The organism is Beggiatoa alba B18LD, assembly GCF_000245015.1.
In the GTDB taxonomy this organism is placed as follows: Bacteria; Pseudomonadota; Gammaproteobacteria; order Beggiatoales; family Beggiatoaceae; genus Beggiatoa; species Beggiatoa alba.
This window is the reverse complement of the sequence record NZ_JH600070.1, coordinates 3083252-3140922: the sequence shown is the minus strand read 5'-3', so window position 1 is coordinate 3140922 and position 57671 is coordinate 3083252. Positions and strand designations below refer to the sequence as shown.

The window sequence follows — 57671 nt, the reverse complement described above, 5'->3', positions numbered from 1 at the left end:
AGAAGCCTAACACTTTGCCAACAATACTGCTTAATCCATTTATAACACGAGTAAAGGGATTCGAATTGAGTGCGGCTATTTGATTGGGTGAAACGGTTGCTTGACGAATCACAACGCCATCGCCCATGAAGTGGTAATCGAATAAAGCTTCTTTTTCGCGGAAATATCCCCAAAAAGTTTCATTGCGAATGGTGGTAAATGGGATATTTGCTTGATTACCGATTAATGCGTATTGGTCAACTCTGACGGCTTGTTGAGAGGTTACTTGCTCTAAATGAACCCCGCCTTGTCCATAAACGTAAATAGTGCCTGTTCCATAAAAAATAATATAACGTAAGCGTCCTGTTACCCAGCCATGTAATCGATTCAATACCCAACATTTTTTTAAGTGAACATCGCCTTGTATGGCAATAACATGACGCGGATGTAAAACAACAGCTTGATATTGATTTAAATCGACAGCAATTAGGTGTTTATATGCGTCTTCTTTTGAGCCTAAAGTCAGGCTTGTTTCGGTCATTGTGTCAGGTAATTTAAGAACTTGCATTTCTTTTAAGTTCGCTAGATAGCTCAAAAAAGGATAACGCCAAGACCATAGAAACTTTGTTTTTTTAATAATACCGACAGGGCAATATTGTAGCCAACCCAAGTGAACAAACAGGGTTTCATTCGGTTTCAAAATAATATTTAAAGTGTGATTACCGTTCATCATTTTTCTCTGTTATCTCAATCGATAGTAATCGGCTTGGTATAGCTCGCTTGTTTTGCAATAACGAAGTACCAAAAGCTTTTTTGTAATAAGTTCCCAAAAAGAATCATGAATGCTAAAAAAAACGTGCTAAATAAGTAAGTTTTGAACGTATTCCATAATACATCGTTAAGGTTGAGGAGGGTATTTAACGGGGAAAATTGGGCGACACCATCCGCTTTTAGTTTTTCTAGGCGGTTTTTTTCGTTAATAATTTGTTGTTGTTGCGTGATTAATGTGTCTTTTTGGTTAATTAATGCTTCGTATTTATCTAGCCAACTACTAAAAGGGTTTTGTATCCAATAAGGTTCTTCTTGTTTCAGCACATTTATCTGACTTTTAATATCATTATGTTGTCTTTTCAGGTTGCTCAGTTGTGCGTTGAGGTCTGTAATTTTTTGTTGAAGTCTGGATTCATCAGCGGAATAGCTCATATTGTCTTGCAAGTGTTGTATCACTTTCGCTTGTAGCACTTGCTTAAGTGTTAATTCTCTTTTCTCTGAATTCAATGTGTTAAGTTCACTATTCACTGCATCTTTTTCGTCCCGCCATTGATAGTAAGCAACTGCATTTAAAGGATTAGCAGGATTAGGACGTGTTTCTTTAAGTCTGTTAAGTCTTGCTTCAAGTTCTTTTATTTTTTCAAACCGCAGGTTTAGAACGGCAAGCGTTGTTTCTTGTTCTTTGCTGATTTCTTGGATTTTGCTGGCTAATTCATCTTTTGTCCGTTTTTCTGCCATATCATGTTCATCGATTAAGTATTGATTGCAGGTAGCAACACTTTTATCAAACTCAGCAATCGCTTGATTTTGCGTATTTATAAACGCTTGTTCTGCGGTTTTCCACATGTAGTAATCGAAGGGATGTCGGAAAGGGTTTGGAGCTTGTTGACGTTGTAAAAAGTCTTGGCTAGTACTTTGTAATAGTTTGCCTTTTTTAGACATATCTGTGCAGATTTCTTGCACTTTAGGGTCATTGAAGGCAATAACGGGGATTTTTTTGAGAATTTGTTGAGTTTGTTCTGTTAGGGGAGGTAAGTCTTGTAATTCTAATGTCGTAACCCAGTGATAAAAGGCAGTTCCAGAAACAAAGACGATGGAAACTATTGCAAAGACAAGTATTTTATAGAAAATCCAGCCAAGAACATCAAAAATAAGTTGCATTGTGTTAAATCCATTGTTGGATAATGATTGATTTTACAAAATGCTATCATAAGAGCCTTTAATTTTCATGGAAAAATAGCGTTTTAAAGCATGGTTAGGTATGTTTTTTTACGCTTGTTGAATAGTGCAAATCAGAGAGAAAAAGAGGCAATAGCTGAGGGTGATTGCCTCTTTTTTTCGTTCTTACTGTCTCGCGGGGAACGAGGTGATACTTATCTATATGTTTTTAAAGATGGGTTTGTAACCAAGATTCTAAAAGGGCTAAATGCCATAGTTTACTGCCTTGTAGCGGGGTCATGTAAGCTTCTGGATTAGCAAGGAGTTTGTCGACATAGGTGCGGTTAAATAGTTGGCGTTGTCGACAGGTGTCGGATTGTAGGACTTCTCGCATAAAGGTTAAAAATTCACCACGGACGTATTTTAAAGCAGGGACAGGAAAGTAGCCTTTTGGGCGGTCGATGACGCTGGCAGGGAGGAGTTTGCGGGCGATGGCTTTTAGGGGATATTTGCCATTTTCGCGCATTTTTAAGCTGGGTGGCATTCTGGCAGCGGTTTCAAGCAATTGTTGGTCTAGGAAAGGGACACGGGCTTCTAATCCCCACGCCATTGTCATGTTATCAACCCGTTTAACGGGGTCGTCAACAATTAAGGTGGTGACATCCATGCGTAGCACTTTGTCTAGGAATTCGCTGGCGTTGTCTTGGGCAAGAAGGTTGGCGATGGTTTGCGCGGTGTAGTCTTCGCCGTGGTAGTCGGGGTGTACGGTTTCTAAAAATTCGTTGTGGGTGCGGTCAAAGTAGTAGGGGCGAAAGCGGTCTAAGTCGTTGCCTGTTGCGGCGTTCATGAGGGGATACCAGAAGTATCCGCCAAAGACTTCATCCGCACCTTGTCCGCTTTGAACGACTTTTACGGTTTGTGACACTTGTTCGGCAAGTAGGTAGAAGGCAACAGCATCTTGTCCGACCATTGGTTCTGCCATGTTTTGGATGGCTTCGGGGAGGCGTTGTAGAACTTGGGCGTTGGGTATGGTGTAGCGGTGGTGGCGGGTTTTGTAGCGGGCGACAATTTGGTCTGAGTATTCGAATTCGCTGCCTTTTTCTTCGGGGGCATCTTCAAAGCCAACGGAGAAAGTCAGCAGGTTGTGTGCGTCGTAGTGTTCGGCAAGCAGTCCAACGAGTAGGCTTGAGTCTAATCCGCCTGAGAGGAGTACGCCAACGGGGACATCGGCAACGGAGCGGTGACTGCTGACGGCGTTTTTTAGGGCGGTGTGGGTGAGTTCTATCCAGTCTTGTTCGCTGTAGGTTTCTGCGGGTCGGGTGGCGTTGAGTTGCCAGTAAACGCGCCGTTGTATGTCGCCTTGTTTGTTGATGCTTAGGCTTGTCGCGGGTTCTACTTTGCGAATGCCTTGTAGGATGGTGTAGGGCGCGGGGATAACGGCGTGTAGGGTTAGGTGGTGGTGTAAGCCAATGGGGTCTATTTGTTTGTTGATGCCGTCTGTTGCGAGCAGGGCGGGCATGGTGGAGGCAAAGCGGATAAATTCGGGGGTTTTGACGTAGTAGAGGGGTTTGATGCCAACGCGGTCGCGGGCGAGAAATAAGCGTTGTTGGGTTTTGTCCCAGATGGCGAAGGCGAACATGCCTTGTAGGTAGTTTACGCAGGTATCGCCCCATTCTGCATAGGCTTTTAGGATGACTTCGGTGTCAGTTTCTGATTGGAATTGGTAGCCTTTTTCGATAAGTTCGTGGCGTAGTTCTCGATAGTTGTAAATCGTGCCGTTGAAAACAAGGATTAAATTATGTTGGTTGTCGACCATTGGCTGTGTGCCTCGTTCGGAGAGGTCGATAACGGATAGGCGACGGTGTCCAAAGGCAACGGTATCAGTTTGGTAGTAGCCTTCACTGTCAGGGCCACGTCGAGCGAGTACGCTTGTCATGCGTTTGAGATTGTCGAGTTGCGGGGAGGTATTATCGAAACGTAATTCGCCACAGATGCCACACATAACTGGTTATTACCTTTATATATTTTTATGGGTTATTGCAATGTTAATGGATATTAGGGGGTTATTTCTCGCCAGAAGTCGGCAAGGGTTGTGATATTAGGTTGAAGGAGTTTTAAAAGTAGTGTGTCTAGTTGTTCAATACTGAATTTAGAAATTTGTTGTTTTTGTTCATCGCTTAAGGGTTCAAAGCGGTGCGTAAGTAACTGGGTTAAAGTCTCAGTTTTAGCTTGTTTCACCCCTTTTTCTATACCGATCTTCTCGCCTTTCTGTATGCCAATTAGCTCCCCTTTTTCTATACCAATTAACTCCCCTTCTTGTCGTCCGAGATTGAACGAAATTTGACGTTCTTGATCCATTGCTTGTGTGAGTGTCATTTCTGCCTCTAGTTTTTAGTGTAAATAAAGGCTGATTTCTTGCCAGAAATCGGCGAATGTTACAATATTGGGTTGAATTAGTTTAAGAATCAGTGCATCGATTTGTTCTATACTGAGCTGTTGAATTTGCTGTTTTTGTTCATCGCTTAAGGGCTTAAAGCGGTGCGTAAGTAACTGGGTTAAAGTCTCAGTTTTAGCTTGTTTCACCCCTTTTTCTATACCGATCTTCTCGCCTTTCTGTATGCCAATTAACTCCCCTTTTTCTATACCGATTAGCTCCCCTTCTTGTCGTCCGAGATTGAACGAAATTTGACGTTCTTGATCCATTGCTTGTGTGAGTGTCATTTCTGCCTCCAGTTTGTCATGGTAAATCGTTTCTAATATTTGATAATCCTGAATTTCTCGCTTGCCATGTACAACCAGTTGCATAAACCAGTTCAGGAATAGCGATGCGGCTTCTATGTCAGTTTTATCAAAGAGGATTAAAGCTTGTTGTGCCAGTTTTTTGATATCTTGTGGGTGAGTTTCCGCAAGAAAAAGGGTAGAGACTAAATTTTGTATCTGTTGGAGTTGTTCGGGTGAGTAGTCGTTTTCAGCAATTTTGAAAAAGCGGAAATTGGGCGTATAAACGCCTAGTAACTCAGGTTTTTCTAAAATAGCCTGCAATTCTGTGCTTTTTTTCCATTTTCCTTTTCCATTGTAGAGTACAACGGGAAATATTGGCGGTAGTTTTTTCTTTTTGGGGTGACTTTCTGCGTAGTCTAGCCAGAAACTACAGATATAGTGTAGGACGCGCAACGCCATAAACCAAACAATGGTCGATTGAAATTCGAGTAAAACGTAAATATAGGCTTCTTGTTGTTTAAATTTGACTTTGTAAATAAGGTCGCTTTCGGTTTCTTTGTAGTGGTCAGTAATAAAGGTTTTTTCTAGGCGTTCGCAACTCTCGAAATCAATATCTTGCACCCATGGTTCTGGAACAAAGGTTTCTATCAGTTGGCGAAAAAAAGTTTTATTGGAAAACAGTCTTTTATAGCCTTTATCGTGAATGCTTTTCATGGGAGATTTGGTATTAGGAAAGTCAATATAAAAATGGCTCAGTGTTGAGGTGAGCCATTTTTTAGGGGTAAGGCTTTGTAGATTATTCTACGTAGTCATATTTGCCGTTTTTCCAGACGTAGAAGACGTAACCAGGGGCGTTAACGTCGCCTTTTGCGTTAAAGCTGACATCGCCTAAAACAGTCTTAAAGGTTTCTTTGCGCAAAACTTCTTCTACTTTTTTCGCATCGGTTGTACCTGCTTTTTCTACGGCTTGCGCCCATGCTTGTACAGCACCGTAGCTGTATAACATGTAGCCAACAGGCTCGATTTTTTTGGCGCGGAATGTAGCAACAATGGGTTCAGCAATGGGGTTTTTGCTGGGGTCTGGGCTGAATGTCATGAGTGTACCTTCACCTGCTGCTCCTGTAATTGACCAGAATTCATCGGTCATGAGGGCATCGCCTGCGGCGAGAATGGTGGACATGCCTTGGTCACGCATTTGGCGGATGATTAAGCCTGCTTCGGTGTGGTATCCCCCTAAATAGACAACGTCAATTTGTTCTTTTTTGAGTTTGGAGACAATGGCGGAGTAGTCTTTTTCGCCTGCGGTGATGGCTTCATACATGACTTCTTGTTTACCCGCTGCGTTTAAGGCTTTTTTGGTTTCGTCGGCTAGACCTTTACCATACGCGCTTTTGTCGTGGAGGATGGCAACTTTTTTGTCGGCGTATTTTTTGGCGATATATTCACCCGCAACCGCGCCTTGTTGGTCGTCACGTCCGCAAACACGGAAGACGTTGGATAAGCCTTCTTCTGTCAGTTTGGGATTGGTAGAGCCGGGGGAAATCATGATAACGCCTTCTTCGTTATAGACTTTGGAGGCGGGAATTGATGAACCTGAGCAGAAATGTCCAGCAACTAATGCAACTTTTTTGTTAGCGAGTTGGTTAGCAACGGCAACAGCTTGTTTGGGGTCACATGCGTCGTCACCGACTTCTAACTTTAACTTTTTCCCCAGCACGCCGCCTGCCTTATTCAGGTCTTCAACGGCTATTTCTGTGCCTGTTTTCATTTGGTGTCCGAACGTGGCGTATTGTCCTGTGATAGGACCTGCAACGGCTATACTAATTTCTTCGTCGGCATAAAGTGCGCTAGAAAAAGGCATAATGGTTATGCTTGTAGCTAGCAGGGTGGTTTTAAAAAGTTGATTGAGTGGTTTCATTGGGTTTATTTCCTCATAGAACGGTGTTGGTTTTGTAAAACTAACAAGTTGGTTTAGGGAACATCCTCACAAAATCATCATTGACTCCTGAATGATGGGAGAGAAATGATGCTGGTTATTTTATAAGGGCATTGTGTTTAAAATCACTATTATTTCTGCTTTATAAAGAATGAATGTATGGGTTGGGATAGCGTTAAGGAGTGTTTACGCAGGGTATTTTTTCGTAAGGAGAATTTGATAATACACCTAAAAAGTCTCGGCTTATAGAGTTAGATTACCACTCTGTAGTATGCTTATAGACCTCGCATTCACGGATGAGAACTCAAGGTCATTGATAATTATTAAGCTATTGAGTTCATTTGATTCTTTAATAGAAACTAGATTGCTTGATTTATTTTTCATGCGTAAGCCGAAGGCTTGTGACTGAATGTTAGCAAAAACAGCAAATTTAGCGATTGACAAACCACTATAGGATATTATGCAAAACGCTAATTCTAACTCGCTGACGCCTACCGCCGTACAAGATGCTGTGGTCGCGGATATTCTCCAAACTTATCAAACATTACCAAATAGTTATGATGAGATGTATGCGGGAACGAAGCAAATTCGCCCGCATTGGCAATATTTGATGCGTGCTCTTCATTCAATGGGACATGAGGAGTTAGAACGCCGTTGGCAGGAAGGTCGACGTTTATTACGTGATAATGGCGTGACTTATAATGTGTATGGCGACCCGCAAGGTTTAGACCGCCCATGGCAATTAGACCCTATTCCGCATGTGATTTCTAGCGAGGAGTGGGGACATATCGAGCGGGGTTTAATTCAGCGGGCTGAATTAATGAGTTTGTTATTAGCCGATTTGTATGGTGCGCGTGATACGATTCGTAAAGGCTTGCTCCCGATTGAATTGATTGTTGCCCATCCCGGATTTTTGCGGGCAATGGTTGGAGTTGCTTTACCTAAACGGCATCGTTTGCCCTTATATGCAGTTGATTTAGCCCGTTCTGCAACGGGGGAATTTTGGGCAATTGCAGATAGAACACAAGCTCCTTCTGGGGCTGGTTATGCCTTAGAAAATCGGTTAGTCATTTCGCGGATTTTGCCAAGTTTGTTCCGTGATTCCCATGTGCATCGCCTCGCGCTGTTTTTCCGCACCTTACGCCAAACATTAGCGAGTATGTCACCACACGAAGACCCGCGTATTGTAGTATTAACGCCCGGCCCTGCGAACGAAACTTATTTTGAACATGCATATTTAGCGAAATATTTAGGCTATACCCTCGTGCAAGGGGCAGATTTGACCGTGCGCGATGGGAAAATTGCGTTAAAAACCTTAGACGGTTTACAGCCTGTTGATGTGATTTTACGCCGTGTTGATGATGGGGCTTGTGACCCTTTAGAGTTGCGTCCTGATTCTTATTTAGGAGTTGCAGGGTTAACGCAATCCTTACGGATGGGTAGCGTTGGTTTAGCGAATCCTTTAGGCAGTAGTATTTTAGAAAATGCTGGACTGTATGCGTTTTTACCGAGTTTAGCGAAATACTTTTTAGGCGAAGAGTTAATTATCCCTTCACCACAAACATGGTGGTGTGGAGATAAAACTGCCTGTAAGTATGTGCTAGAAAATATTGATAAATTAGTGATTAAACGCATTGCCAATATGCCTGGACATGTGTCCGTGCGCGGGCGGTTATTAAGCAGTAAACAGCGAGATTTATTGCGTGCTCAGATTTTGGCACAACCCAATTGGTACGTTGGTGGGGAAGAGATTATCCGCTCGACAACCCCTGTACTTGTGAATGGACGGCTAGAACCGCGTCAATTAGTTCTGCGTAGTTTCCTCGTCACCAATGAAAATAATTATGTGGTGATGCCTGGTGGATTAACCCGCGTCGCAGCAAGTGCTGACAGTCCTGTGGTATCCGCACAAAGTGGCGGTTTAAGCAAAGATACATGGGTCATTGCTTCCGAACCTGAAAAAGATTTATCGTTAATTCCTGAAACGAAGAAAAAATTAGTTATTTTTGAAGGGCATGGACAAGGGGAATTACCGAGTCGTGTTGCGGAAAATATGTTCTGGTTGGGACGCTATGCGGAACGGGCTGAAGGTGTTATCCGTTTACTACGCACAGTTTTATTATATTTAGCCGACCCGTATGATTTTGTCAGTACGAAAGACCATCCTGCGCTACCAAGTTTATTGCGTGCAGTCACTTATTTAACGGAAACCTTACCCGGTTTTGTCGGAGAAGGGGCACAACAACGCTTAGAAAATCCCCGAGAAGAATTATTATCAGTCTTTTTAGACCGTCAACGAGTAGGCAGTTTAACCTCCACATTGCAGTTTTTACTCAATGCGGCACGTTCTACCCGTGATAGATTATCGCCTGATATGTGGCGGGTATTCAGTGCGATTGAGGATGAATTAAACCGTTTACAACAGCAAGCCCCGAAAGAAATTAACGAAGCCTTACAGGTTTTAGATAATTTAATCCTCTGGTTATCTGCGTTAGAAGGTTTGAGCGTGGAGAGTATGACGCACAGTCAAGGTTGGCGGTTTTTAATCATTGGGCGACGTTTAGAACGCTGTTATAACACGGGGCAGTTATTACGTGCGACCTTATGCACAGTCAATGAAGATGAGGCGGTACTGCTAGAGAATTTATTAATTGTGACCGATAGCTTGCTAACTTATCGGCGACGTTATCGCTCTTATTTACAAGTTAATGCAACGCTTGAATTATTGTTACAAAATGAACTAAATCCGCGCTCTATCGGCTATCAACTAGAACAATTATCAAGTTATATCAATGTATTACGGCATGGCGATGATACCCCTTATCGGGCGGCGGAAGAACGGATTATTTTAGAATCCTTAACACAAGTTCGTTTAGCCGATGTCGATGCACTTGCAACCTTTACCGATAACTTCCGTAAAGATTTAGACCAATTATTAGTCCGTTTATGGCATTTAATCCCTGCTTTATCTGATGCAATTACAAATAGTTATTTCAGCCATGCCGAACAACCGCGCCAATTAGTACAATTAGAAGCGGAACATGAAGATAATGAATTGTAGCGATTGTTATTAATTCATAACTCGTTAGATAAAATAAAGACCTGCTCAGTTTTCAAAACCTAGCAGGTCTTTTGCCATTCGTGCCAACAATGAAAATCAGAACAAGCATTCCTGAAATCAGACTGAATCTTTATAAATTTACATAGTATAATGGTAAATATTTTTACACTAAAATAGTAAAAAATGAAAAAGAGAACATTAGAAGCACTACTTAAAATGGCACTTGATACTTTTCCCGTTGTATTACTGAATGGTGCAAGACAAATAGGAAAGTCAACGCTAGCACTGAATAACTTTAAAAATTATCTTACTTTTGATGATGGTGAGCTAAGACTTTACGCAAAAGAAAATCCAAAAGGATTTTTAAAAAATTTGGAGCTACCAATCTGTCTCGATGAAATACAAAAAGTTCCTACTATTTTGGAATATATAAAAATAGAAGTTGATAAAAACAGAAAAAATGGACGTTATTTACTAACCGGTAGTAGCAATATTCTTGATTATAAAGAAAGTAAAGATACGCTTGCAGGAAGAATTTGTGAGTTAAGGCTTTATCCCTTAAGTTGTAAAGAAAAAAAGGATAAACCGCACGAAAATATTATTGAAAAGCTTTTAAATAAAGAGTTTAAATTACCGAAAAGCGACTATAACAATGATATTATAGAAAATATTATTGATGGTGGTTATCCTGAAATTCTTTATCTTAAAGGCTTACAAAAAGAACTTTGGTTTAAATCTTATATCGCAACGTATATAGAAAGAGATGCGCGAGCTTTAGCAGATATTAGAGATATTGACAGTTTTATAAAGTTTGTAAATATTTTAGCAACGCGAAGCGGGACTATTTTAAATAAATCAAGCCTTAGTAATGATATTGGTATTAAAGATATAACGACAGATAATTATCTTTCAATCATGACTAGAATTTATCAAGCGACGCTTTTAAAGCCTTATTTTGCAAATATAGGTAAACAGTTTATTAAATCACCTAAAGTTTTTTTTAATGACACAGGCATTCTTTGTAGTTTGTTAAAAATGAATACTCAAGAAAAACTGTTAAGCTCTCCTTATAGCGGACAACTATATGAAACATTTGTATTTTGTGAGCTACAAAAACACCTAGCTTATTTGCAAAAAAGTTACGAAATTTATCATTATAGAACGAATGATAAAAAAGAGATTGATTTTATAATAGAAGTTGAAAATGAGATTTTAGCGATTGAAGTAAAACAAAGTAGTAGTATAAAAAAAGAGGATTTTAAACATATTATCGATTTTCAAAATCATAGATATGATAAAAAATGTTTAGGCGTTGTGTTTTACAATGGGGAAATGGTGATTGAACTGAGTGATAATTTAGTTGCTATTCCTTTCGGGATGTTTTTGTAATAACGAACTATTTTTTAACTGTCCCGCCTGCAACAATCGCTGATGTGGGGTTAATTGCGCTAAAAAATCACGGTCATGAGAAACAATTAACATCGCTTGGGGTAAACCTTGCAAAATCTGCACAACTCGCGCTTGTGCCTGCTCATCTAGCCCTGTTGTCGGTTCATCTAACAATAAAATATCGGGTTGCATGGCTAATACTGTCGCTAAGGCAACAAGGCGTTTTTCACCGCCTGATAAATGATAAGTTACCCGCTCGGCATAATCACTTAAACCTAATAATGCCAATGTTTCCCGCGTGATTTGTGTGACTTCTCGCGCCGTCTTTCCCAGATTAAACAATCCAAAAGCAACATCCTCCGCTACCGTTGGGCAAAATAGTTGGTCGTCTGCGTCTTGAAACACTAAACCTGCTTGAGTACGCACTTCCCAAAAATCGGCTTCTGTTTGGCGCAATCGTCCAAATGCAAAAATCTCGCCGCGTGTTGGTTTACAAAGTCCGACGATTAAATGTAACAAGGTCGTTTTGCCACTGCCGTTCGCACCACGAATGGCTAAACGTTCTCCTTGATGTACTGTTAAATTCAGTCCTTGTAATAAAGGACGATGGGCTTGATAAGCGTAATCAATTGTCCGTAATTCTAATAATGGTGTATTCATGGCTTAAATAGACAGGCTCATGGCGGTAATGCTGAATAAAATTAGTCCCCAAATAATTAAATATAAGCTGTCTTTTGCTTGCCATTGAAACCTTGTTAATAGATAAAATTGTCCACGAAATCCGCGACATTTCATCGCCATTTCAATCCGTTTTGCCCGTGCGACACTGCGCACTAATAACATACCCAATAAAAAGCCAATGCTCCGATAACAGTGCCATGTTGCTTGTAACCGAAACCCCCGCACGCGCATTGCTTGCGTAAGTTGCTGATAACTTGCATGTAAAACAGTTAAATATCGCACTGTAAATAAGAGTAAATGAACTAACTTTTCAGGGACTTTTAAGCCTGATAACGCATGTCCTATTGTGACAATATCCATCGTGCTGAGAAATGCCATTAACACGCAGGCAATGGCATTCATGGTGAGCGTAATTTTCAATGCTTGCGCTATCCCATCGCTATAAATCGACAAGCCCTGCCATATAACAATTTCTCCCGTTGTGCCATTCGTCAACGGTAAAATTAGCCATAAAAGCACGGTGAAAAGATTCAAAGGGCGCAACCGTGCCCATACGATTTCCCAAGATAAACGGGCAAGCCGCAACGTTCCCAGCGCAAGTCCAAACCCCAACACAAGGGCTAAAACCCGTCCTTGCGTAACCATCCATACCGAAAATAAAACCGCTAAGACAATTTTTAAGCGAGGGTCTAAACATTGAATGAGACTATAAGGCGTAGAAAGATGGGAAAATGCTTGCATTTTAATGTCTGGATACTCTTTATTTCTTTTATATTCCTGTACAATTTTGCCCATTGTAACGCCTATCACTTCATACATGAGGGCGTTTTCTCTCGCTTTAAGTGTATCCGTGATGAATTTAACTGAACAAAACTTTGATAATGCCTATTATCTAATGCTTTATCCTGATGTCGCGAATCATCCTGCTTATCAGGGTAAAGCCAATGGCGGTTGGTTACATTGGGAACAATTCGGACAGTATGAAAGTCGGCAAGCGCGAGCCATCAATCAGCCCGTTGCAAGTACGCCACCCCATTTAAAACACCGTAGCGCAGGCTACGCCCTGTTGCAAGGAAAAGGCTTAGAAATCGGCGCATTAAATCAACCTGCGCAACTGCCTGAACCATGCAGTATTGAATATGCGGATGTTGCTTCACGGGAAACGTTAGTACAAGCCTTTCCTGAGCTACAAAACCAATTAAACAACTTTGTGGTTGTGAATCACTATTGCGATTTAGATAAACAAGGCTTAAGTCCTTTTGCTAATGGACAATATGACTTTGTGATTTTAAATCACGTTATTGAACATGTAGCCAACCCTATCAATATTGTTGCTGAACTGTTTCGTATCGTTAAACCCAACGGCTACATTGTTATTTCCGCGCCTGATAAGTTATATACGTTTGACAAACCGCGAGAATTAACCCCATTCGAGCACTTATGGGCAGAATATCAACAACAAGTTAGTGACGTGACTGATGAACACTATCTCGATTTTCTGCGAGCGGTTCACCCCAACGTTTTTAATTGTCCTCCTGAACAACTATCAATCCACATTGCCAACGTCAAAAATCGGCGCGAACATGCCCATGTTTGGGATAGTGCGCATTTTGCTGACTTTATGCAAACCTGCTTAAGTCGTTTAAATATTCCCGCAACTTGCTGTTTTTTAAGCGAAGGTGAGCAAAACCACTTTGAATATTTTTCCGTTTGGCAAAAACTATAGATTTCACTCAGTACAATGAATCAAGACGAAAAACTATTTTTTATCCATCTGCCAAAAACCGCAGGGACTTCCTTACGTGCGATTGTAGAACAAGAGTATTCAGAAGATGAGCGCGTATTTATTTACGACTTAAGTCCTGAAGCCCTTGAAATCGCCAAACAAAAAGCGCAACACGCTAAAATCATCTATGGGCATATTACTTTTTGGATTCACAACACATTAGGAATCGCCCACGAACAAACTCGCTACTTTACGCTATTACGTGACCCCATCGAGCGTGTTATTTCCCTCTATAGCCATTATGCGCGTCATCCTGATACGCCCTACCACACGATGATTCAACAAGGGATGAGTCTTTATGCGTTTTTAGAAAAACAAATTACCTTTGAAACCAACAACCATATGACACGCACCATTGTTGGTTATCAAGAAATGGGATTTTTAGATAATCCGCACGTTCTGAATTTAGCCATCAAACGCTTACATAACCGTTTCGGCTTTGTTGGATTGTCAGACCGTTTTGAAGAATCAATACAAATCCTAAAAGAAAAACTAGGTTGGCACTCCACAATTTTACCGATACTCAACACGGATGAAACAGGAATAGCCCAACAAATTGACGCAAAAACAAGACAACTCATTGAAAAACACAATCGTTTAGACAAACTCCTTTACGACTACGTAAAAAGACACTTTCCACACAAGGGCATCATGAAATTTGGTGATAAGATTGTTGTAACAGGCGCGGCGGGACTGGTTGGGCAAAACTTAATTGTACAACTCAAAGAAATGGGTTATTACAATATTGTTGCCATCGATAAACATGAATACAACCTTTCTATACTCAAACAGCTCCATCCCGAAGTGGAAACCGTTTTAGCCGATTTAGCGGAAGAAGGCACATGGACAGAACACTTTGCCGAAGCCGCCTGCTTACTCATGTTACAAGCTCAAATCACAGGCAAAAATACCGAACTCTTTGTTCGCAATAACATCACTTCAACCGAAAAAGTATTAAATGCGGTTCGTCAACACAAAGTCCCCTACATCGTTCACATCAGCTCCTCTGTAGTAAACTCCGTCGCACATGACGACTACACCGAAACCAAAAAAGCCCAAGAAAAATTAGTTGTAGAAAGCGGTATTCCCCACAGTATCCTACGCCCTACCCTCATGTTTGGCTGGTTTGACCCCAAACACTTAGGCTGGCTCTCCCGTTTTATGGAAAAAGTTCCCGCTTTCCCCATTCCCGGTGATGGTCGTTACATGCGACAACCTTTGTATAACAAAGATTTTTGTAAAATGATTATCGATTGCATGGAAAAACAACCGCAAGGCACAATTTACGATGTTGTCGGTAATCAAAATATTGACTATGTGGATATTATAAAAACCATCAAACAAGTCAAAGAACTCAAAACCCCCATTGTGCACATTCCTTACAGCTTGTTTTATATCCTACTCAAAGTTTACGCCCTCTTTAGCAGTAAACCCCCGTTTACCGCTGACCAACTCAAAGCCCTGACCGCAGGCGATTGTTTTACAGGGGTAAATACCGAAGCCACCTTTGGCGTAAAACAAACCCCTTTCTATCAAGCCATGCAAGAAACGTTTTGCGACCCTCGTTATAAAGATGTCGTGCTAAAACGCTAATTAAAACAGGATTGACCATGTCAAAAATTGCGGTAATTGGTGCAGGACCGATGGGCTTAATGTGCACCTACGAATTATTAAAAGCAGGTCATCAAGTCGACTTATACGAACGCGACAACCGTATTGGTGGTATGACTGCCTCATTTGATTTTGCAGGTCTAAAAATCGAACGCTATTACCACTTTATTTGTGCGACCGACGACCCGTTATTTGCTTTACTCGATGAATTGGAATTAGCTGATAAATGTCGCTGGCAAGCCACCAAAATGGGTTTTTTCTATCAAGGCAAACTCTACCCGTGGGGACATCCTTTCGCCCTGTTACGCTTCCCGCATTTAAGTTGGCTGTCTAAATTCCGCTATGCCCTGCATGTGATGTACACCAAAAACATCCAAAACTGGGAAAAATACGACAAAATCCCCTGCACAGACTGGCTAAAAAGCTGGATAGGCGAAAAAGCCTACCAAGTTTTATGGAATAGCCTATTTGAACTCAAATTTTTTGAATATAAAGATTCCCTTTCGGCAGCATGGATAGGTACACGCATCAAACGCATCGCCTTATCACGCGCAAGCCTATGGGAAGAACGCTTAGGCTATTTAACGGGGGGGTCAGATACCCTACTCGATGCCATGGAAAACCGTATTAAAGCCCTCAATGGGCAGATTTTACTCAACAGCCACATTGAAAAAATTCTCATGGCTGACGGAAAAGTACAAGGTTTACAAATTAAAGGCGAACAACGGACTTATGACAAAGTCATCTCCACCATTCCCTTGCCCTACGTACCACATATTGCCCCTGATTTACCCACTGCCACGTTAGAAAAAATTCGCCAAATTAAAAATATTGGTGTTGCCTGCGCTATTTTTAAGCTCAAACAACCATTAAGCGAAAATTTTTGGATGAATATCAATGATAGTTCTATGAAAATTCCAGGGGTGATTGAATACAGCAATCTCAATCCTGAATTAGGCACACACATCGTTTATGTCCCCTTCTACATGCCACAAACGCATCCCAAATACCGCCAAGACAGCCAATTATTTATTGACGAAGTCCTGCAATACTTCCAACAGCTTAACCCCGCTTTCAAGCCAGACTGGGTTTTAGCCAGCCACGTTTCCCGCTACGAATTCGCGCAAGTGGTTTGTCCACCAAATTTCTACGCCCAACTGCCTGCAATGCAAAGTGAAATAACAGGCTTTTTCATGGCAGATACCGCCTATTACTATCCCGAAGACCGTTCCATTACAGAAAGCGTCAAAGTTGGAAAACAACTCGCACAACTTGCAAATCAATGAACCTATCATGCTAAAAAAAGCATTCTTTTCGACCACGTTTCTAAAATTTCTAGCGGTTGGTGGGTTTGCTGCCCTCGTTAATTTCTTCTCACGAATTGGCTTTAGCTACTTTGTTGGCTATACCGTCGCCATTATTTTGGCTTACTGTTTAGGAATTGTAACCGCCTTTATTTTCAATAAACTATATGTTTTTAACCATAAAGTTGGTCGTCGTTCCCATGCAGAACAGTTTTATTACTTTTTCCTCATCAATCTTGTCGGACTTGCACAAACCCTTGTTATTAGCCTCTTATTGGCACATTACCTTCTACCCGCATTAGGGATTACCCGCGCAGTTGAAGAAATTGCCCATTTCATCGGTATTTGTGTCCCCGTTTTCACCAGCTACTTGGGACATAAATACATCACTTTCCGCCCCGCTTAATAAATAAATCTTATGGACTTACAAAAAATCTACTCAACCCGCTTCTTAGAAGAAGAACTCCCTGCTAAAAATCGCATTTGGAAAATTATCTGCGATGATTTTCTCTCTCAATTCATTGGAAAAAACGATACAGTTGTTGATATTGGCGCAGGTTACTGCGAATTTATCAATAATATCCAATGTGGGAAAAAAATCGCCATTGATTTAAATCCTGATGTCAAAAAATTTGCTGCTGGCAATATTCAGATTATTAACGAATCTTGTACTGCAATTGCTTCATTAGATGATGAAAGTGCGGATATTGTGTTCATGAGTAATTTTCTAGAACATTTACAAGATAAACGTCAAGTCTTAGAAACAATTGAAGAAAGTAAACGGATTTTAAAAAAAGGTGGGAAATTGCTGATTCTACAACCTAATATTCGCTTTTTAGCAGATGTTTATTGGGACTTCTTTGATCATCACGTCCCTTTAAGCGATCGCAGTTTGGTAGAAATTCTTGAATCGTTAGATATGCAAATTGTGAAAAACTATCCCAAATTTCTACCCTACACCACTAAAAGTCGCCTGCCTAAAGCGGATATTTTTGTCAAACTCTATCTACGTTTTCCATTAGCGTGGCAAATTCTTGGCAAACAAGCTTTTATCGTGGCACAAAAGGTTTAACTTCTCTCCCTTAATCAACAGTTCGAGAATCAATCATGTGGGTTGCTAAAGATTCCTTTTGGTTAAAATTAGCCGCTTGTGGTTTATTAATTTTTACAGTACGGCTTTGGCTAATCCAAGCGTTTGGTAGTTCACTGCCTTATTGGGATCAATGGGATTCTTTAGCCGCTGATTTATTTCTAAAATGGTCAGAAAACCACTTTAGCATTGAACAACTCTTTGCGCCGCATAATGAACATCGCATTATCTTTCCGCGCTTACTGGCATTGGGACTTTTTAGCCTTAACGAATCTCAATGGCAACCCCTGTTTGAAATGGTAGTCAATGCAGGGTTAGCCGCGCTAGCCGCAATGTTCCTAAGCGTTTTACTACGTCGCTATCTGTTACAACAACAAGACAATATTCTGCTATTGACCATCAGTATGTTATGGATTTTACCCTTTGGCTGGGAAAATACCCTTGCAGGGTTTCAATCTGCATTTTACTTCATGTTACTGTTTAGTTTTATTGCCATTTGGGGCTTGGTCTTACATTCCCCCTATCAATGGCAATGGTGGGTTGGGGCACTGGTTGGTTTTTGCGCATTTTTTAATGTTGCCTCTGGATTACTCATTTTTATCGCTATTTTTAGCGTAAAACTTTATCAGCTTTGGTTAGACAAAAATCACGCACAACAATACATTCCTACCTTATTAATTTGTTTAGTTATTTTATGCCTTGAATTTGCACTATTAGTACCTGCACCGCATCATGCTGGTTTAAAGCCTCAAGACTTTATACAATTTCTTTTAGCATTTAGTAAAGCCCTTGCTTTTCCTGCAATTACACATCCATTTTTTAGTTTATTAGCATTTTTTCCCTTTTTTATTTTCGTAACACGTCTTCTATGGCTACGTCGTCCGTTAACCATGGCTGAAACCTTATTATTAACCTTAGGTGTATGGATTGTGTTACAAGCGGCAAGTATGGCGTATGCGCGGGGTGCGAACGGAGCAGTGCCTGCCTCACGCTACGTTGATATTTTAGCCATTGCTATCCTTGTTAATTTACTGAGCTTTTTTGTCCTAATGCCCATGTTAGTACAACGGGTACGGCAAGTGCTTCTAGGCATTTTTACCTTGTGGTTTATTGGTAACGTATTTTTTATGTGTGAACTACTGCAAGAGACCGTTTTACCCGCATTATTAACTAAAAGTCACAATAATGTTCTGCAATTACAAAATACCGTTGCTTTTTTACAAACACAAGACATTAATACATTAAAAAATAAAAATATTCCCTATCCTAATGCAGATAGATTAGCCTTATTATTGAGTAATCCAAATATCCGCCGTTTTTTACCCCCTAGTTTACAAAACCCTGCGTTATTAACGAATCAAAAAGCAGATAATACCTTTATTACGAATGGATTTTATCCAACAACAGGCACTTATCAAGGTAGTAAAACATTAGGCTCTTATAATCAACAAGGGAATAATGCTGAAGGAACATTTTTAAGTGAACCGTTAACCATTGAACAATCTTTTATAGAAATTGCGGTTGCGGGCTATTTAGGTGAAACAGGATTGCGTTTAGGTATTTGGGTAGAAGGTGAAAATGAGCCTCGTTGGCTACAAACAACACAACTTTCCCGTGAAACATGGATAACTTATCAAATTCAAAATCCTAATAAACCATTTAGCGTCATTGCCATCGATGAAAACCCACAATACTGGTTTGCGTTCTCCATGCCTTATGGGGTTGGACGCGCTAATAGGTGGACGATATGGTTATTAAATCATGTAGATTGGTTGCTTGCCCTGAGTTTATGCTTACTGCTGTTGCCTAGCACTTTCCGCCGTTTAGATAAAGCGACGTTGACAACGCCGTCTTAAGAATCAAAGGAATATCCGCTAAAGTGACCGAATGAAAAAATTGTCCTTGGGGCGCGATTTTAACATTTGCGCCTTCTTGACAATGTCCTAAACAATAAAAACGTTGCACAGTTAAAGGCAATTGCTGTTCGCTAATCGCTTTTTCTAATGCCTCCGCAATTTCTACTCCGCCTCGTGTCGCGCAAGAAGGCTGATTTAATAAGCGTTTATTGACACAGACTAATAATCTTGTTTGCATCATTTCTACAAAATGCCTCCGTTTCCTTCTGCACAAGCAGAACCCCATCGTATTATAATAACCGTACAAAAATCGTGGTATTCAGGTGCTTGTTGGTTTATACCAGCTAACAGCAAATTCTTTATTTCATCCAGCTATTCAGTGAGTAACGCACATGAGTGATGTTGTCAGAACTGCTTGTTTTGTCTCTTATACAGGGATGAATCTTCCTTTAAATTTAGTCAATCCTTTAGAAGATACAGGAAACCGTTTAACCTATTTTCGCGCTCATTATGATGCACAAGACCGTTTAATTCTCTGTGAAAAAATGGTGTATGGTGAAATTGAATCATCACATCGTTATCATTATTATCCAAACGGTGTATTGCAAACAGCAGAAATTACTGATGAAAATGGCGATGTTGAAACCATCCAATTCAGTGCAGAGGGGAAACGTCAATAAACACACCCATAAAAAAAGACGCGATAGGTATTTCTATCGCGTCTTTTTTTATCTGCTTGAACAAGCTAAAAATTTAAGAGTGTTTCAATGTATAATTCAGTGTTGGCGCAGATTGCTCGACTCGTGGTGTATTGGGTAATTCAGGTAAAGCCGTTTCATAACGACCATATAACGCGACACTGTGAAAATTGCCTCGATTTAAGCCTAAATCGCGTAATGCTTGATTATCTAACGCTATTAACTCACGCATTGCTAAACGTTGCCGATGATTTTCTACCATCGTTTGCCATTGCGCCGATATAATCGCTTTTAATTGATTTAACATCATAACACCTCATCAACAATCCACTACAGAGGCTTTAAACTGTAGAACGCAATACTTTTTCTGACAAACGATAATTTTAAGGTTGTCAGTTAAAAAAAACTCAATTGATGCAGTGCAATACTATTTCTAATTCATCACTTTATTCTATTCTCTATGTCGCGCACGATTTCACAAATTCTCCTCATTTTCTGCTTTATTTTCGCGCCGAGCTATTTTATCAACCAACTTATTTTTAATGCGTTACAGCTCACAACCCCCTTATTATGGTTAGCCAGTAGCAGTGTTATTAGCTTCTTTATTTACCAGCGTTATCAGGGCAATATATTCCCTTACCTCACTGAAATAAATACAATTCCAGTATTTATCCACTGGGTTTTATTCTTCATTACCTTAATATTGATTAGCATTACTTTAGTTGTCGGGATTGATGACTCTAGCGATGCCTATTTTTATCATTTAAATATTGCAACGCCTATTAGTCTTTTTCAAAATCTTTTTGAATATTCCTATTATGATTTAGATAGTTATTCTCAAGGCTATCCCAAATATGCCAATTTTCTCCAAGCCTTTGCGATGACAGGAACAGGTTATTTTTGGGCATATGGTTTAATCAGTGTTTTAGTCATTCCCTGTAGTTTTTGGATTGTTTACAGTTTAGCGCGACAATTAACCCTTTCAGTCTCTGCTGCGGCTTGGGTTGGGCTAATTTATGCGCTTAATCCGATTAATATTGCACAAGCAACAACGGGTTATATTGATACAATTCAATCTTTATATATTCTGGCATTGATAACGCTGGCGTTACGTCCTGCGACAAAATTACATTTAACCCTGTTTTTATTAAATTTAATCGTATTAGTGAATATCAAATTCACTGGTATTTTACTGGGAGCGGGATTATTTGGATTTTATAGCGTTTTACACTGGCGATTTTTCTGGACACAGTGGCGCATCGCGGGCATTTTTATTGGCGTTGCAGGAAGTATTGCATTATTACACTATCTGCATAACTGGTTTACGTTTGGCACTCTCGTTTTTCCCTTTATCGACAGTGCGTTTGCAAAAGTCATTGCCGAGTTGTACATCAAACCAGAAACCTATTCACACCGTTTTATAACCCTCTTTTGGACAGTGCCCGAATCTTTATCCGTTTTAGCGGTTTATGACACTGTGCACGGTGCTTTTAGTTTTCTCTGGTATCCCTTCCCGTTTTTTATTTTCCTTGCTTTGGTAAAAACAGGGTTACGACGTGAATTTAAATTATTCGCGGTTTTTAGTATTTTTTGCCTGTTATTAGCCTTAGACCCTGTTGTCTCTATTGGACGATATGTGGCTTATTTCCAATGTGCAGGCTTTCTTGCGCTGGCTTACTTACTCCCAACACGATATGCACGAGGATTAATTGTTGTTGCAATGAGTTATTTATTATTAACTGGTTATATCTTATTGAATCCTGAAACAGGACATATTGCCCGCCGTTCTGCTTATGCGGAACAACGACAAGCTTTTTTAAATAGCATTCAAAGTCAACGCCGACAAGCATTTGATTTTTACTATAATATTAATGCGGCTTGCGCTGGTTATTATTGGTTAATGCGGTTTTATCAAGTGCCTGTGAAATTGGTAGAAAATCCACCTAATGAGGGCAATTTTTTCTATATTCATCGTCCAACTTATCAACAACATTGTGAAGTCATCACGCATTATCAGGCGGATATTGGCGCAAAATTAACACAAACAGCGCAAGGACAAACGTTATTAATACTGAGTGCGAAAAATCCCGCCGCACAAGAAAATTGTCAATTATGTATCAGTGAATATGGTTGTTTATATTTACCTTTTCACATTTATACGATGACGATTAATCTTAGCCAAGTCTTTCAATTTAAAATGGCTGGTGAAAAAAATCTGACGCTTACTTGTCGTGCTATAGATGGAAAAGTATTGGAAAAATCTTTACAGTGGCATGTTAATAGTGGGAATTAAGCTAGGATTAATTTTAAATTCGACAATCTATTATCGATAAAATGGTTATTCGTTGGAGTTGGTAAACACTTAACCTTTTATCTTGCCCTTTACTGATTGAGAAAACCAATGAAAAAATTAATTGTGTTTTTGGTGCTTATTGTTTGCATTGTTAGCTTTTTTTCTTTTGATTTTCATCAGTATTTTAATTTGAACTATGTAAAAACTCAGCATTTGGCATTTGAAAGTTACACCGCCCATCATCCCATAGAAGCAACTTTTTTATTTTCTGTGATTTACATCATTACAACGGCATTGTCTTTACCAGGAGCGGCATTATTAACCTTGCTTGGCGGGGCATTATTTGGCGTTGTATGGGGAGTTGTGATTGTTTCTTTTGCCTCAACCATTGGCGCGACCTTAGCCTTTTTAACTGCTCGATTTTTATTACAAGAATTCGTACAAACGCATTTCAGCCGTTATATCGATACCATTAACGCAGGGATAGAGAAAGAAGGACATTTTTATTTATTTACCCTGCGTTTAGTGCCCTTATTTCCGTTTTTTATTATTAATTTAGTCATGGGTTTAACGACTATTCGGCTTTGGACTTATTATTGGGTGAGTCAAGTTGGCATGTTGTTAGGCACGATTGTTTATGTCAATGCAGGCACGCAATTGGCGGAGTTAGATAGTTTATCGGGTATTTTATCACCAGATTTATTGTTATCTTTCACGTTATTAGGGATTTTTCCCTTGTTAGCAAAGAAGTTATTAACCTTGTTACGTTATCGCCGTTATTACGCGCAGTATCCAAAACCGAAACGCTTTGACCGTGATATGGTGGTGATTGGTGGCGGGGCGGCGGGGCTGATTTCTGCGTATATTGCGGCAACAGTGAATGCAAAAGTCACGTTGATAGAAAAAGAAAAAATGGGGGGGGATTGTTTAAATACAGGTTGTGTTCCGTCTAAAGCCTTGATTCGTAGTTGTCGCTTTTTATATCAGTTAAGTCAGTCCGCACAATATGGCTGTCAAAGTGCTGTCGGTGAATTTAGTTTTTCTGATGTGATGGCGCGGGTGCAACGGATTATTAAAACGATAGAACCACATGATTCTATTGAGCGTTATACGGCATTGGGGGTGGAATGTTTACAGGGCGAAGCGCGAATTTTAGACCCTTACCATGTGCAAATTCGTGAACAAGTATTAAGTACACGCAATATTATCATTGCAACAGGCGCACGTCCGTTTATTCCTGATATTCAAGGAATTGAACAGGTTAATTATTATACATCAGACACTATTTGGCAGATACGCGAACAGCCACAACGTTTATTAATTCTTGGGGGCGGGGCGATTGGTTGCGAATTGGGGCAATGTTTCGCCCGCTTAGGAAGCCATGTCACGATTGTACAAACCAATGAACGCTTGTTACCACGAGAAGATGCGGACATCACGGCATTGTTAGCCGAAAAGTTACAAGCAGAAAGCATTCACCTGCGTTTAAGTCATCAACCGTTGTATTTTGAGCAGTGGGAACGTAGCCAAGTCTTATGGTGTGAACATCAGGGCGAGCGGGTTGCATTGGAGTTTGACGCGCTATTGATTGCGGTGGGTCGGGTGGCAAATACGCAAGGCTTTGGATTAGAGAATTTACAAATTGCGTTAAATTCGAATAAAACCATAGCGCATAATGATTTTTTACAAACAACGAATTATCCGACGATTTATGTGTGTGGTGATGTTGCAAACCCTTATCAATATACAAATGTTTGCGCCCATGAAGCATGGTTTGCGAGTGTGAATGCGTTATTCGGAACGTTTAAAAAGTTTCGTGTCGATTACCGTTTTCTCCCTCATGCAACTTTTACCGACCCTGAAATTGCCCGCGTGGGTTTGAATGAACAAGAAGCCCGTGCGGCAAATATTCCTTATGAAGTCACTTATTATCATTTAGATGATTTAGACCGCGCCATTGCTGATGATGTGCCTTATGGCATGATAAAAGTATTAACCGCACCTAAAAAAGCGAAAATTCTTGGAGTTAGCATTGTCGGTGAACACGCGAGCGAAATCATCAGCGAATTTGTGCTTGCCATGAAGCATAATATTGGAATTAATCAATTATTAGCTGTTCCTCATATTTATCCAACCTTTGCCGAAGCGAATAAATACGTCGCAGGACGTTGGAAACAAGCGCGTAAACCTGAGAAACTTTTAAAACGCTTATCTCGTTATCACGCATGGCGACGGGGAGAATAAAGCAATTATTCTCGTTTAAAAAGCTCTTCTAGTTGTTGAATTTCTAAAAGTTTATCTGTCCAACCTTCCAATTGTTGCGCTGAGGCTTGCGCTAATTTTTCTTGAATGTGTTTAGGTAATTGACCGAAACGCTTTTCTAGTAATTTGCGTAATATATTGGCTTCTCCTCGTGTTGCCCCTAATGCGATGCCTTCAGCTAACCCTTCCGCTAACCCTTCGGCTTTCCCTTCTGCCTTGCCATCTTCAAAAGCGGTGTTTATCACTGCATTGTTTGACCAGTAATTCATTAAACTACGGCGATATTGTTGCGCTTGTCGCGGTTTTAAATTCGATAGCTCCGCAATTTCAAACGCTTTCTTAAAAACAGGTTCGTTTAATATTCTCGGTATCTCTTCTAAATTCGCTAGGTTTTTTAAAAAGTAAATCCATTTTTCAAAGTGGTTTTCTAACTCCCCCGCTTGTTTATTAAATAAAGGCATTTGTAAAAAGCAGAAATGAAGTTTGTCGTAGAAAATTTGTCCGTGTTGGTTTTTTAAGCTGACATCTTGGCGAAAGTCAGTTGCTTCAGGCGCTTCTTCAATAAAGCAGTCTAAGATAGCGATGAAGTAAACCGCAGAAAGTTTAAAGTTCCATACGCCTTTTTTGGCTTGTTCTTGAATGGGGAAAGTGACGTAAAACAAGGCACGGTCTTTGAAGTAATCCATGCGGGCGCGTTGCATTTCAACGATGAATTTTTCGCCGTTAGGACTGGTGCAGTAAACATCAAAGAAGGCTTTGCGGTCTTCGGCGTAGAGGGGAAGTTTTTCGGTATTTTTAAATTGTAGGGTTTGGATTTGGTGGTGGGCGGGGAGCAGTTGGTTTAAGAAGTCGATTAATAAGTCTTTGTTCGCTTCTTCGCCAAAGAGTTTTTTAAAACCAAAATCGGTGTAGGGGTTGATGTAGCGCGACATATAAACTCCTGAGTTAAATCTTGTGTGCTAAAGCATAGCATTAAATGTTGTGTGTTATTCAGCGGGTGATAGGGTTATTAATACCTGTGGAAAACTCTGATAATTTTTTAAAAATCATAAAATTACTTTAATTTACTCTTTTTTGTTTTTTTCCCCGCCTTCATTTCTCATTTCTGCTTAGTAATCTGTGGATAACTCAGATTAATCTTTATTAATCAATTTTTTATCTAAAACAAATTGGTCGCTTGTTATTTATCCTAAGTTTGTAGGGTGGGTATTTTGTTGTTTTTTTGCCTACTTTACGATGCAAAGCTGTGGAAAACCTGTTAGTAACTTGTTAGTAACCTGTGGAAAAGTTGTTAGTGATTTGTGGATAACTTTGTGGGAAAAGCCAATAGATGGAGTTGTTAAAGGGAATTTAATCAAGTTACCAACAGAGTTACTAACAGGCTAATAAATTGATATTAAAAATAAATTCTGAGTTATCCACAGTTTTTTGTGACATAATCATTACAATAAAATCTATATAAACATTAAAAGAAATAGTTAAAGAGAAAACCCTGTAAAAAATGGGATAGAAAAGCGCGGTATGATGAGAAGTGCTGATGGATAAAAAAGGAAGTTGAATTTATGAATGATAAAAGGATGTTACGTTTAGAAAGTGGAGAAATGGCATACTTCCTGATTAATTATGCAGATGAATATTTTTAAGCCTTTCATTTATGGCATAATATTTTAAGTACAAGGCGGTTTACCTAAAGGCTCTAGGAACTAAAAACGGCATGTCATTTTCTTCTTATCAATATTTTTGGGCTTGTGCATTCCTTATCGTGTGGTCGATGAGTGCTTGTGCCCCTCAACCTCCAGTCCCTTCACAGGGTCATTTGAATACAACGCAATTACCTAAGCCCAGAGCGAATATTCCACCGCCTGTGATTCAAACGCCCCCGTTACCTCCGCCTCAAGCTGTTCAAGCACTAGAAACTTATTCAGTAACGGTTAGTAATGTGCCTGTGGAAAAGTTGTTACTCGCTTTAGCAAGAGACGCGAATTTAAATATCGATATTCATTCAGGCATTACGGGAATGGTTTCTTTAAACGCCTTAGACCAAACCTTACCGCAATTACTTGATCGTATTTCTCGACAGGCGAATTTGCGTTATGAAATTACAAATGACCGTGTATTAATCGTAAGACCTGACACCCCTGAGTTACGGACTTATAAGGTGAGTTACGTCAATATGAGTCGGGAAGTCGTCAGTGAAACGTCGATTGCAACACAAGTGGCAAGTACAGGGACAGTAGCGGTAGGAGAGGGGAATACAACAACGACATCAGGAAATAATTCTACGTCAACGATTAAAAATGTTTCTAACAATGATTTTTGGAAAACATTGCAAGAAAATATTCGCAATTTGTTAAATGAAAAATCGGATGCAAATAGTCAAGCAGGGGATAGTAATATCACGGTAAATCCTGAAACAGGCATTTTAACGGTACGTGCAACCTATCGTCAGCATCAGGATATTCAGCAGTTTTTAGATAATGTGATGAATAGTGCACAACGGCAGGTGTTGATTGAGACCACCATTGCAGAAGTACGATTGAATAATCAGTATCAAGCGGGTGTCGATTGGCAACGCATTCATGGCGATTTTCGTTATGCACAGCAATTTTTAGCGGATAATTTAGTAACAGCGCCTGCTTATACCTTTGCGTACACAAATCCAGATAGTGCTATTGGCAATATTTCAGCAACAGTGAAAATGCTGGAAGAGTTTGGCACGGTTAAAGTGTTATCTAGTCCAAAATTGATGGTGTTGAATAACCAAACCGCTATTTTAAAAGTGGTGGATAATCGGGTGTATTTCACTGTAGATGTGAAGGTAAATGATACGGAAACTCGTACTAGTACAACATATGGAACAAAGATTAATACTGTTCCTGTCGGTTTAATCATGAATGTCACACCGCAAATTAGTGAAGCGGGACAAGTCACATTAAATGTACATCCGACAATTTCGAGAATTATTGGTTTTGTGAATGACCCTAATCCAGAACTGGCAAGTGCGGGCGTAACGAGTCCTATACCTGAAATTCAAGTACGTGAAATTGAATCGATTTTAAAAGTGAATGATGGGGATGTGGCGATTATTGGCGGTTTGATGCAGGACACGACAGAACAGGGTAAAACGGGTTTGCCTGTACTTTCTAATTTGCCTGTTGTCGGTGATGCCTTTAGTTATCGTGATGATACCTATTCAAAGACAGAGTTGATTATTTTCTTGCGTCCTGTTGTGGTAAAGCAAGCGAGTTTAAACGGTGATTTATCAGACTATCAGCAGTTTTTGCCCACACTAACGCCTGATAATAGTCGCCCGACGGGATTAACAGGACATTGATTAATTTACCTGAGTTCTGTGAGATTCTTTTAAAAAAGACAATAGCTTGTCTGAATCAGGATTCACAGGATTTATAGTAAACGTACCATAAAGTGATTTAAATCTAACCCGAGTTCGGCGATATTTATAAAATAAAATAGACACCTGCTAGGTTTTCAAAACCTAGCAGGTCTTTTTTTGTCTGAATCAGAATTCACAGAATTAGCAGAATTAAAAACAATTAAAAACATAATTTTTTATTCTTTTAATTTTCTTGTCTTTTCAATTCTGAAAATCCTGATTCAGACAAACTGTTGTCTTTTTAAAAGAAACTCGCCGAACTCAGGTCTATTAGACCCTTTAGCATATTTTTAGCGATATAGCCAAACTCGCAACAGTGAAATCAATTTATCTACGTCCACAGGTTTGGATAAATAATCATTCGCGCCTGCCTCTATTGCTTTACCTTTATCGCCTTTCATGGCTTTTGCGGTTAGCGCGATAATGGGTAATTTGCGTAAATTGGGCTGGCTACGAATTTGGCGCATGGCTTCATATCCATCCATCTCAGGCATCATAATATCCATGAGGATAATATCAATATCAGGTTGTTCTTCTAGGATTTCTAACGCTTTTTTTCCATTCTTAGCAATCACAACTTGCATCGCATGTTTTTCTAGCACCGTGCCTAATGCAAAAGTATTGCGCATATCATCATCAGCAATTAATACTTTTTTACCATTGAGAATTAAGGCTTTATCGTGAATTTTGCGTAAAATAGCTTGTTTCTCTGGCGGCAAATGGGTGGCGATTTGGTGTAAGAATAACGTGGCTTCGTCTAATAAACGTTCGGGCGAATACACGGATTTAATCGTTAAATGTTGACTGCAAGTGGTTACACGTTGTTCTTCTGCATCACTTAATTCACGGTCAGCATAGACAATCACGGGGGGATAGGGCGTATTTTCTGCTTGGTTAAGTTGTTCTAAAAATTGAATGCCATCACCATCAGCAAGGTCAACATCTAAAATCACGCAATCAATATCTAAGGTTTGCAGGTTGTGCAAAGCTTTAGCGATGGTGTCGACATAAGTGACTTGTAAATCTTGTAAAACAATCGATTCGCCAATCGCTTGGCGATGTTTGACGTTATCTACAATCACTAATAATTGTTTCAAGGTTTTAGCGATAAAATGCTCAATGTATTTAAAGGAGTTGCCTAGCTCTTCCATGCTGATGGGTTTGAGTAAATAACCAATTGCCCCCATTTGTCGCGCATCTTTGTCTTGGTCAGTGGCAGACATGATATGAATAGGAATATGGCGAGTATTGGCGTTATCTTTGAGGCGTTCCATTACGCTCCAGCCATCTATTTGCGGTAATCCGAGGTCTAAAATAATGGCTTGCGGTTGATAGTCTTGCGCGAGTTGTAGCCCTGTTTTACCGTCATTAGCCAGTAGTGATTTAAAGCCTTTTTCTTGAGCAATATCTTGGAGTAATTGCGCAAAAACGGGGTCATCTTCAATAATCAGGATAAATTTATCTGTTGGCTGAATATGCTCGCGGTCATCCGTAGGTTTGTCTTGTGGTGTTTCTGATGTGAGTATTGCCTTAGTGCTTTCTGGCTCGCTTACAGCGGTTTCTGGCATCGTAACGGATGATGGAAGGGGGATGGCTAAGTAAGGAAGGTTTGAGGCGTTTTTGGCGTTAATATCGTGGTTTTTGAACTCTAACCGCTCAGGCAGGTATAAAACAAAGCAACTCCCCTTACCTAAGGCAGTCGTTGTGCGGTCAATGACCAATTCGCCCCCCAATAAACGGGCTAATTGACGCGAAATAGATAGCCCTAATCCTGTACCGCCAAAACGGCGGCTGGTTGTTCCATCGGCTTGGCGAAAGGCTTCAAAAATTAAATGGTGTTTTTCTTCAGCAATGCCGATGCCTGTATCTTCAACGCTAATCGCAACTGCTTTATTAACAACTAATTGGTAAGCACTGACATCAATTTGTGGGCGTGTGATGCGTAAGGTGACTGTGCCTTTTTCGGTAAATTTAAAGGCATTGGAGAGGAGATTATTTAAAATCTGTTTAATCCGTTGTGCATCACTGTAGAGGGTTGGGGGTAAGTCGGGGGCAATATTAAGTTGAAACTGTAGTTGTTTTTGTTCTGCAACATGTTGAAATTTAAGGCGCGTTGCGTGAATCAAATCGGTGAGGATAATTTCTTCGCTGTGAATTTCTAATTTACCCGCTTCTACTTTGGATAAATCGAGAATGTCATTGATTAGTGTAAGTAAGTCCGCGCCTGCGCTGCGGATAGTTTGGGCGTATTCAACTTGTTTTTCTGTTAAATTACTTTCTTTATTACTTGCCAATAACTGCGACAAAATCAACATGCTATTTAAAGGGGTGCGCAACTCATGCGACATATTGGCGAGAAATTCAGATTTATAACGGCTCGCTTGTTCTAATTCGCGGGCTTTGAGTTCAATGGCTTCTTGGCTTTTTTCTAAGCTAAGATTTTGTTGATGAATTGCTTCTTTTTGCAACTCCAATTCGCGGGTACGGTTTTCTAATTCTTCATTGGCTTGGCGTAATTCTTCTTGTTGGGTTTGTAACTCTTCCGATTGCGTTTGTAGTTCTTCAGTTTGTTGTTGTAAAACATCTGCTTGGCGTTGACTTTCTTGTAATAAATTTTGCATTACAAGGCGTGATTGGGCGGTATTGATGGAAATTGCAATAGCGGGTGTCACTTGTTTTAAAAATTCTAATTGGGCATCCGTAAAGGGTTTAAAACTGCCTAATTCAACAACTCCTTTTAAAACATCTTCATAAATTAAGGGATAAAGTATGATAGCGCGGGGAACGGATTTGCCTAAGCCTGATTGTATTGACATGTAATCTTCAGGCACTTCAGTTAGGATAATCGGTTCACGCTCTAACGCAACTTGTCCGACGATACTTTCACCAAATTCAAATTGATTCGCCAGTTCTTTACGCCGATGATACGCATAACTTGCTAATAAGGTGAGATAAGGTGCATGAACTTTTTGGCGTTTATTGGGTTCTATAACCAGATAAAATAATCCCACTTGCATGTTTAAATAAACAGATAAAAACGTAATAATATTAGTGGCTAATAGGCTTAACTCTTGTTCGCCACTCATTTGGTCGTTGAGTTCGGTTTGCCCTGTTTTCAGCCAATCTTGCAATTCATTACGGCTGGTTGCCTTACGCAAGGATTCATTCATATTGGCAATGGCAGTGCCTAATTTATCCTCTGTGGACAAGGGTTTAATTTGTTGAGAATAATTACCTTGAGCAATGGTATTCGCTTGCGTAATTGTCCATTCCATCGTTTGTCGTAACTGTTCCGTCGCGCTCACAATATCGGCAATTTCATCTTTCCCCTGATGCAATAATGGCGTAACTTGCGGATTACCTTGCGCAATAGCTTGTAAATGGGCTTTAACCGCGTGTAACGGAATGCTGATATTTCGCGCAACGGTAAAGCTGAAGAAAAAAACAACGGTCACGGCAAACGCGATACTGCCTAAAGATGCCCAGTAAATAATTTGATATTGTTCATCAGATTGCATATAGAGTTTTTGTACATCATCTAATTGTTCATTAAGCCACGCGCTCAATTTTTGTTGCAATCCTGAAAAAATATCGCTTTCATGCTGGCTTGCGTTGATATATGCCGCTTCTCGTTGTTCTTGTAATGCATATTTAACGCTAATTTCTGAAGTCGCTTTATATTGTTGCCACGCTGTTTTCAGCTCTTCAATTAATTGAATATCTTCTTCCTCGTAAGCTAATTCTAAATATTTATTTAGATTATTATCAATCAGTTTTAACAATTCTTTATAACGCTCATATAAAAATGTGCGTTGTTCTAGCGCGGGGGTTAAAACAATTAATAATGTCAATTTCCGCACTTGTTCCGCAGGGATGCTAACCTCTTGCATCACTTTGTTTGTAATATCAGCCGTTGTATAAACAGCACCTAAAGAATGATAGGTTTTACTCACATGATAAACCCCGAGTAAACCGACAAAAAACAAGGCACTGATTGTAATAACCGAGAGTAAAAAGAATTTAATAGCAATACGAAGGTTATTCATAGAAATGACCTAGCAGAGAATAGGCAGCAAAGGTTCAAGGGGAATAAATACTGTAATCCATTACTGTAAATAAGGTTGTAAACGTTTATAAATTTCTTCTTCTCGTAATTCTAAAGCGAGTTCTGCGATTTCTTCACAAATTGCACGTAAATTTTCCTGTGTATCTGCCAACTGTTTAGCGTATTCCATCACGCCGTAAACGTCTCCTTGCTGTGTTAAATCATAAAGATATTTAGCTTGTTCTGGCGATAAAGCAACCCTGTTCGGTGTATCGGAATAGGTTTGTTGTAAGGATGAAATACTCGATTGTTCTAAAATTGGCTCATAAATCCAATTTAAATCTAAAAACTTTTGTAAACAGTTAAGCAGTAATTCATGTTGAAATGGTTTAGCAATAAAATCATTACAGCCAATAATTAAACTATTGGTTTTACTATCATTAAACGCATTAGCAGAAATAGCAATAATAATCGTTTTTTTAAACTCATCTTGTTGACGCAAACGGCGCACGGCTTCATATCCACTCATAATCGGCATGACAATATCCATAAAAATGACTTGAGGATGTAATAAATTCGCTTGTATTAAGGCATCCTCGCCATTAATGGCTTCTTCAACATTAAAACCAACTTCTTGTAATAATCGCTTTAACATCAAACGATTGGTTGCATTATCATCAACAACTAAAATCAATGGAGAGGGATTGGTAAAACCAATAATTACAGGTGATTTTGCAGGTAAATCTAAAGGTTGTGAAATTTTCTGAATCGGTAATTCAACTTGAAACGTGCTACCTTTTCCTAATTCACTGTGAATCTCTAATTTTCCTTTTAACAGTTCTACAACGGTTTTAGTAATGGTTAAGCCAAGTCCTGTGCCTTCTACCCGCTTGATTTCTTCATTATTACCAATTTGATAAAACGGTAAAAAGATTTTATCCAAATATTCAGGAGCAATGCCGATACCCGTGTCTTTAACCTGAATTTGTAATTTTTCGTTATCAAACTCCAGTTGTAAGGTAATAAAACCGATTTGAGTAAATTTCAGCGCGTTACTGAGTAAATTGATTAAAATCTGCCGTAAGCGTTTTTCATCAATATGAATAATATCAGGTAAATGTGAATGTGTTGTAAAGGTGAGTTTAATATTTTTGTGATGTGCTTGTAGATGGAAAATCTCTAAAGTCTCTTTTAATAATTTTCCTAAATAACAACGATTTGGCTCTAAAGATAAATAACCTGATTCAATTTTAGCAAGGTCTAAAACGTCATTAATCAATGTCAGTAAATGCTCGCCATTACGTTGAATAATATTAATATCATGCCGTCGCTCTTGACTTAAATGTTTATCTGCCGCGCAAAACTGCACATAGCCTAAAATTGCATTGAGCGGGGTACGCAATTCATGGCTGATATTGGCTAAAAAGATACTTTTTGCTGAATTTGCCGCTTCAGCGGTTTCTTTTGCCTTGCGTAACTCTGCTTCGACGTGTAGTTGTACAGTTAAATCAGTGATTGCGCCCACTAAATGATACGCCATGCCTTGCGTGTTTCTATCAGCGACGCCACGGTCTAAAACCCATACATAATGCCCTGCTTTATGGTGTAAACGATAACTCGCTTCATAGTAGGGGAGATGACCTTGTAAATAGGCTTGTAATGTCTGGATAACGGTTGTAAGGTCATCAGGATGAATCAGGGCTTGCCATGTTGCGACATCTATTGCTAATTCATCCGATTGATAACCAACAATTTCTAACCAACGTGGAAAATAACACAGCGTATTTTTAACTAAATCCCATTCCCATAAACCCTCATTCATTCCTCGTATAGCCAATTCAAAGCGTTTTTCATGCTGACTTAATGCTTGTTCTAACTGTTTATAGGCGGTAATGTCCTCTATTTCACCCAGAATCTGCGTAGCGTTGCCCGCCTCATCACGCATAAAGACCATTTCCCGCCCACGAAACCAATGCCACTGATTTTGCAAGATAGGATTACGCATCCGATAATCCGTGATAACTATCTCTCCTGTTTGACTGGTTTCTAATCCCCGTCGTTTTTGCTGAAATTGCGCTAAATCTTCATCATGAACAAATTGATTAAATAATTGCCCGCCAAGTTGTTGAATGGTCACTGAGCCATATCCTAAAAACTGGGTTAAGCGTTCATTTAAATAAATATATTTTTCAGATTTTAAATCAAAAATATAAAAAAACTGCGGAATCAATTGATTTAAACAGTGAATCAGATACGGTGTGGGTTGTACGGTGGAGGATGCTGTAGAAAGCCGTGTTGTTTCTGTCAAACAAGCGATATGTGTCACTTGCCCGATAGCGTCTGTAATGGCGATAAACCGTTGATTAGCAGTAAATACTTGATGTTGCCTTGTTTGTAGCGTTAATTTTCCGACCCATGTATGCGTATGCAACACCTGCGGGATTATTGTTTGCTGCAATAACTGCAAGGTTTCTGCTGGATATTCAGCCAATGCCTGCCCATCTAACTGTGCAATGCTGGTAGATGTATGCTGAAAAATTTGTAAATATAATGCATTGTAATAAACCAACCGATTATTCATGTCGCGCACTGCAATGGCTTCTTGTGAATGCGCTAAAATAGCCTGATAAAACGATGTCGTTGCTAATCGTTGCCGTAAACTTGCATTTTGCGTTGCTAACTCATATTGCTGGTCTTGAAACTGTTTAATTTGCGCTTGTAATGCCGCAATAACCTCTTTATCAGAAGCTTGTTTATGGTCTGAGGTTGCGCTTGTAGTCCCGTCCATATCAAAACTCACACACGATTAACACCACCGAACAAAAAACGTAGTATTGATTAACTCACTCTGAAGAGCCTCCATGAGAAAGCCGTTAATTATTACAGGTACAGATACTGAAATTGGCAAAACCTATTGCAGCGTAAAACTGATTCAAATGCTGGTACAAGAAGGCTTACGGGTTGCGAGCATGAAACCTGTTGCAACAGGCTGTTACATGACCCCCGCAGGCTTACGCAATGATGACGCTTTACAACTACAATCTGCCTGTAATGTTACTATTCCTTATGAATGGTTAAACCCATACGCATTTGAACCCCCCATTGCACCCCATATTGCCGCGAGCATCGTCTGCCAAAATATCGAACTTACACACATTCTGCACTGCTATGAACACATCAAAAAACTTGCCGATGTTGTGATTATAGAAGGTGTCGGCGGTTGGCGTGTGCCCTTTAATCAACACGACAGCTTAAAAAATATTGCTAAACACTTGGATGCTAACATTATTCTAGTTGTCGGTTTACGTTTAGGCTGTATTAATCACGCACTACTAACCGCAGAATGCATTCAACAAGATGGCATTTCATTGGCAGGATGGATTGCAAATCAAATAGATAATCAATATTCTGCACAAACAACGATTAATACACTACGCAATACAATTGCCGCCCCCTTACTCGCCTCCATTCCCTACCAACAACCACACGAACCTGTAGAAAAAATTATGTTCAGTGAACAATTATTAAATTGCATTGAATCCACTTAACTATCCTGCATTTTCTTATCAATTTTTACCTTTATAAACTGTGATGAATTCACTTGCTCCGCTCCAAATTGGACGCTTTACCCTCATAAATAACTTAATTGTTGCACCGATGGCAGGCGTTACCGACCGACCTTTTAGACAACTATGCAAACGCTTAGGCGCGGGCATGGCAGTATCAGAAATGGTATCCGTTAATCCACAACTCCGTCACACCCTCAAAACCCAACGACGTACCGACCATTTTGGCGAAGTCGAACCGCGTTGCATTCAAATTGCAGGCGCAGACCCGCAACTAATGGCAGAAGCCGCACAAATGAATGTCGATAATGGTGCAGATATCATTGATATTAATATGGGTTGTCCTGCAAAAAAAGTTTGTCACGTAATGGCAGGTTCAGCCCTATTACGCGATGAAAAACTGGTTGCACAAATTTTAAACGCCGTCGTCAATGCCGTTTCCGTCCCCGTCACCTTAAAAATTCGCACTGGCTGGAATCCTGAAAATCGTAACGGTGTGACGATTGCAAAAATTGCAGAATCTGCGGGTATTCAATCGCTTGCCGTTCATGGCAGAACCCGTACCTGTGGCTATGTTGGCGCAGTGGACTATGAGACCATCGCACAAATAAAAGCTAGCGTACAAATTCCTGTGATTGCAAACGGCGATATTGATAGCCCAGAAAAAGCCCGCTATGTCTTAGAAAAAACAGGCGTAGATGGCTTAATGATAGGACGCGCAGCACAAGGTCGCCCATGGATTTTTCGAGAAATTCAACACTATTTAATGACAGGTAACTATTTAGCACCACCAACCATGGCAGAAATTGGCGAGATTTTAACGACGCATTTAGCCAATTTATACGCTTTTTACGGGGAATACAGTGGCTTACGCATTGCACGCAAACATTTATCGTGGTATTTAGACAAACATCACCCTGATGCGCGGGTATTTCGTCAACAATTAAATACTGTTACCAGTGCAAAAGAACAATTGCAACGGCTACAAGATTTTTTAGCAGAAACCTGTGTAACTCGTCCTAACCAATCCTAAACTGCTTACCGTGTTAATAAGCTCACCAAGGTTTGGTGAGTTTTCTAAAAATGGAAGTGATGATGTGCTAATGCATCAAAAAATGAGTTTCCTTCTTTTATTTAAGCATGTTACATTAACTTCCTATCCATTCACTTGATAATAAAAGGGATACTAGTTTTATGTCTGAATATATTGTGATTTTTTCGCCAGAATTGAGTATTCAACCCGATGAATTTGCAACGTTTTGGAATAGTCAGCCACAGCTACAGCAACAAGCGGTGGTACAAGTACAAAACTCGCAAGCAATTGCAACATATGATATGCCTTCATGGGTAGTAGGAGCGTTATTGTTCATTGGGGGAATGACTGCGGATATTGCAAAAGATGTTATTACTGATGTTTTAAAAGAATACATTCAAAGTTCTGGACAGCGTCAACCAGAGTTTTCTGTTATTGAGAAAATCGAAGACGGCAAAACATTAATTATCGTGTTGCCTAAAGAAGAGAATTAATCAAATGAATACCACGCTTATTAAAATTTCTGAAAAATCCGTTGGTAATAATGGCTTTAGTGCTGAATTAGTGTTTAATCATCGTTATTATCAAATCACGATTACACCGCCATTTGATGAGAAACAAGAAAGTAATTTAGCGTGGTATTTTGAAGAATATTTAAAATTTCCGTTTACCGATAATGTGAGCTTTGATGAAATTGCTCTCAGTATTAAAACTTATGGCGAACAGTTATTTAAGCAAGTTTTTCATGAGCCTGATGCGTATAGCGATTATCGGGATGCTTTAAAAACGGGGTTTACCTTAGAAATTGTCGGTTCGCCCGCTTTTCACGCATTGCATTGGGAAAGTTTGCGCGATGAAAAACATCCTGAGCCTTTCGCACTTAATCATGAAATTGTGCGCAAACCTTTGCATTTTAATGCACGTTATCAGGCTATTACTCCGCAAATCTCTCCGACTTTAAATGTGTTGCTCGTTGTTGCGCGTCCGAATGGACGTAATGATGTGGCATATCGCACGATTTCGCGTCCATTGGTGGAAATGGTAAATAGCGCAGACTTGCATGTGCATTTTGATATTTTACGTCCCCCAACTTATGAGGCATTAAAACAGCACTTAGAGACAAAAGGAAAAGGTTTTTATCACATAGTCCATTTTGATGTGCATGGTAAGGTAATGGATTATGTTGATTTTAGACTTTCGGGTTATAAAAAGTTAAAGATAAATAAGTTTGAAGATAAGCAAGCATTTATTTTTTTACTTCATGAGGAAACAGGCAAACATGCCCCCATTTCTGCATATCATTTAACTGAATTGTTAAAAAACTATGATGTGCCCGTCGTGTTATTAAATGCTTGTCAATCGGCAAAACAGGAAAATACCAGCACAGAAACCAGTTTAGCCAGTTATTTGATGCAAGCAGGCACGCAAGCGGTGGTCGGCATGGCGTACTCGGTGACGGTGAGCGCGGCAACATTGTTTATGCAAACGTTGTATGAACAATTGTTTGAAGGTGCATCGTTAGCGGTAGCGATTCAGCGCGGGCGGTTTGAGTTAGACAAGCAAAAGGAACGGCAGGCTTATTATAATCAAGTGGTTAAATTAGAAGATTGGTTATTGCCTGTGGTTTATCAGAATGTGCCACAAGTTCAGTTTGCTTTGCGGGCGTTTAGTGTAGAAGAACGTACTTTTTATGAGCTAGATCGTTTTGAAGAGCCTAAAACGGCTTATGGCTTTTTCGGGCGTGATTTGGATATTTTGGAAATTGAAACCGCTATTTTAAAGCGAAATAGCTTATTAATTCAGGGCATGGGCGGTGCAGGAAAAACCACTTTATTAAAACATTTGGGCGCGTGGTGGCAAACAACGCATTTTGTGGACAAAGTGTTTTATTTTGGGTATGACGAAAAAGCATGGACACGCCAGCAAATCATGCGCGACATGGCGATTCAATTGTGGGGAAAATTGGAATATGAACAGCGTTTTCAGGTTTTTAGTGAGGACGCGCAACAGAAAAAATTAGCTAAAGCCTTACGCAGTGCACGGCATTTATTGATTTTGGATAATTTGGAATCGGTCACAGGTTCAGCGTTAGCCATCCAGCACGTTTTAACGGCGACAGAGCGCGAAAACTTGCAGGGCTTTTTACAAGCATTAGTCGGCGGAGAAAGTTTAGTATTATTGGGGTCGCGGGGCGAAGAAACTTGGCTAAAAACGGGTACGTTTGAAACTAATCAGTTTATTTTAAATGGTTTAGATTCTGAAGCGGCTTCGCAATTGGTTAATGAGATTTTAAATAGACATCAGATTAAATCAGAATATAAACAACAAGATGATTTTAAAAAATTATTAAAATTATTAGCGGGTTATCCGTTGGCGTTGCAGGTGGTTTTGCAAAATTTAACCTCAAAAACCCCGACGGACATTTTAACCGCACTGACTACTGGCGACAGTGCGATTGATTTAAATAGTACCGACAAAACCCAGAGTATTTTGCGTTGTATTGAGTATTCCCACAGCAATTTATCCCCCGATGCCCAGCAATTATTATTGTGTCTCGCGCCATTTGTGGGAGTCGTTGATATTGGATATTTACCACAATATACCAAACTTTTAAAACAACAATCTGCACTTGCACATTTACCGTTTGATAAATGGGAAACTGTTTTGCAAGAAGCGAAAAATTGGGGATTGTTGGGACAGCATGAAATCCCGTTTTATCTCACCATTCAGCCAACCTTGCCTTATTTTCTACAAACGCAACTACAGGATAAAGCAGAAGTAAAAACGGCAATAGAAACCGCGTTTCGTTTATATTATGAACAATTTGCAGACGAAATCTATCAACTCCAAGAATCCAAAGACCCAGAAGAAAAACAACTAGGACAACTGTTAGCCAGTATTGAATTTGAAAATTTGCAACGAGCGGTACAATTTGCTTTAACTGTGCAGGTTTCTATTAGTTGTTATAGTGTGTTATCAAATTATTTTGATGCTACGCAAAACCATCGACAGGGTTTAGTTTTTGGACAGCAGGTATTAACGCAATTAAAACAGTATTCGCCTGACAAGCTGGCAGGACAGTTAGGTGCAGAATTAGTAAGGGTGATTAATGATATTGCTAATTGTTTTTTACAAAGCCAACAATATGCACTTGCAGAGCAAGCCTATCAACAAGTATTGAATATTCACAATAACTTAACCATTTTTGAAGAAACAGAAAAAACTAGAAATAACTCAAGTATTTATCACCAGTTAGGTACGGTGGCACAAGAACAAAGGCAGTGGTCGCAAGCCCAAGACTATTATCAACAAGCCCTTGCCATTGATATTGAATTCAATGACCGCTATTCTCAAGCCAGTACTTACCACCAGTTAGGCATGGTGAAACAAGAACAAAGGCAGTGGGAGAAAGCCCAAGACTATTATCAACAAGCTCTTGCCATTAAGATTGAATTCAATGACCGCCATGCACAAGCCAGCACTTATGGGCAGTTAGGTTTGTTAGCCAAAACGCAAGAAGACTGGAAGCAAGCCCAAGACTATTACCAACAAGCTCTTACCATTTATATTAAATTCAGTAACAGCCATTCTCAAGCCAGCACTTATTACAATTTAGGCAGAATGGCACAAGCACAAAGACAGTGGGCGAAAGCCCAAGAGTGTTATCAAAAAGCCCTTGCCATTGCTATTGAATTCAATGACCGCTATTCTCAAGCCAGCACTTATCACCAGTTAGGTTTATTAGCCAAAGCGCAAGAAGATTGGGAGCAAGCGATAGAGTATTTATTGCAGGCTCTTATTATTTTCGCTGACTATCAGGACAAATATAGTTTACAAATCACTGTAGGAAACCTCGCCCGCCTCCACCAACATCACCCTGACTTAGTTGAGCAAAAATATAATGCTCTAAATATTTCGATTAACGGGGATTCACAACCCCCGCCTTAAATATTTCCCTACCCCAACCCCACCCAAAAAAAATATACGAGACAATTTTTTATAACGCTTGACCTTCAATCTAGGGATTGGTATGTTTAACGGTTTACACTGCGTCGTTTAATTTTCCATGCAGTGATAAAGGTAATTAATGTGGTTCAATAAGTTATATTTACTATAACGCATATAGTTTTTGTTAAATGTATGACACGGGGGGGCCATTTACTATGCCCAGTAATCAAGAAATGTTGACAGGTGCAGAAATCGCTGTGCGCTGTTTAGCCGAAGAAGGTGTGGAATTTATATTCGGCTATCCAGGCGGTTCAGTGTTACATATCTACGACGCGCTTTTTAAGCAAAATAAAATTGAACATATCCTAGTCCGTCACGAGCAAGCAGCCGCTCATGCTGCTGATGGCTATGCCCGCGCAACGGGCAAACCCGGTGTAGTACTGGTTACCTCTGGCCCCGGTGTAACCAATACAGTAACGGGTATCGCCACGGCTTATATGGATTCCATTCCCATGGTCGTGATTACGGGTCAAGTCCCAACCAGTCTTATTGGTAATGATGCATTCCAAGAGGTGGATTCTGTCGGGATTACCCGCCCATGTGTAAAACATAATTTTTTAGTCAAAGATGTTAAAAATTTAGCGGAAACCATTAAAAAGGCGTTTTATGTGGCGACTACAGGTCGTCCCGGCCCTGTGGTGGTGGATATTCCGAAGGATGTCACGGCAAATAGTGCGTTGTTTAGTTATCCCGATAAAATCGAGATGCGCTCTTATAAACCTGTTGTCAATGGTCATCCGGGTCAAATTCGTAAAGCGGCGGATTTAATTCTGTCTGCTAAACGTCCGATGATTTATGCAGGCGGTGGCGTGGTTTTAGGCGATGGTTCTAAAGAACTGACTGAGTTTGCACGTTTATTGGGTTATCCCGTGACCTTAACCTTGATGGGGTTAGGCGCGTTCCCTGCTACTGACCCGCAGTATGTGGGCATGTTGGGAATGCACGGCACGTATGAAGCGAATATGGCAATGCACGAGTGTGATGTGTTAATCGCTATCGGTGCACGCTTTGATGACCGTGTGACAGGGGATTTAGAAAAGTTCTGCCCTTACGCGAAAATTGTTCACATGGATATAGACCCCGCGTCTATTTCTAAAAATGTGCGGGTGGATGTGCCGATTGTGGGCGCAGTTGACCGTGTGTTGCGGGAAACGCTGAAGGCGTTACGCGAAACAGGCAAAATGCCCGATTCTGACGCATTAGCTTCTTGGTGGGCGCAGATTGACGCATGGCGTGCAACAGATTGCTTGCATTTTGACCGTAAGAGTAAATTGATTAAACCGCAATTCGTTATCGAGAAGTTGTACGAAGTGACGGGCGGTGATGCGTTTATTACGTCTGACGTGGGTCAGCATCAGATGTGGGCGGCGCAGTTTTATAAATTCGACAAGCCACGCCGTTGGATTAATTCGGGCGGTTTAGGCACGATGGGTTTTGGTTTGCCCTCAGCGATTGGGGTGCAATTAGCCCATCCGAATGCAACCGTTGCATGTGTGACGGGTGAAGCCAGTATTCAGATGTGTATTCAAGAGTTATCCACCGCGAAACAGTATGAATTACCCTTAAAGATTATTAATTTAAATAATCGTTATATGGGAATGGTGCGCCAGTGGCAAGAGATGTTTTATAACAAGCGTTATTCACATTCTTACATGGATGCTTTGCCCGATTTCGTGAAATTAACCGAGAGTTATGGACATACGGGCATATTCATCGACAAGCCTGAAGATGTTGAAGGCGCGTTGCGTGAAGCCTTTGCGATGAAAGACCGTTTAGTCTTTATGAACTTTGTCACTGACCAATCAGAAAACGTTTACCCAATGATTGCAACAGGTAAAGGTCAACATGAAATGGTGTTAGCACCTGATAGGGAGTTAGCCTAATGCGTCACACGATTTCTCTTTTATTAGAAAACGAATCAGGGGCTTTATCTCGGGTATCGGGTTTATTTTCCGCACGCGGTTACAATATCGAATCGTTGACTGTTGCCCCAACCGAAGACCCTTCAGTTTCCCGTATGACCATCGTCACTAATGGTTCAGACAATATTATTGAGCAAATCACTAAGCAACTGAATAAGTTAGTGGATGTGATTAAACTCATCGATTTGAGTGAAGGCGCACACATTGAGCGGGAATTACTCCTGATTAAAGTTAAAGCCTCTACAGGCAATCAACGCGATGAAATTAAACGCTTAACCGATATTTTTCGCGGACAAATCATTGACGTGACAGATGCAACTTACACCATTCAGATGACTGGGCCAGGCGATAAGATTGATGCGTTTATCAAGTCTTTAGAGCCAACTTTGATTATTGAAGTTGTCCGTTCGGGCGCGTTAGGCATTGGACGTGGTAACAAGAGTTTGCATTTATAATTTTTCTTTCCCTTGTCTTGCCTTGTTGCGCTAAGACAAGGGATATATCAAGCCCACTTAATTGCGATACAGAATAATTTTGGGAGAGAATACCAATCATGATGAATATTTATTACGACAAAGACGCTGATTTATCCTTAATCAAAGGCAAACAAGTTGCCATTATTGGTTATGGCTCACAAGGTCATGCCCATGCAAACAATTTAAAAGATTCTGGGGTTAACGTCGTTGTTGGTTTACGGGCTGGCTCTGACTCTGCCAAAAAAGCAGAAAACGCAGGTTTAACCGTTAAATCTGTCGAAGAAGCTGCCAAAATTGCCGATTTAATCATGATTCTTGCGCCTGACGAGCATCAAGCAAAAATCTATCGTGACAGCATCGCCCCCAATGTGAAAAAAGGCGCAGCGATTGCCTTCGCCCACGGCTTTAACATCCACTTTGGACAAATTGAAGCCAGTGCAGAACTCGATGTCATCATGATTGCGCCTAAAGGGCCTGGACATTTAGTGCGCTCTACCTATACCAATGGCGGTGGTGTACCTGCTTTAATCGCTGTGCATCAAAACGCATCAGGGAAAGCCCGCGACATCGCTTTATCTTATGCCTCTGCTATCGGTGGCGGTCGTGCAGGCGTGATTGAAACCTCTTTCCGTGAAGAAACTGAAACCGACTTATTCGGTGAACAAGCCGTATTATGCGGTGGTACAACTGCCTTAGTACAAGCGGGTTTCGAAACCTTAGTTGAAGCAGGCTATGCCCCTGAAATGGCTTATTTTGAATGCTTACATGAATTAAAACTTATTGTTGACCTCATGTATGAAGGCGGTATTGCAAATATGCGTTACTCCATTTCTAACACCGCAGAATATGGCGATATCACTCGTGGCCCTCGCGTTGTGCCCCCAACTGCAAAAGAAGAAATGAAGAAAATCCTGAAAGAAATCCAAACAGGACAATTCGCCCGCGAATTCATTTTAGAAAACCAAGCAGGCGCAGCAACATTAAAAGCCTCTCGCCGTATTGCGACCGAACACCAAATCGAGCAAGTCGGTGAAAAATTACGTAGCATGATGCCTTGGATTAAAGCTAATCGTTTAGTTGACCGTTCCAAAAACTAAACCCGTGTTGAGACCGTACACAGTGCGTTAGTTCGGCTGTGTGCGGTTTATTTATTTCCCTTCCTTTCTTTTTCTACCGTGTGAGGACGCTATGTCCCCAGAATCCTCAACACCCACGCCTCCCCACCGTCGCCGTGGTATTTACCTATTACCGAATTTATTCACCACAGCCGCATTATTTGCGGGGTTCTACGCGATTATTGCCGCGATTAACAACCGTTTTGAAGCCGCTGCCGTAGCCATTTTTATCGCGATGGTTTTAGATGGGCTAGATGGTCGTATCGCTCGCTTAACCAATACACAAAGCCATTTTGGTGCGGAATACGACAGCTTATCGGATTTAGTCTCTTTTGGACTTGCGCCTGCTTTAGTGATGTATGAATGGTCATTGTCATCACTGGGCAAATTAGGCTGGTTGGCGGCATTTGTTTATACGGCAGCGGCAGCGTTGCGTCTGGCTCGCTTTAATGTTTATGTGGGTAAAATTGATAAAGCCTATTTTCAAGGTTTGGCAAGTCCTGCCTCGGCGGCAGTGATGGCGGGCTTAGTGTGGGTTGCAACTGATTATCAAATTGCGGGCGAAACATTGAATTATTTAGCGTTAATCATCACCGTTTCGATGAGTTTTTTAATGGTCAGCAATATCCGTTTTCGCAGTTTTAAAGATATAGACCGCGATAAAGTGCCATTTATGAGCATTTTATTAATTGTGATTGTGATTGTTTTGATTGCGAGCAGTCCTTCACAAATGTTATTTGGGACTTTTTTACTCTACGCACTCTCTGGCGTTGTGATGTCAGTTTTACAGTTACTACGCGGGAAACGGAGCGCGGGAGAGGCGCAAAAACAACCGCCTCCTGTGGAATAAACTTAAGTTTTGCAAGTAGTTTTTAAAATTCGATTAATTCTAATAGACCTGCTAGGTTTTCAAAACCTAACAGGTCTTTTTTTGTCTAAATCAGGATTCACAGGATTTTCAGGATTGAAAAGCGTTATTCACCTGACTTTTTGGTTTGAGGGTTTTAAATCCTGCTAATCCTGATGCAGACAATAAAAGAAACTCGTCGAACTTGAATTGTTTTATTCCTCCAAATACAGGCTATTCACTTCTAGTGTGGGGTAAAGATGTACCACAGAGCGCACAAATTCAGGATGTCCTACGCCCCATGTGATAAAGCGGTCAGGTAAGGGTATTTGCATGACTTCTGCCATATCACGCCCTGCTTCCGCAGCATCTGTTAAGGTTTTTTGTAACCAGTGTAAATAGTCGCGGGTTTGAATTATCGCTTGTTTATCCGTTGTCGCTACGCCGTGCGATGGGAATAAAACTTTAAACGGAATTTTTTCTACCGTGTCTAATTCGTCTAACCAGTCAGACAGTTGGGTAACGCTGGGCGTTGTTGGCATTCGTTGATAAAACACAATACCGCCTGTAAATAAAACACCTGTTGTTTGGTCAAAAATCATTAAATCAGCGGGAGTATGTCCTTGTAACGCATAAAGTTGTAAAACATGGTTGCCGATGGTTAGTTTGCCTGCTTGTAGTGTTTCTGTGGGGAAATGGGCTTCTGTGCCTTGCATCCATGAGCCTATCATGCGGTACATATTGTTAGTGAAGTCTTCGGCGTGTTCTTTCATACCTTGTATGGTAGCGGGCAAGGCGGCAATGGTGACATTGTTGTAGGCTTGGTTGCCTAGAAATCGGTCAGGGTGGTAGTTGGTATGGAGGATTTTTAGAATAGGTTTGTCGGTTATGGTGCTGATAGCAGTGCGTTGGGCTTTGCCATAGCGCAGGGATACGCCTGTATCGATGATTATTACGCCTGCATCGGTGACGATGAACGCAGTATTGATGATATTTCCGCCATTTTGGGTGCTAAAGTCTTCAGTTTTGCCGATAAAAGCGTAGGTGTCGGGGGCAATTTTTTCAGGGGTGAGGGTGTAATTAACTGCGTTGACAGGCGGATTACAGAGGATGAGACCGATGAGTAATAGATAGTTTCTCATTGTTTTAGCTCTCCTTTGAATTCGTTACCGTTGGTGTCAATGGCGTTAAGTATCATTGTCGTTTGTGGGGTGGTTAGTTCAACAGTAAAAATGGGGTTTTCGCTAATAGGTTCAAAAGGTTCTAAGGTTAGTGCGGTTTTTCCATCGGTTTGGGCTAGGGTGATTTTTTCTAAATGGAAGGTTGGAATACCTTTGGCTAGTCCTGTGTCCATGGGGTGCATGATTTGGAATTTAGCCCGCGCTGGGGTGCGTTCTGCCCATAAGCGTCCGCGTATTTGTCCGAGTGTGGTTTCCCATGTGCCTGTGGTGCGTCCTGTGCTGGGTAGTGTGCAACCGCCACCAGTAGCATCAACCCAAATACCGCCAACATGCCAACCTGTTGATGTGAGAACTGCCGCACGCACAGGGGTTGCTTGTTGGAGTTTGAGACGAAAACCGATGTAGGGACGGGCGTTATTGGGGATAAAGCGTAGGACTTTGGGAAGGGGGTTAAAATCGGCAAAAATAAGAATTTCTTGAATGTCATTTAAGCCGTCGACGTTGACAACGACAGGGACATGCATGGAGTCTTCCGCAGAATCGGGGGCAATGATTTGAACATGATTATCAAAAATAACGGGGTGTTTGTTTAAAAAGAGGTTGTACATAGTGACCCATTGCACGGATTTTAAGGGGTCATCAGGGGGGGGAGAGTTTGCCCAGAGTGTGGGAGAAATGAGGAGGAATAGTAAGCTAATAGCGTGTTTTAGTCGCATGGGGTCTCCTTTGGGGGGATTTATTTGTTTTTATGAAGTTGTCTGAATCAGGATTTTCAGAATTAAAACCTTCAGCAGTAACATATTGATTAAAAAATTAATATGTTTTTAGAAAAAGTAATTGTTGGAATAGGGGTAAAGATTCAATGATGATGGCTTGACGCATTAGTTGTTCTAAGTGTTCTAGCTTTTGAATCGCGTCAATAGCTTGTTTGGTTTCAGGGGAAACTTCTCCAAAGCGCATGGTTAAAATGGCTAATAAGGCGGTTTTGATACCTTTTGCTTCCCCTTCAATAAACCCTTCAAGTTTGCCTTTTTGTAATCCTTTTTGTAACCCTTGTTGTACACCTTGTTGTAAGCCTTGTTGTAAACCTTTTTGAACACCTGATTCATACCAGTTTGCGACACGTTCCGCTAACATGACATTTATCTCCAAACCATTTTTTAAAAGCAGTGCAATCTTCAATGTGTAGAAAAAAGCAGTTGTTGGAAGGTTATTAGGGAATCAACAATAATGGCTTGATGCATTAGTTGTTCTAAGTGTTCTAGCTTTTGAATCGCATCAATAGCTTGTTTGGTTTCAGGGGAAACTTCTCCAAAGCGCATGGTTAAAATGGCTAATAAGGCGGTTTTGATACCTTTTACTTCTCCTTCAATAAGTCCTTCAAGTTTGCCTTGTTGTAAGCCTTTTTGTAACCCTTGTTGTACACCTTGTTGTAACCCTTTTTGTAACCCTTGTTGTACACCTTGTTGTAAGCCTTGTTGTAAACCTTTTTGAATGCCTGATTCATACCAGTTTGCGACACGTTCCGCTAACATGACATTTATCTCCTGTAACTCTATTAGTTCTGGAACTATTGCCTCTGGGAGATGATGCGGGAGATAAACACGCCCTAACCATGTCGCAAAGGCTTTTCTGATTTCTAGTTGTGCGGGTTCTTGTAGCCATGTGACGAGTAAATTAATCACTTCAGACACTTCTTGTTCTGTTTGGGCTTTTTCTAAGCGAAAGAGTGCCGCGACAAGGTTGTGTAAGTTCGATAATTCTGTGGGGTTATATATCCCTTCGTCTATGAGTAAATAGTGTAGTTGAGGTTGATATTTTTGAAGGGTTGAAGGTTCTATTAATTCGGAAACGTTTAACGGCATATTCCATCTGGCTTGTCCATTGTAGAGGACGATAGGCAATACAGGGGGAAGTTTGCCATCAATGAGTTTGGCATCTAATAAGTCTTGATAGAGTAAGCCGATATAAACCATGAAGCGCACTGACATGTATTTGTCGATGCTGGATTGAAATTCTAGCAGGATGTAGATGTATAGCCATTTGTCGCGCCAGTTAATTCGCCATATTACGTCGTTGTCACGGCTTCGGAGGTCGTGGCTGGTAAATTGTCCGCTGACTTTTTCTAGGGTTTTAAAGTCTAGTTCTTTAACCCATTCTTCTGCGACAAAGCCTTCTAACAGGTCTTTTACCATCTCAGGATGGGAGAAAAAGCGTTTATAGCTGGGGTCGTGTTCGGGCTTTTTTTTCTCGCTTTTGTCACGCGGTTTTTTCGGCGACTTTGGGGGGGGGCGGGCATGGGGATGTATCCTGTAAACTTTTGTAAATTATAAACTTATAAGGCGTAAAGTAGTTAGTACTATTTTACGCCTCAAGTTTCAGCTTTAACGACCAGATTAAGCTGTATTTTTAATAGTTACAGATTAGTTTGCAGGTTGTTCTTTACCTGCTAAAACGGCTTCAGCGTGGCTGGCTTTTGCGTCATCTAAGGAGAGTATCCATTTTAAGAGGCGTTTGGCGTTTTCTTCGCTCACAGTGACCATCGGCGGCATGGCGATACCGCTGACTTTGTCTTTCCAATGGCTCTTATAAGGATTACTACCATTTTTGACGGTGTTTAATAGCATGTCAAAGGCTTTGGGGTCGTCTTTGTAGCGTTTGGCAACTTCGACATAGGGCGGACCAAAGGGCATGGGGTTGCCTTCTTTGCTGGTGGTTTGGCGGGTTAAATCGTGGCAGTTTAAGCAACCGCTGTGGCTGATAAGGAGAAGAATTTCTTTTTCATTTTCTTCTTTATGGACAACAGGGACTTTTTGTCCTGAAAGTTGTTCTTCAGCGGCGGTGGCGGTCTTGTCGTCAAGTGCAAGAATCCATGTTAAAAGGCGTTTTGCATCCGCTTCGCTGACAGTGACCATCGGTGGCATAGCGATACCACTAACTTTGTCTTTCCAGTGGCTACTATAGGGATTACTACCATGTTTAACAGTATTTAAGAGAGTTTCTATGGCTTTGGGGTCGTCTTTGTAGCGTTTGGCAACTTCGACATAGGGCGGACCAAAGGGTAACGCGCCTGCTTCTTTGGCGGGTTTGGGGGTTAAGTCGTGGCAGTTTAGGCAACCGCTACGGCTGATGAGTAAGAGGATATCTGTTTGTTGTTCATCCGTTTCAGTTGCCATGCTTGTGCCTGTCAATAAACAGGAGCTTGCTGCAACCAAACCAATCAACAGCGTGCGTGATAGTTTCATGGTTTTTTTAGTCCTTAGAAATAAAAAGAAGGTGCGCCATAAGACGCACCAAGAAGTTGAGTTGAGAAATTAATCTCATCGGAGAACTCAAATGTAAACAGGTTTTAACATGTAAGCGGCTTAGTTATTGGTAGTAGCTGCTTGTTTTTCACTGGGTTCTACAGGAGTGACATGATACTTATTGGCGAGTGTCTTTAATACGCCTTCTTGTCTGAGGGTGTTCATCACGACAGTTAGGGTTTTGGCAAGCTCGCTGTTATCTGCGGTGACTGCAAGACCGACTTGCCAAGCACTATTCATCCCACGCATGGGGATTGCTTCAATTTTGAATGCATCCATTTTGTCGGCTAAACGGCTTTCAACTTGGCTGCGCATTCCCATCACAGCGGAGAGTTTGCCCGCTTTGAGGTCGTCAACCGCTTCCATAAAGTCCAGATAGTGGGTCACACTTTTGGTCAGTATGCCTCCCATAATACCTGTAAGGAAGAAGGAGGAAATGCTGTCAGTTTCTACACCAACTTTATGGTTGGTAAGAATTTGTAAGTTAAACAAGGTTGGAATTTTTGCAGGGTCATAGGCAAGGACGATTTCTTCTTGCGCATAGGGTGCAAAAATGCTGACTTTGTCATTTTTTTCTGCATAGGTAGCATCATAGGGGACGCGGAGCATAACATCCGCCGTACCACCGCCTAAATAATGTCCTTTCCAGATAGCATTGCGTAAATCGTCGTCGGTATTTTCACCAGCAACAATCTGCATGTAATCAGTGCTTAATCCGAGTTTTTCTGCAATTGCGCGTCCTAACTCTACGTCAAAGCCTTTGAGTTGTCCGCCGTCCACATAGGAATAGGGTGGAAAATCCTTGTACACTGCAATGCGTAATGTGCCTTTTTCCTTAATATGTTCTAGTGTGTCAGCCTGTGAAAATGCACTACTGAGAACAAGGCAACAAATGCTAAGGAGTAATCCAAGATATCTTTGCATGGTTATTTCACACAGTCAGCGCGATCAGGTTCTGTACAAACGCTTTCAATGTAGGTCCAAATTGCCCATAAACCTTCTTGGCTTAATTTTTCTGCCATTTTAGGCATATATACACGACCATCACGAACAGAACCTTCTTTGACGCGGTAGGTAAACCATTCATCACCTTCGGCATCGTGGGTTAAACGGCGTAAGTCAGGCGCAATACCGCCAGAAACAACTTCTAAACCGTGACACATAGCACAGTTTTGTCCATAGGCGAGTTTGCCAATTTCTACTGCTCTAGTAGTTGATTCATTATTTCGATAAGGGTTAGCGGTTAACCATTCGCCTTCGGGGAGGTCTGGGTTAATTTCTTTAATGGTTTTTAAACCAGTGATGTCAATTTTTTGTGGGGTGACATCACCGTGAGCAAAGCTCAGGGCAGGTAAGAAGGCACAGAACGCCAGTACCAGCTTCAGGGTATTTACAAACTTCTTCATGACAAGCAATAACTCCATCAAAACAAATTAACAAGGCAGATTTTTAGTTGAGGTCAACAAGATATTAGGGATTTAGGCGGAGATATTCTGGTGAAGAACATCTCCGCGTTATCGCGACCTACCTAAACAGGTTTATTTAGCGGCTGTTTTTTCAGCAGCGGGTTTAGCAGCAGGTTTATGTAATTTGAAAACCCATAAACTACCACCTTGGTTGAAGTTTTTGATTTTCTTCGCCACTTCACCACCCCATAAAGGCACAGCACCACCCCAACCAGAGTTAACGGCAATAAACTGTTCGCCGTTTGTTTCCCAAGTGACGGGGATACCAATCACGCCTGACCCTGTTTGGAATGACCAGAGTTCTTTGCCTGTTTCGGCATCAAAGGCTTTAAATAAACCCTCAGGTGTACCTGTGAAGACTAAACCGCCTGCTGTGGTTAAAACACCGCCCCACATAGGCGCGACGTTTTTATATTCCCATTTAATCTTGCCTGTGGTGGGGTCAATGGCACGTAACGCGCCGATGTAGTCTTCATGGAGTAATTTAACGGTAAAGCCTGCACCTAAGTAGGCAGCCCCTTTTTTATAGGTAATCGGCTCGTTCCATAAGTCCATGCTCCATTCATTGGCGGGAACATAGAACAGTTTGGTATTAGGGTTGTATGCCATAGGCATCCAGTTTTTACCCCCTAAGAAAGAAGGGGCGGCAAAAACGGGAGTCCCTTTTTTATCATCGCCTTTAGCATCAGCAGGATTACCAGGACGGTTGCCTGTCTCAACGGGTTTACCTGTTTCAATGTTGATTTCTTTTGCCCAACCGATTTGGGTGACAAAAGGCGTTGCATTGAGCAATTTGCCGTTGGTACGGTCTAAGATATAGAAAAAGCCATTACGGTCAGCTTTCGCGCCCGCTTTAATGATTTTGCCGTCTTTTTCTAAATCAAAAGGAATGAACTCATTGACACCATCATAATCCCAACCATCATGCGGGGTAGTTTGATAGAACCATTTAATCACGCCTGTATCAGCATCAAGCGCGAGAGTAGAGGAGGTAAAGAGGTTATCACCGGGACGGGTGTGCGCATTCCAAGGGGAAGGGTTGCCAGTGCCGTAGAAAATCAAATTGGTTTCAGGGTCATAAGTTCCACCTAACCAAGGTGCACCGCCCCCTGTTTTCCACATATCGCCTTCCCACGTCATGGGTAAGTCGCCACCGGTTATGCCGTTTTCTTTACCATTCAAATAACCCATATGTCCTTGAACAGTAGGGCGTGACCACACTAATTTACCTGTTTTAGCGTCGCGGGCTTCTACCTTACCCACAACACCGAATTCACCGCCAGAAATCCCTGTGACGACCATATTTTTAACAATGGTAGGCGCGGCAGTGAAAGAATAACCCGCTTTATAATCGCCTAAAACTTCTTTCCAGACTCTTTTGCCTGTTTCTCTGTCTAAAGCGACTAATTCAGCGTTTAATGTGCCAAAAATAATTAAGTTATCGTATAACGCAGCACCACGGTTAATCACATCACAACAGGGCATAATGCCATCAGGTAAACGATGCTCGTATTCCCATATTTCCTGACCTGTTGCCGCATCAATGGCGAATAAACGGGAATAAGAAGCAGTGACATAAATTTTACCGTCAAAAATTAACGGTTGCGCTTGCTGACCGCGCTGTTTTTCACCACCGAAAGAAAATGACCATGCAGGCACTAAGTCGGCAACCGTGTCTTTATTCACTTGCGTTAAGGGACTAAAACGTTGCCCTTGTGTGCCTAAACCATAAGTAACAATTTGGTCAGTTGTTTTTGCATCATTGGCAATATCTTCATCAGTAACTGGTTTAGCAAAAGCAACCTGAGTACCAAATGCCATTGAACCTGTTAATAATGCAGCACTAATACAATAACGTAGGGTTTTGTTTATGAATGATATTTTCACTCTACACTCCTTTTTTATAATATGTTGTAGCTTATATATCGCCCAATGGCTTTAGACAAGAGCGACTGAGCTTACCCAAAAGAGCAATATAAATGCCAATACCGTAAAAAGTGCAAAATGCCCGATTACTTCCCTATGAAAGCGACTTTTTAGCGGAAAATCTTATAAAGCTTTCAAGAGCAGTCGTCCCAGCTATGAGACAATGAAAATAACACTATGTAACATTCCTGTTACAAAATTTGATTGCAATATAGGGGGATTTACTTACCCATCGTCGTATAATATCTACTGAATGGATGAAAAATGATTTATCAGTTTTTTTAATGGGATAAAAAGGCTTATAGCAAAAAAATAGGCTTTCTATTAAATTAATCGCCTCACCACTGCTTTTTATAAGGAACTTCCCTTGAGTCAACAGCCCACCCCATCAGCATTGCGTGCAAGCTTTCGTATTTTGCTGTTTTTAATCTGGAGTTTAAGCCTTGCAAGTTTACAAGTTATTCTACTGCTCTTTAAATTTAAAGATAAACTCTGGCTACCGATGATTTTCCATCGAGGCTGTTGCCGTATTCTTGGGCTGAATATAAAAGTTTCAGGGGAAACGACACCCAATAAAACACTCCTATTTATCGCTAATCACGTTTCTTACTTAGATATCATCATCTTAGGTGGGGTTTTAAGAGGCTCTTTTGTTGCTAAAGCAGAAGTAGCAAACTGGTTTTTGCTCGGTGGTTTGGCAAAATTACAAGACACCCTATTTATTGAACGAGTAAGCCTACAAGTTAAAAATCACCTATCTTTAATGGAAAATGCATTAAACACCCAACGCAATTTAATCTTATTTCCTGAAGGAACAAGTGGCAACGGTAGCCATGTTTTACCGTTCAAAAGTGCTTTATTTCGGGTTGTAGAAACTGAAGGCGAAAACGCCCCCCTAGTACACCCCATTACAGTGGCTTACACCCATTGCAACGGCATCGAAATGAATCAAGCCCTACGAGATTACTACGCATGGTATGACGATACCCCACTGACAACCCATTTTTTCCGCGTTGCAGGCTTACGTTCAGCAACCATACAAATTATTATCCATCCCGCCATCAAAGGCAGTGATTTTGCCAGCCGTAAAGCCCTCGCCGAACACTGCCAGACCCAAGTCGCTACTGGTTTAGCGCAAGTATTACCCTCGCAAAATCCTGAAGGTGTTTAAGCGTAAATGAACGAACCGTCGTCTGTCACGCCCAACGTTACAGGGCAAGATTATTTAGAATTTCAATATCGCTTGCGCGAAGAAACCGCCATTCTTGATGAACAACTTCGTGCAGGAGCGTTTGATGCCGTTGAAAATATTGGCGGTTTAGAACTAGAAGCCTGCTTAATTCACCCCAACCTTCAACCCGCTTGTATCAACCAAGCCTTTTTAGACCGACTCAACTACGCCGCCAATGTTGTCCCCGAAGTTGCAACGTTTAACATAGAACTGAACAATACCCCGCGTTTACTCTCAGGTTCAGCCCTGCGCACCATGCACCGCGAACTACAAGCCACATGGGCAACCTGCCAAAGCGTCGCCCAATCACTAAATAGCCAACTCCTCCTTATCGGCATCCTACCCAGCTTGCCTGAAACCGCGTTGCGTCTAACCAACATGACCCCGACCCAACGTTACTACCGACTACATCAACAAGTGCTCCAAGTTCGCCACGAAAGACCCCTACTTGTTGACATTCAAGGACATGAACGCCTATTACTACAACACCACGATGTCCTATTAGAAGCATCGACCATGGCGTTACAAGTCCATCTCCAAGTTGCCCCAATACACAGCCGTCGCCTATTCAATGCCGCGATGATAGCCTCCGCGCCCATGGTTGCCATTGCTGCAAACTCCCCCTATTTTCTCGGAAAAGACCTGTGGGACGAGACCCGCATCCCCCTATTTGAAAAATCCGTTGAACTAGGAGGCGTATCAGGACTTGCCGAAGGCAACTTAAAACGGGTTAGCTTTGGCTCTGGTTACATACAACACTCCATCGAAGAACTCTTTATCGAAAATTTAGAACACTACCCCGTTTTATACCCCCTAGCGACCACAGGCATTGTCGGCGAATTCCCACATTTACGCCTACACAACGGCACAATTTGGCGATGGAATCGTCCCTTAATTGGCTTTGCTGACGGAAAACCCCACTTACGCCTAGAACACCGCACCATGTCCAGCGGAACAAGTATTATCGATGTCATTGCAAATCTTGCATTCTTCGTCGGGCTTGTCCACGCATGGCTAAACGCACCAACCCCTTTAGAAACACAACTCCCCTTTAGCATCACCCGCAACAACTTCTATTCCGCCGCACGCTACGGACTCGCCAGCCAAATGACATGGCTGAATAATAAACGCCTCCCCCTAACACGCCTTATTCTTGAAGACTTTCTCCCCACTGCCCAACAAGGCTTAATTTCTCTAGGCATCGACAAAAGCGACAGCGAAGGCTATCTACAAATCATCGCGGAACGAGTGAAAAGTTGCCAAAATGGCGCGGGTTGGCAACGAGCATTTGTCACCAAATATGGACGTGACATGAACGCACTCACACAAGCCTACCTAAATCAACAAACAACAGGATTAGCCGTGCATCAATGGGATATTACATAAAAAAATGTTCGATAATTAAAAATCCTTAATAGTCCATTCACATTTTTTATTTACAATAAGACTTTGAAACAAAAAAATAGCCCATAGTTAAAACAAGGTTATTTCTTTGTTAGGCTGATACTAAAAGACGCTTATCAGTCAAAAATCCCACTCATTATAAGGAGATACTCATGCTAAAACTGGTCAAGATGAGCATTGCAGGTTTACTCGCTGTTGGCATTAGCACAAGCGTATTAGCCGCTGAAGACCCTATTCATGATGCAATTGAATACCGTAAAGGTGCGTTTTCAGGGATTGCATGGAATTTCAAACGGATGGCTGGCATGGTAAAAGGAGAAATCCCATTTAATGCCGAAGAATTTGCCAAACGTGCGGGATATGTTGCAACGCTAGCCCAGTTACCGCTTGAAGGTTTCAAAGACTTACCTGATTCCGCAATGGACAAATCCAAAACCAAAACAGCGGCTAAACCAGAAATTTGGAAAGATTGGGCAGACTTTGAAAAAGACATGAAGGCGTTAGAAGACGGCTCTGCAAAATTAGCGGAAGTTGCCAAAAAAGGCGATTTAGACGCTATCAAACCCGTTTTTGCCGAAGTAGGTAAAACCTGTAAAGGCTGTCATGATGAGTTTAAAGAAAAACACGAGCACTAAACCACTCGTCTTTTTTTGTGCAATGTTTTAAATTTGCTCGTTTGTAGGGTGGAATAGGCGCAAGCCGTATTCCACCGTTTCCATCATGAAACCCCGTAAAAATGGGTTAACTTGAATTCGGCGAGTTTTATAAAATAAAACAGAGACCTGCTAGGTTTTGAAAACCTAGCAGGTCTTTTTTTGTCTGAATCAGAATTAGCAGAATTAAACATTGTCTGAATCAGAATTTTCAGAATTAACAGAATTTTCAGAATTAAAAAGACAAGAAAATTAAAAGAATAAAAAATTATGTTTTTAATTGTTTTTAATTCTGCTAATTCTGTTAATTCTGTGAATTCTGATTCAGACAGTGTTTAATCCTGAAAATTCTGATTCAGACAATCTTTTAATTAGGTTAAAATCCCCTTAAATCCATAACCTACAGAAGTCTATCATGCTCAATATTCCCCCGCTACGCCAAGCTATTCAACAATTCAATTTTAATGCGCTGTTTGAGGAACTCGGCTGGAATCGGGCGCGGAAAGTTTTTGAGCTGGAGATTGAAACGCAAATTTATCCCTGCCAAGCCATCGCTTATTTGGGAAAAGTCACCGTTTATACGGTGCAAGCCTTACCATCCGCGAAACAACGTCAAGCTATCGCGCAGGAAATCACGGAGAATTATAGCGTCGAGCATGTGTTGATTTTTACCGATAAGGAAACGCAAGCGATTTTTTTCTGGGCTAAACGTGAAAAAAATAAACTGCTACCACGTGAACATACCTATTTTCGCGGACAGTCAGGCGACGCGCTGGTGAATAAGCTCGTTCCGCTGATGGTCGATTTTTCTGAGTTGGATGATTCAGGTAATTTACCGCTCGTCGAAGTTCTCGAGCGGTTGAGAAAAGCTCTCGATATCGAGCCTGTGACGAAAAAGTTTTATGCCGAATTTGCGAGTTTTTTAGAAAACTTTGTTATTGATATTGAAGGGATTAACGATGAGCGGGCGCGTCGTTGGTATGCTTCGGTGTTGCTTAATCGGTTGATGTTTATCTGGTTTTTGCAGAAAAAAGGCTTTTTAGACAACGGTAATCGAGAGTATTTACTCGATAAACTCGCAGACAGCCAAAAACAGAAAACCGATAATTTTTATCAAGGTTTTCTCCAACGTCTGTTTTTTGAAGGTTTCGCTAAACCTGAACATGAGCGCGAAAATGCCGAAATTTTAGGCAAAATTCCTTATTTAAACGGTGGTTTATTTCTTCCGCATCATTTGGAGGAAACCTATCAAATTCAAATTGCTGATGTCGCTTTTAGTCGATTGTTTGAGCTTTTTCAAGGTTATTCATGGAGTTTGGATGATTCGCCCACAGGTGATGATAACGAGATTAATCCCGATGTTTTAGGCTATATCTTTGAGAAATATATCAATCAAAAAGCCTTCGGTGCGTATTACACGCGCAAGGAAATTACTGAGTATTTGTGTGAACGCACTATTCACCGCTTAATCCTCGATAAAGTTCAACAGCCCGCTATTCCCAA

Annotated in this window: 45 protein-coding genes (1 of these 45 cut by a window edge); 24 read left to right on the top strand and 21 right to left on the bottom strand. The window is 40.9% G+C overall.

Annotated features, from left to right (window positions below; translation table 11 throughout):
- The 6 genes from BEGALDRAFT_RS12735 to BEGALDRAFT_RS12710 all read right to left on the bottom strand — a co-directional run.
- On the bottom strand, nucleotides 1–712 hold the 5' portion of the coding sequence (locus tag BEGALDRAFT_RS12735; protein WP_081484180.1) for an AIM24 family protein. The gene continues 2 nt to the left of window position 1, outside the view; the window shows 712 of its 714 coding nt (coding positions 1–712); its start codon is at nucleotides 710–712; only part of the stop codon is in view: it crosses the left edge, with 1 base visible at nucleotide 1.
- Nucleotides 713–726: 14 nt separating this feature from the next.
- Entirely contained in the window at nucleotides 727–1911 is a 1185-nt protein-coding gene (locus BEGALDRAFT_RS12730; protein WP_002690585.1) for a coiled-coil domain-containing protein, read from the bottom strand.
- A gap of 226 nt (nucleotides 1912–2137) precedes the next feature.
- Nucleotides 2138–3910 (bottom strand): N-acetylglutaminylglutamine amidotransferase, encoded by a 1773-nt coding sequence (locus tag BEGALDRAFT_RS12725; protein ID WP_002690583.1) that lies wholly within the window; start codon nucleotides 3908–3910, stop codon nucleotides 2138–2140.
- Between the two features lie 53 nt (nucleotides 3911–3963).
- Entirely contained in the window at nucleotides 3964–4284 is a 321-nt protein-coding gene (locus tag BEGALDRAFT_RS12720) for a DUF4351 domain-containing protein (RefSeq protein WP_002690582.1), read from the bottom strand.
- A gap of 15 nt (nucleotides 4285–4299) precedes the next feature.
- Complete coding sequence (locus tag BEGALDRAFT_RS12715) at nucleotides 4300–5343, bottom strand: Rpn family recombination-promoting nuclease/putative transposase (RefSeq protein ID WP_002690581.1); 1044 nt, start codon at nucleotides 5341–5343, stop codon at nucleotides 4300–4302.
- A gap of 82 nt (nucleotides 5344–5425) precedes the next feature.
- On the bottom strand, nucleotides 5426–6547 hold the full coding sequence (locus tag BEGALDRAFT_RS12710) for a branched-chain amino acid ABC transporter substrate-binding protein (RefSeq protein ID WP_002690580.1): 1122 nt from the start codon (nucleotides 6545–6547) through the stop codon (nucleotides 5426–5428).
- Nucleotides 6548–7025: 478 nt separating this feature from the next.
- Between BEGALDRAFT_RS12710 and BEGALDRAFT_RS12705 the strand changes: the two genes are divergently transcribed.
- On the top strand, nucleotides 7026–9626 hold the full coding sequence (locus tag BEGALDRAFT_RS12705) for a circularly permuted type 2 ATP-grasp protein (protein ID WP_002690579.1): 2601 nt from the start codon (nucleotides 7026–7028) through the stop codon (nucleotides 9624–9626).
- Between the two features lie 216 nt (nucleotides 9627–9842).
- Nucleotides 9843–11015 (top strand): ATP-binding protein, encoded by a 1173-nt coding sequence (locus tag BEGALDRAFT_RS12700; protein WP_232281986.1) that lies wholly within the window; start codon nucleotides 9843–9845, stop codon nucleotides 11013–11015.
- Here the strand turns inward: BEGALDRAFT_RS12700 and BEGALDRAFT_RS12695 are convergent.
- Nucleotides 10983–11675, bottom strand: coding sequence for an energy-coupling factor ABC transporter ATP-binding protein (locus BEGALDRAFT_RS12695; protein WP_002690576.1), 693 nt, complete (start codon nucleotides 11673–11675; stop codon nucleotides 10983–10985). The two genes, BEGALDRAFT_RS12700 and BEGALDRAFT_RS12695, sit on opposite strands and share 33 nt — an antisense overlap.
- 3 nt (nucleotides 11676–11678) lie before the next feature.
- Nucleotides 11679–12515, bottom strand: a complete 837-nt coding sequence (gene cbiQ / locus BEGALDRAFT_RS12690) for a cobalt ECF transporter T component CbiQ (RefSeq protein WP_002690574.1) — start codon at nucleotides 12513–12515, stop codon at nucleotides 11679–11681.
- A gap of 34 nt (nucleotides 12516–12549) precedes the next feature.
- Here cbiQ and BEGALDRAFT_RS18385 point away from each other — a divergent pair, with 34 nt between their 5' ends.
- Genes BEGALDRAFT_RS18385 through BEGALDRAFT_RS12660 form a run of 6 tightly spaced genes read left to right on the top strand, consistent with a single transcriptional unit; the run spans nucleotide 12550 to nucleotide 19343 of the window.
- Nucleotides 12550–13422, top strand: a complete 873-nt coding sequence (locus BEGALDRAFT_RS18385) for a class I SAM-dependent methyltransferase (RefSeq protein ID WP_002690572.1) — start codon at nucleotides 12550–12552, stop codon at nucleotides 13420–13422.
- Between the two features lie 15 nt (nucleotides 13423–13437).
- Entirely contained in the window at nucleotides 13438–15075 is a 1638-nt protein-coding gene (locus tag BEGALDRAFT_RS18945) for an NAD-dependent epimerase/dehydratase family protein (RefSeq protein ID WP_002690570.1), read from the top strand.
- A 17-nt stretch (nucleotides 15076–15092) separates the two neighbouring features.
- Nucleotides 15093–16379, top strand: a complete 1287-nt coding sequence (locus tag BEGALDRAFT_RS12675; RefSeq protein WP_002690568.1) for an NAD(P)/FAD-dependent oxidoreductase — start codon at nucleotides 15093–15095, stop codon at nucleotides 16377–16379.
- Nucleotides 16380–16386: 7 nt separating this feature from the next.
- Entirely contained in the window at nucleotides 16387–16803 is a 417-nt protein-coding gene (locus BEGALDRAFT_RS12670; protein ID WP_002690567.1) for a GtrA family protein, read from the top strand.
- Nucleotides 16804–16815: 12 nt separating this feature from the next.
- Nucleotides 16816–17469, top strand: coding sequence for a class I SAM-dependent methyltransferase (locus BEGALDRAFT_RS12665; protein ID WP_002690565.1), 654 nt, complete (start codon nucleotides 16816–16818; stop codon nucleotides 17467–17469).
- 35 nt (nucleotides 17470–17504) lie between these two features.
- Nucleotides 17505–19343 (top strand): hypothetical protein, encoded by a 1839-nt coding sequence (locus BEGALDRAFT_RS12660; protein WP_002690564.1) that lies wholly within the window; start codon nucleotides 17505–17507, stop codon nucleotides 19341–19343.
- On the opposite strand, the gene BEGALDRAFT_RS19225 is transcribed toward BEGALDRAFT_RS12660, so the two are convergent.
- Nucleotides 19294–19584 carry a (2Fe-2S) ferredoxin domain-containing protein gene (locus tag BEGALDRAFT_RS19225; protein ID WP_002690563.1) on the bottom strand — a complete coding sequence of 97 codons (291 nt, stop codon included), beginning with the start codon at nucleotides 19582–19584 and terminating at the stop codon, nucleotides 19294–19296. The two genes, BEGALDRAFT_RS12660 and BEGALDRAFT_RS19225, sit on opposite strands and share 50 nt — an antisense overlap.
- Before the next feature lie 151 nt (nucleotides 19585–19735).
- Here BEGALDRAFT_RS19225 and BEGALDRAFT_RS12655 point away from each other — a divergent pair, with 151 nt between their 5' ends.
- Nucleotides 19736–20023 (top strand): DUF6156 family protein, encoded by a 288-nt coding sequence (locus tag BEGALDRAFT_RS12655; protein ID WP_002690562.1) that lies wholly within the window; start codon nucleotides 19736–19738, stop codon nucleotides 20021–20023.
- 73 nt (nucleotides 20024–20096) lie between these two features.
- Here BEGALDRAFT_RS12655 and BEGALDRAFT_RS12650 read toward each other — a convergent pair whose 3' ends face one another.
- Entirely contained in the window at nucleotides 20097–20351 is a 255-nt protein-coding gene (locus BEGALDRAFT_RS12650) for a DUF1127 domain-containing protein (RefSeq protein ID WP_157237590.1), read from the bottom strand.
- A gap of 150 nt (nucleotides 20352–20501) precedes the next feature.
- On the opposite strand from BEGALDRAFT_RS12650, the gene BEGALDRAFT_RS12645 reads away from it, so the two are divergent.
- Entirely contained in the window at nucleotides 20502–22334 is a 1833-nt protein-coding gene (locus BEGALDRAFT_RS12645) for a hypothetical protein (protein ID WP_002690560.1), read from the top strand.
- A 108-nt stretch (nucleotides 22335–22442) separates the two neighbouring features.
- Nucleotides 22443–24578 (top strand): FAD-dependent oxidoreductase, encoded by a 2136-nt coding sequence (locus tag BEGALDRAFT_RS12640; RefSeq protein ID WP_002690558.1) that lies wholly within the window; start codon nucleotides 22443–22445, stop codon nucleotides 24576–24578.
- Nucleotides 24579–24583: 5 nt separating this feature from the next.
- Here BEGALDRAFT_RS12640 and BEGALDRAFT_RS12635 read toward each other — a convergent pair whose 3' ends face one another.
- Nucleotides 24584–25528, bottom strand: coding sequence for an Rpn family recombination-promoting nuclease/putative transposase (locus tag BEGALDRAFT_RS12635; RefSeq protein ID WP_002690556.1), 945 nt, complete (start codon nucleotides 25526–25528; stop codon nucleotides 24584–24586).
- Between the two features lie 782 nt (nucleotides 25529–26310).
- Here BEGALDRAFT_RS12635 and mshL point away from each other — a divergent pair.
- Complete coding sequence (mshL, locus tag BEGALDRAFT_RS12630) at nucleotides 26311–27930, top strand: pilus (MSHA type) biogenesis protein MshL (RefSeq protein ID WP_002690555.1); 1620 nt, start codon at nucleotides 26311–26313, stop codon at nucleotides 27928–27930.
- Nucleotides 27931–28280: 350 nt separating this feature from the next.
- Here the strand turns inward: mshL and BEGALDRAFT_RS12625 are convergent, their stop codons facing one another.
- Together BEGALDRAFT_RS12625 and BEGALDRAFT_RS18380 are read right to left on the bottom strand one after the other, a co-directional pair.
- Nucleotides 28281–32036: a response regulator gene (locus tag BEGALDRAFT_RS12625; RefSeq protein WP_002690554.1), complete on the bottom strand. Its 3756-nt coding sequence runs from the start codon at nucleotides 32034–32036 to the stop codon at nucleotides 28281–28283.
- Between the two features lie 60 nt (nucleotides 32037–32096).
- Nucleotides 32097–34823, bottom strand: a complete 2727-nt coding sequence (locus BEGALDRAFT_RS18380; RefSeq protein ID WP_002690553.1) for a PAS domain-containing hybrid sensor histidine kinase/response regulator — start codon at nucleotides 34821–34823, stop codon at nucleotides 32097–32099.
- A 73-nt stretch (nucleotides 34824–34896) separates the two neighbouring features.
- On the opposite strand from BEGALDRAFT_RS18380, the gene bioD reads away from it, so the two are divergent.
- The 8 genes from bioD to pssA all read left to right on the top strand — a co-directional run bounded on the left by bioD (nucleotide 34897) and on the right by pssA (nucleotide 45005).
- Nucleotides 34897–35583: a dethiobiotin synthase gene (gene bioD, locus BEGALDRAFT_RS12615; RefSeq protein WP_002690552.1), complete on the top strand. Its 687-nt coding sequence runs from the start codon at nucleotides 34897–34899 to the stop codon at nucleotides 35581–35583.
- 43 nt (nucleotides 35584–35626) lie between these two features.
- Nucleotides 35627–36634, top strand: a complete 1008-nt coding sequence (dusB, locus tag BEGALDRAFT_RS12610) for a tRNA dihydrouridine synthase DusB (RefSeq protein WP_002690551.1) — start codon at nucleotides 35627–35629, stop codon at nucleotides 36632–36634.
- Between the two features lie 161 nt (nucleotides 36635–36795).
- A complete protein-coding gene (locus BEGALDRAFT_RS12605; protein WP_002690550.1) occupies nucleotides 36796–37128 on the top strand; it encodes a hypothetical protein in 333 nt (110 codons plus the stop codon).
- A gap of 4 nt (nucleotides 37129–37132) precedes the next feature.
- A complete protein-coding gene (locus BEGALDRAFT_RS12600) occupies nucleotides 37133–40582 on the top strand; it encodes a tetratricopeptide repeat protein (RefSeq protein WP_002690548.1) in 3450 nt (1149 codons plus the stop codon).
- 215 nt (nucleotides 40583–40797) lie between these two features.
- Nucleotides 40798–42525 (top strand): acetolactate synthase 3 large subunit, encoded by a 1728-nt coding sequence (locus tag BEGALDRAFT_RS12595; RefSeq protein WP_157237589.1) that lies wholly within the window; start codon nucleotides 40798–40800, stop codon nucleotides 42523–42525.
- On the top strand, nucleotides 42525–43019 hold the full coding sequence (ilvN, locus tag BEGALDRAFT_RS12590) for an acetolactate synthase small subunit (RefSeq protein ID WP_002690533.1): 495 nt from the start codon (nucleotides 42525–42527) through the stop codon (nucleotides 43017–43019). Before BEGALDRAFT_RS12595 ends, ilvN begins: the two co-directional genes overlap by 1 nt.
- A gap of 101 nt (nucleotides 43020–43120) precedes the next feature.
- Nucleotides 43121–44137: a ketol-acid reductoisomerase gene (ilvC, locus tag BEGALDRAFT_RS12585; protein WP_040295611.1), complete on the top strand. Its 1017-nt coding sequence runs from the start codon at nucleotides 43121–43123 to the stop codon at nucleotides 44135–44137.
- A gap of 91 nt (nucleotides 44138–44228) precedes the next feature.
- Complete coding sequence (gene pssA / locus BEGALDRAFT_RS12580; protein ID WP_002690524.1) at nucleotides 44229–45005, top strand: CDP-diacylglycerol--serine O-phosphatidyltransferase; 777 nt, start codon at nucleotides 44229–44231, stop codon at nucleotides 45003–45005.
- A gap of 212 nt (nucleotides 45006–45217) precedes the next feature.
- Here pssA and BEGALDRAFT_RS12575 read toward each other — a convergent pair whose 3' ends face one another.
- From BEGALDRAFT_RS12575 to BEGALDRAFT_RS12535, 8 genes are all read right to left on the bottom strand, one after another.
- Nucleotides 45218–46144, bottom strand: coding sequence for a quinoprotein relay system zinc metallohydrolase 1 (locus BEGALDRAFT_RS12575; protein WP_002690523.1), 927 nt, complete (start codon nucleotides 46142–46144; stop codon nucleotides 45218–45220).
- Nucleotides 46141–46899: a quinoprotein dehydrogenase-associated SoxYZ-like carrier gene (locus BEGALDRAFT_RS12570; protein ID WP_002690522.1), complete on the bottom strand. Its 759-nt coding sequence runs from the start codon at nucleotides 46897–46899 to the stop codon at nucleotides 46141–46143. The genes BEGALDRAFT_RS12575 and BEGALDRAFT_RS12570 overlap by 4 nt, the downstream gene beginning before the upstream one ends.
- A 97-nt stretch (nucleotides 46900–46996) precedes the next feature.
- The gene (locus tag BEGALDRAFT_RS12565; RefSeq protein WP_002690521.1) at nucleotides 46997–47320 is read right to left on the bottom strand and encodes a hypothetical protein; all 324 of its coding nucleotides are present in this window, start codon (nucleotides 47318–47320) and stop codon (nucleotides 46997–46999) included.
- 41 nt (nucleotides 47321–47361) lie between these two features.
- Nucleotides 47362–48492, bottom strand: coding sequence for an Rpn family recombination-promoting nuclease/putative transposase (locus BEGALDRAFT_RS12560; RefSeq protein WP_081484178.1), 1131 nt, complete (start codon nucleotides 48490–48492; stop codon nucleotides 47362–47364).
- 114 nt (nucleotides 48493–48606) lie between these two features.
- Nucleotides 48607–49428 carry a c-type cytochrome gene (locus BEGALDRAFT_RS18375; protein ID WP_002690519.1) on the bottom strand — a complete coding sequence of 274 codons (822 nt, stop codon included), beginning with the start codon at nucleotides 49426–49428 and terminating at the stop codon, nucleotides 48607–48609.
- A 120-nt stretch (nucleotides 49429–49548) separates the two neighbouring features.
- Complete coding sequence (locus tag BEGALDRAFT_RS12545) at nucleotides 49549–50412, bottom strand: substrate-binding periplasmic protein (protein ID WP_002690518.1); 864 nt, start codon at nucleotides 50410–50412, stop codon at nucleotides 49549–49551.
- Nucleotides 50413–50414: 2 nt separating this feature from the next.
- The gene (gene pedF / locus BEGALDRAFT_RS12540; protein WP_002690517.1) at nucleotides 50415–50894 is read right to left on the bottom strand and encodes a cytochrome c-550 PedF; all 480 of its coding nucleotides are present in this window, start codon (nucleotides 50892–50894) and stop codon (nucleotides 50415–50417) included.
- Nucleotides 50895–51026: 132 nt separating this feature from the next.
- Nucleotides 51027–52841, bottom strand: coding sequence for a methanol/ethanol family PQQ-dependent dehydrogenase (locus BEGALDRAFT_RS12535; protein WP_002690516.1), 1815 nt, complete (start codon nucleotides 52839–52841; stop codon nucleotides 51027–51029).
- 406 nt (nucleotides 52842–53247) lie between these two features.
- On the opposite strand from BEGALDRAFT_RS12535, the gene BEGALDRAFT_RS12530 reads away from it, so the two are divergent.
- The 4 genes from BEGALDRAFT_RS12530 to BEGALDRAFT_RS12515 form a co-directional block, all read left to right on the top strand.
- Nucleotides 53248–54051, top strand: coding sequence for a lysophospholipid acyltransferase family protein (locus tag BEGALDRAFT_RS12530; protein WP_002690515.1), 804 nt, complete (start codon nucleotides 53248–53250; stop codon nucleotides 54049–54051).
- 6 nt (nucleotides 54052–54057) lie between these two features.
- The gene (locus BEGALDRAFT_RS12525; RefSeq protein ID WP_002690513.1) at nucleotides 54058–55497 is read left to right on the top strand and encodes a hypothetical protein; all 1440 of its coding nucleotides are present in this window, start codon (nucleotides 54058–54060) and stop codon (nucleotides 55495–55497) included.
- A 170-nt stretch (nucleotides 55498–55667) separates the two neighbouring features.
- Entirely contained in the window at nucleotides 55668–56150 is a 483-nt protein-coding gene (locus tag BEGALDRAFT_RS12520) for a c-type cytochrome (RefSeq protein ID WP_002690511.1), read from the top strand.
- A gap of 433 nt (nucleotides 56151–56583) precedes the next feature.
- Nucleotides 56584–57671 (top strand): type IIG restriction enzyme/methyltransferase (locus BEGALDRAFT_RS12515; protein ID WP_002690509.1); only part of this gene is annotated, 1088 nt, incomplete at its 3' end.

What these genes read in the sequence shown, in the direction of transcription:
- BEGALDRAFT_RS12730 (WP_002690585.1), bottom strand. Translation starts at nt 1,911, where the DNA reads ATGCAACTTATTTTTGATGTTCTTGGCTGGATTTTCTATAAAATACTT.
- BEGALDRAFT_RS12725 (WP_002690583.1), bottom strand. Translation starts at nt 3,910, where the DNA reads ATGTGTGGCATCTGTGGCGAATTACGTTTCGATAATACCTCCCCGCAA.
- BEGALDRAFT_RS12720 (WP_002690582.1), bottom strand. Translation starts at nt 4,284, where the DNA reads ATGACACTCACACAAGCAATGGATCAAGAACGTCAAATTTCGTTCAAT.
- BEGALDRAFT_RS12715 (WP_002690581.1), bottom strand. Translation starts at nt 5,343, where the DNA reads ATGAAAAGCATTCACGATAAAGGCTATAAAAGACTGTTTTCCAATAAA.
- BEGALDRAFT_RS12710 (WP_002690580.1), bottom strand. Translation starts at nt 6,547, where the DNA reads ATGAAACCACTCAATCAACTTTTTAAAACCACCCTGCTAGCTACAAGC.
- BEGALDRAFT_RS12705 (WP_002690579.1), top strand. Translation starts at nt 7,026, where the DNA reads ATGCAAAACGCTAATTCTAACTCGCTGACGCCTACCGCCGTACAAGAT.
- BEGALDRAFT_RS12700 (WP_232281986.1), top strand. Translation starts at nt 9,843, where the DNA reads ATGGCACTTGATACTTTTCCCGTTGTATTACTGAATGGTGCAAGACAA.
- BEGALDRAFT_RS12695 (WP_002690576.1), bottom strand. Translation starts at nt 11,675, where the DNA reads ATGAATACACCATTATTAGAATTACGGACAATTGATTACGCTTATCAA.
- cbiQ (WP_002690574.1), bottom strand. Translation starts at nt 12,515, where the DNA reads ATGTATGAAGTGATAGGCGTTACAATGGGCAAAATTGTACAGGAATAT.
- BEGALDRAFT_RS18385 (WP_002690572.1), top strand. Translation starts at nt 12,550, where the DNA reads ATGAATTTAACTGAACAAAACTTTGATAATGCCTATTATCTAATGCTT.
- BEGALDRAFT_RS18945 (WP_002690570.1), top strand. Translation starts at nt 13,438, where the DNA reads ATGAATCAAGACGAAAAACTATTTTTTATCCATCTGCCAAAAACCGCA.
- BEGALDRAFT_RS12675 (WP_002690568.1), top strand. Translation starts at nt 15,093, where the DNA reads ATGTCAAAAATTGCGGTAATTGGTGCAGGACCGATGGGCTTAATGTGC.
- BEGALDRAFT_RS12670 (WP_002690567.1), top strand. Translation starts at nt 16,387, where the DNA reads ATGCTAAAAAAAGCATTCTTTTCGACCACGTTTCTAAAATTTCTAGCG.
- BEGALDRAFT_RS12665 (WP_002690565.1), top strand. Translation starts at nt 16,816, where the DNA reads ATGGACTTACAAAAAATCTACTCAACCCGCTTCTTAGAAGAAGAACTC.
- BEGALDRAFT_RS12660 (WP_002690564.1), top strand. Translation starts at nt 17,505, where the DNA reads ATGTGGGTTGCTAAAGATTCCTTTTGGTTAAAATTAGCCGCTTGTGGT.
- BEGALDRAFT_RS19225 (WP_002690563.1), bottom strand. Translation starts at nt 19,584, where the DNA reads ATGATGCAAACAAGATTATTAGTCTGTGTCAATAAACGCTTATTAAAT.
- BEGALDRAFT_RS12655 (WP_002690562.1), top strand. Translation starts at nt 19,736, where the DNA reads ATGAGTGATGTTGTCAGAACTGCTTGTTTTGTCTCTTATACAGGGATG.
- BEGALDRAFT_RS12650 (WP_157237590.1), bottom strand. Translation starts at nt 20,351, where the DNA reads ATGATGTTAAATCAATTAAAAGCGATTATATCGGCGCAATGGCAAACG.
- BEGALDRAFT_RS12645 (WP_002690560.1), top strand. Translation starts at nt 20,502, where the DNA reads ATGTCGCGCACGATTTCACAAATTCTCCTCATTTTCTGCTTTATTTTC.
- BEGALDRAFT_RS12640 (WP_002690558.1), top strand. Translation starts at nt 22,443, where the DNA reads ATGAAAAAATTAATTGTGTTTTTGGTGCTTATTGTTTGCATTGTTAGC.
- BEGALDRAFT_RS12635 (WP_002690556.1), bottom strand. Translation starts at nt 25,528, where the DNA reads ATGTCGCGCTACATCAACCCCTACACCGATTTTGGTTTTAAAAAACTC.
- mshL (WP_002690555.1), top strand. Translation starts at nt 26,311, where the DNA reads ATGTCATTTTCTTCTTATCAATATTTTTGGGCTTGTGCATTCCTTATC.
- BEGALDRAFT_RS12625 (WP_002690554.1), bottom strand. Translation starts at nt 32,036, where the DNA reads ATGAATAACCTTCGTATTGCTATTAAATTCTTTTTACTCTCGGTTATT.
- BEGALDRAFT_RS18380 (WP_002690553.1), bottom strand. Translation starts at nt 34,823, where the DNA reads ATGGACGGGACTACAAGCGCAACCTCAGACCATAAACAAGCTTCTGAT.
- bioD (WP_002690552.1), top strand. Translation starts at nt 34,897, where the DNA reads ATGAGAAAGCCGTTAATTATTACAGGTACAGATACTGAAATTGGCAAA.
- dusB (WP_002690551.1), top strand. Translation starts at nt 35,627, where the DNA reads ATGAATTCACTTGCTCCGCTCCAAATTGGACGCTTTACCCTCATAAAT.
- BEGALDRAFT_RS12605 (WP_002690550.1), top strand. Translation starts at nt 36,796, where the DNA reads ATGTCTGAATATATTGTGATTTTTTCGCCAGAATTGAGTATTCAACCC.
- BEGALDRAFT_RS12600 (WP_002690548.1), top strand. Translation starts at nt 37,133, where the DNA reads ATGAATACCACGCTTATTAAAATTTCTGAAAAATCCGTTGGTAATAAT.
- BEGALDRAFT_RS12595 (WP_157237589.1), top strand. Translation starts at nt 40,798, where the DNA reads ATGCCCAGTAATCAAGAAATGTTGACAGGTGCAGAAATCGCTGTGCGC.
- ilvN (WP_002690533.1), top strand. Translation starts at nt 42,525, where the DNA reads ATGCGTCACACGATTTCTCTTTTATTAGAAAACGAATCAGGGGCTTTA.
- ilvC (WP_040295611.1), top strand. Translation starts at nt 43,121, where the DNA reads ATGAATATTTATTACGACAAAGACGCTGATTTATCCTTAATCAAAGGC.
- pssA (WP_002690524.1), top strand. Translation starts at nt 44,229, where the DNA reads ATGTCCCCAGAATCCTCAACACCCACGCCTCCCCACCGTCGCCGTGGT.
- BEGALDRAFT_RS12575 (WP_002690523.1), bottom strand. Translation starts at nt 46,144, where the DNA reads ATGAGAAACTATCTATTACTCATCGGTCTCATCCTCTGTAATCCGCCT.
- BEGALDRAFT_RS12570 (WP_002690522.1), bottom strand. Translation starts at nt 46,899, where the DNA reads ATGCGACTAAAACACGCTATTAGCTTACTATTCCTCCTCATTTCTCCC.
- BEGALDRAFT_RS12565 (WP_002690521.1), bottom strand. Translation starts at nt 47,320, where the DNA reads ATGTTAGCGGAACGTGTCGCAAACTGGTATGAATCAGGTGTTCAAAAA.
- BEGALDRAFT_RS18375 (WP_002690519.1), bottom strand. Translation starts at nt 49,428, where the DNA reads ATGAAACTATCACGCACGCTGTTGATTGGTTTGGTTGCAGCAAGCTCC.
- BEGALDRAFT_RS12545 (WP_002690518.1), bottom strand. Translation starts at nt 50,412, where the DNA reads ATGCAAAGATATCTTGGATTACTCCTTAGCATTTGTTGCCTTGTTCTC.
- pedF (WP_002690517.1), bottom strand. Translation starts at nt 50,894, where the DNA reads ATGAAGAAGTTTGTAAATACCCTGAAGCTGGTACTGGCGTTCTGTGCC.
- BEGALDRAFT_RS12525 (WP_002690513.1), top strand. Translation starts at nt 54,058, where the DNA reads ATGAACGAACCGTCGTCTGTCACGCCCAACGTTACAGGGCAAGATTAT.
- BEGALDRAFT_RS12520 (WP_002690511.1), top strand. Translation starts at nt 55,668, where the DNA reads ATGCTAAAACTGGTCAAGATGAGCATTGCAGGTTTACTCGCTGTTGGC.